The sequence below is a fragment of the Wolbachia endosymbiont of Rhagoletis cerasi genome (assembly GCF_018454475.1).
Lineage (GTDB): Bacteria > Pseudomonadota > Alphaproteobacteria > Rickettsiales > Anaplasmataceae > Wolbachia > Wolbachia pipientis.
Map to the genome: position 1 here is coordinate 230,686 of NZ_JADCNC010000009.1, position 57,671 is coordinate 288,356.

A 57,671-nucleotide genomic window follows, 5' to 3' on the forward strand; every position below is an offset into this window, starting at 1 on the left:
AAAATATCCTATTAGCAAAGAATACTTGTGAGACACACACTAAAGAATGAATTTTGGTAGGCATAAAAGCAGCTATTTTATGTTAAAATACAACATTTTGATGAAATTATAAGAAAGGCTGGATCCGAGTAGTCAGCTACCCGTCAGTGCATGTTGAAAAATCATTTTATGATCTAAATCAGTTTTTTTACAGGTAACTTCTAAGCTTATCAATTTTTCCAAGATCTTCTTAAGTTCTGAAAGTTGCAAACTTTTCAAATGAGATTTAAAACTCTGCAATTGTTTAAAAAACAATGGAGGGCTTAGCTGATCAATCGCAGCCTGCTCACTCATTCCACCTTGCACTGACAGCAAAACGTTTTCAAGGCGTAGGAAATAATTTGATATAATGCGAATTAGTGCTATCGGTGAAAAATTTTCTTGCGATATCAATGCATCAGAAATTCTAATGAAACGCGACATATCTTTACTTGCTATGGCAGAGCATAGATCATCAAGTGTAGCATAGTCGTTGCCGGAAGTTGAAAAGCATAATTCTATATCAGTAAGTTTTAGGTCTTTTCTCTCCCCTAAGTATAAAACTAACTTCTCAAGTTCTGAACATATAGGCAGCTTGCTATGATTAAAGTAAGATTGCAAATGGTAGATTATCTCATTTGTGCATTTTATATCATTTTGTTTTAAGTAACTTGATATAATGTCATAAAGATTGCTGTTGCTGTCCTTATAGCAAGCAATCACACCAAAAATTTTTGAACTCTCCATATAACTTTTAGTCGCAGAATTATATGGAAGATCATTTGCTACCATCATTACATAATGACCACTTGCGTTATAATCCAATACATTTTTTAACTCCTTGGATATACCTCCACTCACATTTATCAGCTTAATTAATTTTTTGCTGGTAAACATCGAAACGTTTGCCAATTCAGAAAACAGTAAACTGGGTGACTTATTCACTATTGCAAAATCCATCACCTGAACTGAATACTCACCCAAATTAGCAATTATTTCTTGTACATAAAAATCAACCCTACTGTTATCACTTCCATGAATTAACACACCACGTAAAGCATCAGGTTTCTCTAGGAATTTTTTAACTTTGGATGGTGTGACCCTCATGCTATCTATATGATATCATTCTCATTTGACTGTACATGAGTATCCAAAGACTCTGAGTCTCCTTGTGCAATATTATGCACATCACCTGCTACATCATCTGACTCTTCTGTTTTTCCTGTAATATAATTATAAAATTTTTTCACAGGTTGAGATATATATTTGGAAAAAAATCCTTCTTCGCTCATATTGCTTACTCCATAAAATTAACAACTTATCATTAGCATATAAATAATAGTATAGCAAAAACTATTTTGTGCTAAGATAGTGATGTTTTATAATGAGTATATTACAAAATTATTAACATTCGAGATCAAAATTAAGCCAACCTGCTTAATACTAGCCTTATAAAATAAGCGATAATTAAATATACCGCTGCAACAAGTATAATTGCAGGTCCAGTTAACAAATCAAAACTTGCAGATAACATGAGACCTGATATCCCAGAGATCACAGAAAAAACTGTTGCAACAATAATCATCTGCATCGGAGTTTTCGAAATGAGCCTTGCAGATGCTGCTGGTATTAGCAAAAATGCAGCAATAAGTAATATTCCTATTAATTGGGCAGCAATTGCTATAAATATAGCAAGAGTGATTAAAAATTCTAGTCTAACAAAATTAACATTAATCTTCTCAACTACTGCTAAATCTTGATTAATTGAAATCATTAACCAATAACGCCATCTAAATATTAATATCAAAGTAACTACTGCAGAGGTTAAAAAAATCAATACTATATCACTTTGATCGAGCGTTAATATATCACCAAACAGTGAGCTAATAATACTATTATTGCCAGATGGAAGAAAAGACATAAGTATTAAACTCGATGATAAAACTACATTGGTAACAATGTTCAATATCGTATCAGCAGAATATAATCTGTTAAAATTAAGAGAAAGTAGTATAGCAAATGTAATTGCAATGAGCATTATGCTAAGCGATGGGCTAATCTTAAAGATTAAAGCAAGTGCAACACCAAGCAACGAAGAATGGGACAAACTATCACCAAGATAAGATAACCTTTGCCATATCATAAACGATCCTAAAGCGCCTGTTACTAGGCTAATTACAACTACTGCAACTAGACTGTTGATGAAAAAATCCTGGGTAAACATTTCAAACATGCTATATGGCTATTAGATAACTGACAACAAATCTATCTTCGGATATCAGAATATTATGGGTTCTGCATGCAGAACCTGTTGTCATAAATTCAAAATTTAAACCTTTTTGTTCCATAAGATAGGACTTCACTGAAGAACTTAGTATATTGCGTGTTTTACCAGTACCTATTAACAAAATTTCTATTTCCTCTGTTAAAAAAGATTCAAAATACTCCTTGCTGTTTATATCACTTTCTTTCAATTTTATCACCTTTTCAGGAAAAATTATAATTGAGCCATAATATTCTTGATTGTTTACCAAAAATTTTCCTTCCCTGTAACCATTTATAAGATTTTTATTCTCGGAAATTAAGGGAGTTATATCCATAAGTCAAACTATTAATTGAGTGTCACATACCCACCATTCTGGTTGCTTTTTTCCGATATTAACTGCAGCAGCTTTTGCATTTTCCTCACTATCGAATATTCCAAAGCATGATACACCACTGCCTGACATGCGAGAAAGTATAGAGCCTTCTTGTGACTCAAGTGTTGATATCACATCCTTAATTTCAGGTACAAAGCTTATTGCTATTTCTTGAAGATCGTTTCTCGTCTCTTTAAGAAGCTTCAACAAATCCTTTTCAGCGTCATCGCTCCATTTAATTGGCTCAGAAAATTTTCCTTCATGTTTGGAAAATACCTCTGGTGTACTCAAAAACCTTTTTTTCGGTTTCACAAGCACCACATTTGTAGGTAAAGAGAATTTTTTAATGTGGCATAATTCTTCGCCAATACCTCTAACAAAAACTGGCTTGCTATCTACGCTTGCGGGAACATCAGCACCAACGTTTAAGGCTATTTCATTTAAAATCGTCCTATCAATCTCCCACAGCTTCCCTAGCGTACGTACCACAGCTCCAGCATCTGAGGATCCGCTACCAAGTCCTGCAGCAATTGGTATGTTTTTTACAACCTTTACAGTGACTTTAGTGCGTACAGGAGCATGCCTAAGCAGCAGATTAACCGCTTTCATTACAGTGTTATATTGGTTATTTATTTTAGACTCGGAGTTTATAAATTCAACTGTAGAGTTATCGTATCTAAAATCCTTCTCACCTACTTTTATTTCCAAAAAATTAGAGAGATTAGCAAAGACAAATAAACCTTCAATCAAGTGATACCCTGTTTCTTTTTTGTCTACAACATGCAAAAAAAGATTGATTTTTGCAGGCGCCTTTACACAAAAACTTTTCATTATATATCTTCACTAACACTATTTTTACATTATATGTATAATGCTATTCTAGTCAACTTTTATAAGGTTCTCGCACTTCTGATGAGATCAAATGCCATAAATCCTAATTTCTCTGTGTGGGTAAATGCGTCCGCTGGTACAGGCAAAACAAAAATCTTAATAGACAGAGTATTGAGACTTTTATTAGAAAACAAAAGAAATATTCTTTGCTTAACATTCACCAATGCTGCAGCAAACGAAATGGAGAATCGCATTCACAGCATACTCAGTAAGTGGGCAATATGCTCAGAGAGTGAATTAATAATGGATCTGGAACAACTAGACCTCTTGCATTTAAGTGAGGAATCGGTGTCATTCCAGCGCGTGACGCTGGAATCCAGAAAAAAGGAAGAATGGATCCCAGTGTCAAGCACTGGGATGACAAAGGAGAGTGCTGGGATAACGGAGGGATCCAGAAAAAATGAAGCACTTGATCGTCACTTAACAAGAGCAAGAAGGCTTTTCTCTGAACTGGAAAATCTTGGTCTAACTATACAAACCATACACGCTTTCTGTTACAAATTAATCTCCAGCTTTCCTATAGAAGCTGGCATTGCTCCAAATTGCACGCTGAGTGAATGTAAAGAATTACATTCCATCATATTCAATAAAGTGCTTCATAACGAAACTGTGCAGGATGATATCAACCTTATTGCAACTGAAATTGATGAAAATAAACTACGCGATTTGCTTTATACTTTATGTATAAAAAGATCGATATCAGCAAATGATTCGAAATATATCAAAGATAAATTGAGCGCCCCAGATGAAATTCATGACTTACAGAGTGAAACAATCGAGCACGTGGAAAGACTAGCCGAGATATTAAGTGAAGGCAGTAAAAGAGATCAGAGTTATAGTGAAATACTTTATTCTACTGTCATCCCAGCTGGGATCCAGAAAAAAAGAACCAGTGTCAGCTACTCAGATGATACCGGAATAAAGTGGAATGACACCAAAATAGAAAACCTAGCCAAGGTATTTCTAAAATCAGAATCGCACGAAAAAAAGAGCATATCATCCATTGCAACAAAAAGTATTTTGGAGAAATTCAAAGATGCAGAGCAAATAATAGAGAGCGTTCAGAATGTAGTATTTACCCATATAAGAGACATGAACTCTTATCAAATATTCAAGAGAACCAGTAGCTTACTTGGTATATTTAAAGTATATGTTGATCTATACAGTAGCGAAAAATCAAAAAATGCACTGCTTGATTACAATGATATAATTGACTTAGCAACAAATCTTCTCAGCAATCCAAACTATAAAGATTGGATATTGTTTAACTTGGATCAAAAAATAGATCACATCCTTGTTGACGAGGCACAAGACAATAGCATCAGCCAGTGGAAAATTATAACAAATCTCTGCGATGAATTTTTTGCCGGTAATGATGAAAAGCGAACCTTATTTGTAGTTGGTGACGTAAAACAATCCATATACAGATTTCAAGGAGCAAATCCCCATCTATTCAACTATATGCAACAATACTTCCATACGAAAACTGGTGGTAGAGATTGGATATCATGCCAACTTGAAAAGTCATTTCGTTCAACTCCAGAAGTTTTGATGCTTGTAGACAGATTATTTAACAACTTCCGCGCAGAAATATCTTTTGTTGATAATGAAATAAAACATGTTCCACATAGAGAAAATGACCAAGGATATATTGAAATTTGGCCAGCGTTACCAAGGCGCAAAGAGAAAGAACAGCAAGCTTTACAAATTCCTCTGACATGCAGGGAAAATTATATAATAGCAGATCGATTACTTGCTCAGGCAATAGCCCACAAAATTCACAACTGGTTAAATGAAGGGCGGATTTTAGTCGCTAAAGATCGCCATATAGAGCCAAGGGACATTGTGATTCTGGTACGACAACGAAACGTGTTGGTTGATTACATAATAAGCGAACTTAAAAAAGCAAACGTGCCAGTTGTAGGCCGAGATTATTTTAGAATTATGGACTATATAGCCGTGCAGGACTTAATAGCTTTGGCCGAATTTTTACTCCTCCAGGCAAATGATCTAGCTCTTGCAAATGCTTTAAAATCACCGTTATTCAATTTTACCGAGGATGATTTATTTAACATTGCATATGATCGTAAAGAGCATTCACTATGGGAAAGAATTCAGGATTATTCTGTGGTTATCTATAGTGAATTAAACTATCTCATTAACTTATCTCGCATAGAGTCTCCTCTTGCACTATTTACACATATATTACGTACAGGTAAGAAGAAATTTGCTGCAAGGCTAGGTCTTGAGTGCTTCGAGGTTCTAGACGAATTTATGAACCTTGTGTTGCAATTTGAAAATCCATCTCTTCAAGCGTTTGTTCAGTGGATCAAGGAGAATAACCCGGAGATTAAGAATGATATGCAATCAGAACGCAATGCTGTGCGAATAATGACAATTCACAAATCAAAAGGTCTGCAAGCTCCCATAGTATTTTTGGTTGATACAAATACAGTGCCAAGAAACAGTGAAAGCATTATCTTTGATGGAACAGAAGTGCCATTTTGGTGTGGAAAAAACAACAACGCTTATTGCGATCAAGTAAAAAGAGAGAAAAAACTAGAGGATTATAATGAATATTTGCGTTTATTATACGTAGCACTCACGCGTGCTGAAGATGAGTTATACATCTTAAGTAAAGAGCCAGTGCAAAAGGGCTCTTGGTATGATCTAATCACTAAGTATGGAGAACCATATGAAAAGAAACAAAGGGGTTTACGGCCAATATTTAAAGAAAAAGTTGAAGTATTATGCGTGAATGCAAACTACCCTTACATTTATAAAAAACGTGATTACTTTGACGTTCCGGTCATTTCCCTTCCACCAGCTTTAGCCCACTCTTCGGTGTCATCCCAGCGCGTGACGCTGGAATCCAGTGAAAAAGAAGGAGCAGAATGGATCCCAGTGTCAGCTACTTGGATGACAGATGGTTATGCAAGAGGCCTGATTATTCACAGCATATTGCAGTATATGCCCAAGATAGAAAAAGAAAGGAGAAAAAATTGGGTCAGAAAATACCTTGATAACATCAGCGAAGATAAGGATGAAATTTACAGTAAAATATTAGCCTTTAATGAAAAATATGGCTATTTGTTTGACTTGGAAGGCAAATCAGAGATTACACTGAGTGGAACAATTGATGGCAAGTCAGTATTAGTACGACTAGATAGGCTATGCATAACGCAAGATAAAGCAATCATAATTGACTACAAATCACACCGTAACGTTTCTGTTTCCTTATTAAATGAAATAAAAAAACAGATGTTAATCTATAAAACCTTAGTACAAGAAATATATCCAAACAAGCAAGTAGAGTGCGTGGTTATTTGGGTGGAAGATTTAACCATTCAATCTGACTTTTAACGAAACTTGATTGCAAGAAATAGCTACTACGTCATACCACCGCGAACCGTCATCCCGCGATTCATTCCACAACTGTACGAACATTGCGATTTGGGCCTACCAGAAGGGTGTCATGAAAGTAGCTGACACTGGTTCCTTTATGACGGTGTCATCCCAGTGCCCAGACACTGGGATCCAGGAAACTTAATTGCAAGTAATGCATTGGGTTTGGTGAGTATGGGTTTTGCGTTATAGAATGAAGCACTTTTGGTGAATTTGTAAAGAAAACTGGATTCCAGTGGGCTTTGTTGCATCGCTACTTATGAAAGGCTAACTATAGTTAGGATTATAAGCAACCTATTGAAAATCTTGTTTTTTTGCAATCAATCTGATCAAATTTAAGAATAGTAATTTGTTATTTATATTAATAAATTTAATTCTATTGAAAATAGCTAAAGCATTGAAATTCTTGAATTTTAGCCGGATTAGTGAGTGGTAGTGAAATTTCTTTTACTCAAAATTAGGTATTCACTGACCGTTCTTGTTATAAATACCAGAATAATAAGCTACTGATATTCTCCACCTTTTTTATCTTTAATCCATCATAGCTAGCGATGCAACAAAGCCATTCCAGTGTCAAGCACTGGAATGACAAGTTCTCGGCAACCCCTACGTCATCCCGTCACGGTATCTCTTAGCCGCTAACACGTAGCGGAATGACGATTGTCGGTAAATCTAAGTTACTGTAGCTATAAAGGCTTTCACAACAACCTATTTTCCTTGAAACTAAAATAGCTACTGAATGTAATAATAATGTGGTCTATTAATTCTATTCCTATACTTTGGCAAGCTTCTGCTAGTTGTCTAGTGAGAGATATATCGCTATTTGAAGGTTGTGTATCTCCGCTTGGATGATTGTGAGATATTACAATGGATGTTGAACCAATCAAAAGTGCGCGCTTGATGATCTCTCTGACATAAAGAGGAGTTTGATCTACTGTACCAATATTTTGCAGGTCTTCCGCTATTAGACGATACTTTTTATTCATATAGATGACACGAAAATTTTCCTTATTGAGGCTTCCTATACTTATTCTTAAATAATCAAGCAATTTTTCCCAGTTATCGATTACAGGCAGGTTTTTTATTTCTTCTCTTGCAGAACGAACAAAGGCTTGTTTTACACAAAAGATGGCAGATATCGCTGCATTGCTGACATCATCAACGTTTTGCAGCGCTTCCAGGTCAGCATTAAAAACTTTATTTAAGCTGCCAAAACTTTCTATCAAACTCTTTGCCACCGGTTTTACATCAATTCTACTATATGCTGAATATAAAATGTGCTCTAAAACTTCATAATCAAGTAATGATTGTCCATTATCTAAAATAATTTTCTCTCTTAGGCGCTTTCTATGCCCCTTTTTGTAATTTTTCATCATCAATGAATTGCTTATCTCTTGTATAATAAGAAATTAGATTTTTAAGTAAAATATTTAATAAAGCGCATGACGCACAATTGTAAGAACATTCATTTTTAAAGACAGCAAATGGTGTCATGAAAGTAGCTGAGACACTGTCCTCCTTTGTCATACGAGTAGCTGACACTGGTTCCTTTACAACGGCAGTGCCCAGAGGTGTCATCCCAGTGCATGCACATAGTGCAAAAAATTAAAAATAAGACGCCAATACGTAATACTGTTGTCGTTTAATCTGCACAGATTGAAGATAAATGAATACCTTCAGTATCATGATAAAGGGGCTGGCGAAGGGTGTCAAGTAGTTTTTAGCTCTGCCTTCTAAGGCTTTTACTCGTGACAACCACTGTGCCTGCGATCTTATCGTGCCAAGTTTGACAGCGTTTGTTGAAATTTGACCATAAAAAGCCCAAGAACAATGGTGCAACTGACAATATAAAGGAAAAAAATCTCTTTGTTGCTTGTTTTAGGGTCATCTTTTCGAAAGTTTGTGCATCCACAACTCTAAGCCCAAATAATAGTTTTCCAGGTGTAGTAGCAAACTTTACCCACATATATATTACATAGCAAAAGAGCATAATAAACTGGACTATTTGATTTAGGATTAGTAATTTTATAAGTCTACTCTGCGTTGTCTTTTCTTCCGCAGACAGTGGTGCTTGCATTGGGGATTTTGCAGCAATTTGACTTAATATTTTGCTATCCTCTGAGTTCATAAAGAGCTGATTTAAGGCTTGGCTGCAAAACTGCAAGAACAAAACGATAATAATCAAATCAAGCAATACTGATATATAGCGCCTGAGGCCCGTTACATAACATATCCCATTTTCATCTTTCTTTACCTTTTGAATAACATTTATAGAAGAAAAAATAGAAAATAAACGATTAAAAAATTTATGTAACATATATACGCTTTCCAATATTTAACGTGCCCCTGGCCGGACTTGAACCAGCATGCTTTTGCAAGCAACAGATTTTGAGTCTGCCGTGTCTACCATTCCACCACAGGGGCATTAAGTTTTAATGCTATAGGCAACACGGAATTAGTCAAATTTTTTTGCCTTTACATCTTTCAAATGAGGACTAAATATTCTACAATAATCAACAGTTACTCTCAAAACTTAAAATGAATGAATTAGCTAGTCTCTTGGGTTCAAGAAGTGTAGACAAGGAAATATGTAAATTACCGCATAATCTAGAAGCTGAACAGATGCTTATTGGTGCAATGATTCGTGATAATAGAATCTGTGATGCGGTTGAAGATACAATTACGGCAGAGAATTTCTATGATCCATTACATCAGAGTATCTTTACGCAAATATCCAAAACCAGGAAACACGGTATAGTTGCCAATGAACTGAGCCTCAAAATGTTTTTTGAGAACGACCAAGCGTTTACCGAGTGTGGCGGGGTAGAGTACTTAGCAAAGCTTGCAGCGAAGGCAAGTATTGCACTTGATATTTATAGTTTGACTAGAATAATCCGTGATACTTACTTAAGGAGATGTTTAATCAAGCTCGGGCAAGAAATAGTTGGTGATAGCTACAACTACGATATTGAAAATCCTGCACAGGCGCAAATTGAACAAGCAATGACAAAATTGTTCAATTTGGCAGTAAAAAAACAAGGTGAGAAAACATATATAAAACTTGCAAGTTCAATTAAAGATGTAGTTGAGAAGATCAGCACACTGAAAAATAATCCAGAAGCGCTAGGCGTTACAACCGGACTTCAAGATCTAAATCAGCTTCTTGGTGGTCTACAAAAATCTGATTTATTAATTTTAGCTGCAAGGCCTTCTATGGGTAAAACAGCATTGGCGCTAAACATCGCACTTAATGCTTGTAAGATGTTGCAAAAAAGAGCAGATAAACAACACCATGTAGCGTTTTTCTCACTTGAAATGTCAGCAGAGCAATTAACTGCAAGATTGATTACTATAGATTCAGGAATTAGTTATTATAAGGCATTAACCGGGAGAATTAGTGATTTTGAATTGCATGAGTTTATCAATACTAGTACAGAATTATCTGAACTGCCTTTCCTCATAGATGACACCCCTGCGCTATCAATTAGTGCCCTTCGCACCAGAATACGCTTGCTGTATCAATTATATAATGTAGAAGTGGTATTCATTGATTATTTGCAGCTAATCAGAGGAACAACAAAAAGGAGTAATGAAAATAGAGTGCAAGAAATCTCGGAAGTGACGCAGGGTTTGAAAGCAATTGCAAAGGAGCTAAATATTCCCATTGTTGCACTATCTCAGCTCTCTCGTTCTGTTGAGCAGAGGGATGATAAAAAACCACAACTTTCTGATTTACGTGATTCAGGGAGCATAGAGCAGGATGCGGACATAGTAATGTTTCTCTATAGAGAAGAGTATTATGAACTAAGAAAACAGCCAAATGAAGGAAACAATAAACATCGGGAATGGCAAGAGAAAATGGAAAAAATTAGAAACATTGCAGAGCTCATTATTGCAAAGCAGAGAAATGGACCAATTGGCAGTGTGAAGCTATATTTTGACTCTAACAGAGGTGCATTTAAAGATTACACGGAAAGGCATAGTTCATAGCTTGGCAGCAATCTTCTTGTTCCCAAGTTCATCAATTATTTTTTTTATGTAAAGATAGCTTGACAACTTCTTAAAAATCCTTTTATAATGGTATTATATTTTATAATACGTGAGGAATAATCATGATAAGTAAAGACAATGTACCCTATTATATAGCTGGAACTTTGGCTACTTTCACTTTATTAGCATCTGAAGTGTTTGCTGCAGCTCCTTATATTGGTTTCTTAGCTCCAGTTGCAGCATTAAGTGTTGGCTTGCCATTTATTATTGGTTATGCTGTGTTTTCTGTTGTAACTATTGCACTTTCGTATAAAGCAATTAGTAAGAACAAAACAAATTCTGAGTTAAAAAATGAAATGAAAGCTCAAGAGCAAACAATTTCTGGGCAAAAAACTCAACTAGCTAAAAAAGAAGCGGAAGTAAAAGCTAAAGAGGAAGAAAATTCTAAGTTAAAAAATAAAGTAGAAGCTCAAGAGGAAGAAAATTCTAAGTTAAAAGATCAAGTACGCACTCAAAAGCAGAAAAGTTCTGAGCAAAAAACTCAACTAGCTGAAAAAAATAAAAAGATAGAAGAAGACAAATTAAAAGTGGCAATTGCTGATGGCACTGTTCAGCTTGCAAAAGGAACAGTTAATAGCGCTGTTTGGTTTGCAAAAGAAGCAGTTAATGGTGTCTTGTATTCTGGCAAATATGCTTACGATAATTATGTGCCATCAACTGAGTCTACAAAAGGAACACTTAGTGGTATTGGAGGTGGCTTGAAAAATACTTATGATGCGTCAATTGCATCTGTAAGAGGAGCACTTAATAGCGTTGGAAGCAGCTTGTACAGTAGGATTTATGGTACTAAGGTTTCTAGTCCGGAAGAGCAGTTTAAGCGTGAAGATGGATCTAAACCTAGCATGCAAGAACTAACTCGTTTGGATTATTTAAATCTTGAGGTTCTTTCCAGTGAGCAAAAGCAACGAGCTAATAGTTTGGATTATTTAAATATTGATAACGTTCCTAAGCAACCTGATCATTTAAATGTTGATGCTGCTAAAAGTTATTTAATGAGTCTTTCTGAGGATCAGGATGTATTTTATGATGCAGAATCTGGTGATGAAAAAGGTACTGAGATTTCTAGCCCAGAAAGTCAGCCAACTAAAGAAGAAAATGGTCAAGGCTGGTTTGCATGGAGCCTAGGAAAGGTTAAGTCGGCAATTACTGAAGTAGTAGTGATAGGTGCTGATGTTACTAAACCATATTGTGCTAAAGTAACTAAGGCACTTGCCACCTAACTTGAATATGTAGACAGCGGTGTGCACCGTTGTTAACTAAAGATAATCCCATCCAGGAGAAATAGTTTTTACACTATTTCTCCTCTTTAGCATCAACCCTCAAAAAAACCGGCGTAGGTTTAGGCAATGTTATGCCTGAACTTACGCACGCGTCGCACAAAGATTTTAAATCTCGTTGTTCTTTCGGAATTTGCAGTTGATTTAGTATCATCTCTGCTGACTTGGGAACGATTGGCTGCAATAAAATGCCTATTATCCTGATATATTCCAGTAACTTGTAAATTACTAAATTCATGCGCTCTCTGTCAGTTTTGCTCAATGTCCAGGGTGCACTTTTGTCTATATAAGCGTTGGCTTCAGAAGAGATGTTGATAATTAGAAGTATGATATGGTTAAATTCATACTTTGATAGGTGATTCATCACTTGATCGAGTATAGCTTTGCAACCTGGAAGACTTTCTTCACCTTTAAGTAGGCTTTGATCGATTGTTGGTACAATTCCAGAACATTGCTTGTGTAAAAATGAAATTGTTCTTTGTACTAAATTGCCTATGTTGTTTGCCAGTTCTGAATTTATCCGGCTGATCATATTTTTCTTACTAAAGTTGCCATCTTGGCCGAAGCTTGCTTCCCTGAGGAGAAAATAGCGTAGCTGATCAACACCAAACTCTTGAGCGAGGCCAATTGGATCTATGACATTACCAAGGGACTTGGATATTTTCTCTCCCTCGTTCAACCACCAACCATGAACTGCAATTTGTTTTGGCAGTGGCAGGTCTGCTGCAAGGAGAATCGCTGGCCAATATACAGCATGAAAGCGCAATATGTCTTTACCGATTACATGAACGTTGAAAGAGTTGTCAGCTAGGTTTGCAGCGCTTGACACTGGAATCTGCGTTTTCCCTTGGTTTGGTGTCATTCCAGTGCTTGACACTGGAATCTGTGTTTCTGGTTCTGCCCAAAACCTCTTATATTCCTCACCTTCAGTACTAGGGAAACCTATTGATGTAAGATAATTGGTTAATGCATCTATCCAGACATAGATTACGTGTTTGTCATTACCTGGTACTTTTATTCCCCAGTTAAAACTAGTGCGAGAGATTGAGAGGTCAATGAGCCCTGATCTTACAAACGATATCACTTCATTTCTTCTGCTCTCAGGAAAGATAAAACTTGGCTGATTTTTATAGAGTTCCAGTAATTTTTCTTGCCAGTTTGATAAGCGAAAAAAGTAACTCTCTTCTTTTATCCACTGGACCTCAGCACCTGTTGGTGCTTTGCCATCTATCAGCTCTGACTCCTGATAAAATGCTTCATCACGAACTGAATACCAACCCGAATAGGAATCCAAATATATTTGCCCTCTCTCTTCAAGTCTATTCCATAAAGCTATAACTGCTTTTTTGTGACGTTCCTCCGTAGTGCGAATAAAATCGTCATACTCAAAATTCATGAACTTAGCCAATTCTTTAAATGAAACGCTCACTTCATCTGTAAATTCTTTTGGCTGCATTTCCTTTGCTTTAGCTGCTTTTTCTATTTTTTGTCCATGTTCATCTGTACCGGTGGTAAATTTGACATTTTTCCCAGCTAGTTTCATGAACCTTGCCACCACGTCACACAAGAGAGAAGTGTATGCATGACCAATATGCGGCTTATCGTTTACGTAATATACTGGCGTGGTGATGTAAAAGTTCTCGAATTGTTCCATGGTTTAGCATTTTGATAAAAATCAACTGAGTTAATTATAGTATTAAAAAGGCAGTAATAAATAAATATTGATTGGGTTAAGCATAATTTTTGAAAAAAGCTATTTACTGAAATTTTATTAAAATAAGAAACAATCAGGCATGATTATTGAAAGAACAATGAGAAATTTTCTTGTAATTCTATTTATAGTTTTCTATGCATTTGATGCACACGCTGATGGAGCAACAGATGTAATGTGTAATGTAATAGGTTACGTTCATGGAATAGGTGGACCAATGATTACAGTGGTAATAATTGGTTCAAGCTTACTTGCAATATTTGGCAGAATGCCTTGGCCTGCACTTTTCGCACTGGGTATGTTTGTTGCTGTGTTTTTTGGTGCTCCTCAAATTGTAACAAAGGTAACAGAAAAAGAAGTTTGTTGTCTTTTTAAAGGTCAAACCTTGGAGAATGGAAAGTGTGTTGCTGCTCCTGGATATGAACGTGTAGGTACAGGTTATGCTTGTCGTTCCGGTTGGGCGCTAACTAATAAAGGCTACTGTATAAAAGCTGGCCAAGATCCTTCAAAGTATTGGAAGTGAAAATGGTGCTTTTATAGAGTTAAATCTAACAAACCGCAGAGTATATAATTAACATCCACGCCTTTAGTTAGATTCCACTCACGCTTTATTACGTTGTACTCCATGCCAGCCATGTTTTGCAGCGTTACATTATTTTCTCTTAAGTGATTTGCAATTTCTGACGGCTTGAGAAATTTATTCCAGTTATGTGTACCTTTTGGCAGCCAATTTAATATGTACTCTGCACCAATTATTGCAAGACAAAAGGATTTAATAGTTCTATTTATTGTGGATATAAAGATTAACCCCTCCGGTTTTAGCAGTTCTATCGCTTTTTTCATGAAAAGCTCTAAATTATCCACATGTTCAACTACTTCCATCAGCAGAACCACGTCGTACTTCTTGTCATTGCTTAGCTCTTCAATGCTGGTGTGTATATATTCTATATTTAACCCTACTTTTTTTGCATGTGAATGCGCTACTTTTATGTTTTCTTCACATACATCTATTCCCACAACGTTAATGCCAACGCGTGCCATTGACTCTGACAAAATGCCACCACCGCATCCAACATCAAGCAATGATAATTCTTTCAAATTGCATTTTTTTAACTCTTTTATTTTCTCAATAATGTAAGATACTCTAACAGGATTCATCATGTGCAATGGTTTGAATTTGCCGTTCTCATCCCACCACTGGCCTGCCATTTTAGCGAATTTTGATATTTCATCTTCGTTATAAGTTTTTGTTTTTTTTTTCTTAGAGGTTATATTGCTGAGTTTATCAAGGCGTTTTTTATGTCTGCTTTCTTTTGAAAATTCTGTTTCGAGGAATTGTTTGACTATGTCTTTTGCTAATCCACTCGCAGTAAACCCTGCACCAAGACACAGTACATTTGCGTTGCCATGCTCGCGAGCTAATTTTGCGATCTCAACACTGTTACATAAAGCAGCGTAGATTCCTTCAAAACGATTTGCCACAGTACTCATGCCCAAACCTGTACCACAAATTAATATCCCATAATTTGCTTTTTTGCTTGTTATATCTTCTACAACTTTAACAGCATAGTTTGGGTAATCTACACACTTTTGCTTAGCAGTGCAGCCTTGATCTACTACTCTGTAACCTAGGGCTTCCAGGTAAGGTTTTATTTCTGATTTTAATTCATAACCAGCATGATCTGAGGCAATTGATACTATACCTAACATATAAGAAATAAGGACATTTTATATGGGTTTGAACTTTCTGTCAAGTCATTCAATGCTTCTGACCTTTTGGGAGTTCTAAAGCTATAGCTAAGGTTTTCCTACGTCATACCGCAATTCATTCCACAACTGTACGAACATTGTGATTTGAGAATAATCTCCGCCAGGAAGGGTGTCATCCCAGTGCTTTGGCACTGAGATCCAGAAAACTTAATTTTAAATAAGTACACCAGATAGCTGTATAATAAGAACTGGATTCCAGTGTCAAGCACTGGAATGACACCTTCTGTATAAATATTAAGAAATTTACCAAACGAAAAAAAAGGCAAAAGAAGCCCCGTGGTTGGCTAATTACTTACATTATACTTTCAAGTATGGCGTTTTTTTATTCTAAACACTTAATAACCGCGATTTAGCTGCTTTTAAGCTGCAACTAATCTAAATTATAAACGTTAAGAAATTTACTAAACAGAAAAAAAGGCAAAAGAAACCCTAGGGTAGCTAGTTATTCACTATCCATTTTTTAAGTTGGCGTTTTTTAATGTTTTAAATGCTTTATAAGCGTATTTCAGCTTGTGTAGGTCAAAACCCGGAAATTTGATAAAGACATAAGGTGCACATAGTGCAAAAAATTAAACATGAGACGCCAGATACGTTGAGTTTTTTTGTCATTTAATCTGTACAGAGAAGATAAATAAATAGCTTCAGTTTCATGATAAGGGCGCTGGCGAGGTTTGTCAAGGAAGTTTTTTGTTTCTGTGGGCTACCTGGATGACAGGATTGCTCTTGAATTTGTATAGCTACATTGTCGGCAAATCTGAATTGCTTTAGTTATAGAAATAAATTTCGAGTCAGATGTGTATAAATTCTATATAATTTTTATCCTACTACTAATTCAATAAGATGGATCACATAGATATTATAAAATCAAAATTATTATTATCCGACATAGTAGGTAAAAAAGTCAGGCTAATAAAAAGAGGAGATAGTTTTGTTGGGCTCTGTCCATTTCATAACGAAAAAACCCCATCTTTTTCGGTGAGCAATACTAAGGGGTTATATTACTGTTTTGGTTGTTCAGCCAGTGGTGACGCATTTGAATTTATTTCACAAACTGAAGGATTAAGCTTTAAAGAAGCATTGGAAAGATTAGCATCGGTTACAGGTGTTGAACTGCCCAAAAGTCTTAGTATTACAAAAGAGGACAATAAACTATTTTTAGCGCTTGATTTAGCTGCAAATTGGTTTGCACAAAAAAATCAAGGTGTTGTAGATTATTTAAAGCAGCGTAAGATTTCACCTAAAATCATAGATAAATTTAAGATAGGTTATGCACCAAGCTCTGGTTTGAAAGAGTATTTAAACTCTTCAGGTATTGAAGACAAAATTTTAATTGATATTGGATTAGTAAACAAAAATTTTCGTGATTATTTTTATGACCGGCTGATATTTCCTATACAGAGCATTGCAGGGAGAGTGATTGGTTTTGGCGGACGTGCGCTAAGTTCTGAGCAACAGCCGAAATATTTAAATAGCCCAGAGAGTCAGCTCTTCAAGAAGAGAGAGAATTTATACGGATTAAACTTTGCTTTAAGCGAAATACGTAAAAAACAGCACATATTTGTTGTTGAAGGATATATGGACGTGATAGCACTACATCAAGCGGAAATTAGCAATACAGTTGCTCCGCTTGGTACTGCAATTTCTGCAGAACAGATAAAAAATCTATGGAAATTTGCTAAAGAAATCTCCATCTGTATGGATGGCGATAGTGCTGGACGTCATGCTGCTACTCGAGTTGCAGAACTTGCTCTGCTAATATTAGAGCCTGGATACACGTTAAAGTTTGTGACTTTGCCGAGTAATAAAGATCCATACGATATATGTAACGAACTGGAATACAAGAAAGAAGACGTATTGACTGCTCTTGACCATTCAACAAAACTGCATTCTGAATATTTATGGCATCACATAATCGATAGCAATTTGCAAAATTATGAAAAACTTGCTCCGGAAAAATATTCAATTCTTGAGCACAAGTTCATGGAATATGTAAATACTATTAGCAACAGCAGTATTAGAAGGTATTACAGAGATTATTTTTACAATAAGGCTAGTGAACTAAGAAGTAGCTTCAAAAAACAGATTTTTAATAGTAAAACTAGAGCAACAAAAGGTGAGTATCTTCATAACAAGTCTCCAGAGCTAATTGAAGCAGAGCAAAATCAGGCCGTAATTTTGCGTATAGCCGTAGAATTTCCTGAAATCTTGAACCGTCCTATATTTTTTGAGCAATTTTCTCATTTTGAATTTACTAATGAGATGAAAAGATTACAACAGCGTATAATTGATGTAATAAGTAACAAAAGCAAACTCGATAAAGAGGCTTTGTTACAAGAATTGAAACAGTTTAACGTTATAAAGTATGTATTTGAAAAAACTAGTGTACTAAATAGCCAACTGAACGAGAGAAAATCTGCAGAAATTGTGTGGAATAATATAGTGTTACTAAAAGAGTTAAATGCATTACGAAAAGAAAGAACCGAAGCGAGGCTGAGCGGTAATCTTGACTTAGAGGAAAGGTTGATAGAACAAATAAAGCAAATAGAAAGCAGTATACAAGAAATGCAAATGGAGTTTATTGAAAAGTAGATATCGTCTCGTTAGTCAACAAGAAAATTACAAAATAAGACAATATTTTACATAAGATTGAAATTTTTAACTAATTAAGCCTTCCTCTAACAGCTTTGCCCTGTAGTTTTTGATATGGTTAGGATCACTTGAAAATGTATAATTTTTGTAGTTAGCTCTGCTGTGCATATAAAGTTTACTATTGACTTTTATCACATTATCTCACATTATCTCACATAATATGCATGTGAGAAGAATATGAACTGGAAGAATTTTCGTCTTAGTACGCGTCTCAACCTAGAAGGGCCTGTAATTGAGCAAGTGTACGAGTTAATTACTGCAGTTGATAGTGTTAAAAATAGCTGGCAGATAACGAAAAAACTACTACCACAAACAATTGAAAGATTAACTCATTCAGTTATTGTTACATCTTCTGGCGCTTCTAACCGTATTGAAGGAAATCGTCTAACCGATAAAGAAGTTGAGGATCTATATAAAAACCTACGTGTCAAAAAATTTAAAAATAGAGATGAGCAAGAAATTGCTGGCTACTTAGAAATGCTTAAACTAATATTTCATGATTATACGGATATTCCAATTAGTGAGTCATCAATATTGCACATTAACAACCAGATGCTACTTTATAGTGAAAAAGATTTGTATCATAGAGGAAAATACAAAGCAAGTTCTAATAGAGTTGAGGCAAAAGATCAGAATGGAAAAGTTGTTGGTATAATTTTTGATCCCACACCACCTTACCTTGTTAGAAAGGAAGTACAAGAGCTTATTGATTGGTATCACTGGTCCTTAAATAATAAATTTAAGCATCCTCTTATTATTGTTGCTAACTTTGTTTTTGAGTATTTGGCAATACACCCTTTTCAAGATGGAAATGGCAGAACTAGTAGATTGATAACTAATTTAATGCTGTTGCAGCAGGGTTATGATTTTGTATCTATTGTATCACATGAAAAGATAATTGAAACTAACAAACTTGATTACTACTTAGCGCTTAATAAAACACAAAGTAGCTGGAAAAGTGGCAAAGAAGATATTTCCCCGTGGTTAATATTTTTTCTTAATGTACTCAAAACGCAAGCAAATGAGGCGCATTATATTCTTGAGAGGGAGAATACTGAATATTTATTATCAAGAAAACAATTGTTCTTCTGGGAATGGGCACTTAGCCTTGCAGATAAAGAATTTAGTAGAAAAGATGCTATAGAAGCTCTAGGATTTCCTCCAAGAACAGTAGAGGCAATTACAAAGAAACTGCTAGGGATGAAATACTTACAGCGTCTTGGAGAAGGCAAAGCCACTAGATATAAAGTTATTATTTAAAAGTTTTAGTATGTTTTTCAAGATTTTTTTAAATCCAGTCTTATGCACAACTTTGTTTGCAATTTTATTCGATTAAAAATTGCATTTTAGCAATAAAAAACTTACTTATTGTAGGAAAATCTTGTGTTTGTTCTCATATAAAACTATTTATGGAGTGACAATGGTACATGTATTATACTTACATTTCTGATTCGAAAATTTATGCAGTTGTTTCTAACAAGATTGGTCAACAAATTCTATTGTTTAAAGGTGAGAAACAAAGTAATCATCATTTCCAGTATTGCTTTTATTCTACTGTTTTTTATCAGCAGTGCATTTTTAAAAAAAGATCAGGCGGTTCATAGCGATAATGCAACTAGTAGCTTTTCAGTAAAAACTCAAGAATGTGCGCCGCAAAACCGCACTATATATTTAAATTTTTCTGGTACAGTAAATCCCTTACATAGAGCTAGCCTTGTCTCAAAAATAAGTGGTAAGATTATTGCTATTTATTTACCTGATGGTGAAAAGGTAAAAAGAGATGATGTAGTGTTAAAGATAGAAGATTATGACAGGATTGAGCAAGCTCAGAAAGCCAAAGCTTTATTAAAGCAGCGTGAAATTGAGTATGATTCCTCTCACAAACTGAATAAAAAAGGCTATGGGGCACAAATACAAGTAGAAGCAGCTTTTACTGCGTTACAAAGTGCAAAAGCTGACCTAAAAAGGCTAGAATTGGATTTAGAAAATACTGCAGTCACATCTCCTATAGATGGTTATATTGATAAAATCAATGCAAACGAAGGGGATTTTGTTAATGCTGGGCAAAAAATAGCTGACGTGGTTAATTTCGATCAAATTCTTGTAGTGTTATACGTTTCGGAAAATGAAGTAAATAAAATAGAGCTAGGCAGCACAGCTCAAATTAATTTGCTGGACGGAAAAGAATTGGCAGGTGAAGTAAGTTTTATTAGTAAAATTGCTGAGCCTAAAACTGGGTCTTATAGGGTAGAAGTAAAGGTAACTAATAATAAAATGATATCCTTGCAGGGACTAACTGCCAACGTAAGGCTACCTTCAGGCGAAAGATTTGCATATAAAGTTCCTTCTTCAGCCTTGAGCTTAAGTGACGAGGGTGCTCTTGGAATAAAGATTGTTGATGACAATAATTATGTAGTATTTGCACCAATAGAAATTGTTGATCATGAGAGCGATGGGGTTTGGATAGTAGCAAATAACGAAGATAAACCCATAAAGTTAATAGTATTGGGCCACCTATTTGTTAAGCCTGGTGATAAGGTTTAAGACATAAGATCCTTTGACCTTACCCAGAAAAAGTGGAGAGAAAGTGTGGAATGTTTTTTACAAAAAGAATGATGCATCAAATTGTTCTGGAATGCAATAGTTAATAGTGACGTTGTTTGTTATAAAAAATTTCTATGTATTCAAATATTGCAGTTCTAGTTTGTTGAGCAGAGTGTTGTGAAGTATCAATAAGTATTTCTCTTTTCAATGAGCTAAAGAAGCTTTCTGCAACAGAATTGTCGTAACAACAGCCTTTATTACTCATCTATATTCTTTACAGCTAAGAGATATTGATACCCTTGCGCAGTATATTGTGAACCTTGGTCACTGTGCAGCAGTAGATTTTTAACAGGTTTACGCCTATTAATGGCCATTAATAAAGAGTTCATAACCAATTGTTTATTTATTGCACTACTCATTAACTACCATACGTGAGAATTATTGCTGCCAAATATAGCCATCCCTCCTTGGTTTTGATGTAAGTAATCCCATACTTTATTTGGTTGATCAACAATAAAGTTTTGATCTAGTATATTGGGAGCTACAGCTCTATTATCTGTTTGTTGTTTTTTAATTTTAAACTTTCTTTTCAGTATAGCCCTGATGTCATTTTTCTGCATAATACTTTGCACCGTTTTCAAATTGCAACTTTTACCCAAAGCCTTCAATTCAGCATGAATTTTAGGAGCTCCATATCTACATTTAGAAACTTGATATATTTTTTGAATAGCTTCGAGTAGCTCTTTATTTGCTGATTCTCTACTGCTTATTTTTCTTGTGGTCCACTTATAGTAGCCACTAGCAGAAAATCCTACATAATTCCTGTACTTTATAGCAGTTACTATATAAAAAAATATTTTACTCTTTTTGACTGGCCAGGGCTTTTTTTTAAATGTCTCTTTCCCTTGTTACTCTTGCTTTGTAAATCAAACCTCTCTTTGTCGTAAGGAGCCATGTTACCTCTACCTGGAAATGCATTTGCCGCTGACTTTTTTTCGTTGTGTTTCTTTATCCATTTTCCTAATAAACCACCCTTTATTCCTAAATCCTTTGCTATTTTTGTAATTGTTTGACCTGCCTTTCTTTGTTCATTTGCCAGTTTAACAGCTTCCAATTTGAATTCTGCTGTATATTCTCTTACCATTTCTAATCCTCCAAAATTTTATTTTACCCAAAAAAACTCTTTTCTTTCTCTCCACTTTTTCTGGGTAAGGTCAGTTTACTGGCCTCTCCATGAGTGAGATTGAAAAATTAAGTGGAAATCTGTGAACGGTTACCTTGGATGACAGAAAAGAGTGTTGGAAGGAGGCAATATTAAAAACTTAATTTCAGTCCAGCCAAGAACACATAACCAGAGTTGTTATTTTCTATTTTAGGCTCTTTTGTACTAAATTTTACAATATCGAAATAGTATGAAGTACCTAAAAAAAGAGAATTTTCAAGGCTTAAAGCATATGATGTTAACTCGTTTGTACCTTCGCCTGCAATATCCCTACCACTACTAAAATATGTTAAGCTCGATTTGTAAGAATCAGAACGGTAAGCGATACCTGCATTCATATAATACGTATTATTTATTTCAGGATTACGCCTCTCACCAGATTCACCACCATTACCATACGAAAAAATGCAATCAAGATCGAACAATTTTAGCTTCAAACCAAAATTCCAGTGCAGTAATTGATTGCGACATTCATAATTTTTAGAAGTTCCATCTGAGCAACCAGTTAAATTTTCTCTTGCAAATTCACCAGTCAAAGCAGTAGTAAAACCTATATCATCTGACAAGCTGTTTTTATAGGAAAGGCCAGCAGCAATTAAATTGCTGTACTGTAAGTTATTTTTTCCTGGAACATAACTGAATCCGAGTTGAAAGTTATAGATTTCAGGGGAGATGTAGTTAATTGATGATTGTTTTAACCCTAGTTCGAGTTCATTATAATCGCTATAAATATTGGGCTTGACCCAGAACACCTTGTCTTGATTATATCCAGGGTCACCATCTTTTTTATGATCACCGCGCAAATTTGCATAGTTTGTCCAATGACCATTTACTCCTCCAGCAGCTGCATAAATTTTTGAAGTGTTAATTAACATGCTCTGATCAACTAAACTTCTTTTACCATATTCAATTGATCCAAGTTCCTGGTTTTTTATGATAAAATACCATTCCTCCATGTCTAACTTTTCTATGTCTAACGCTTTTAGGTTTGCAATACCAGAAACCCCTGCCTTAACATTAACCCCCATTTGAGTATTTGGATAAACTTGCTGTAAATAAAGAAAGCGCAAGTATGAATAACTTGAAGTTTTATCCTTAGGCTTAGCATTGAAAGAATCTCTGTTGAAGGCGTAGCTGAATCTCAAATCTATTTTTCCGTCTAGTTCTGCATAAAATATTTCCTTATCCAAAATTGTTTTAGAGCTAGCACTATTCTGCAAAAACAATGATGAAAGCAGTGCTACCAGGTAGTACTTTAACTTCATAAATAAACTTAAATCTTTATAAAAATTTAAGTTTAAACTCAATATAAATAAAAAACAACTTTTCAGAAGGCACCGCTGGTAGATTTTGCTGCCTGTTTTTGAGCTATATTCCCATAAATTATTGATACACTTGGTAATTTTCGCTTTAATAACTGCTTATTAATGGCAGAATGTATACGATTAATTATTTTAGATGTACTTTTTACATCGCAGTTAATCAAAACAAAAAGCACTTTATTCTCATCAATATACCCTAGAAAATCATCACTACGGCAATTTTTATAAAAATGTTCTATGATAACTTTCAGTGCATTATTTGTCTCACTACAGCTACTATTTAAGCCAATCACTCCTATAGCTGCATTAATTTGATGTTGAAAGGCAAAATTTAATATAACGTATAACTCTAGAATAGTGGACTCATTGCCCGGTATATCGAATAAGTCATGGTTTTTATATTTTTTACCCATTAGATATTTATCTCTAAAGATTCCTAGTTTATGGGACAAACTGATATCACGTATTAATAGCTCATAATTTATTTTATTACTGGCAAATTGTGCAGTGCGGAAAACTTTTACTTTTGTCCTGATATCTTCTCCTTTAGCATCAGTTAAGGAAAAATCTATCACTTTAGGTAATATATCAAGTAAATCGTGCCCATTTTCGGTATACTCTAAATAATTCTTCATGTCGTCAGCTGCTCTTGCACTTAAAATATTGATTAACGGCTTATTAAGTAAATTCCCTTCCTCGTATTTTAACAAATTCCTTGCGGCTTGATTGAGCCCTAAAATTAACACGTTTTTTTTCTTATTATCCTGACAAACAGATACCACAGCATCATCTTTTCTTCTTGCAGTTATGAAATCATCCATACTTTCATTCTATACAGCGTATTTATAAGTATAATAAGATTATATTAAGATTTACTTACTTATTGATATGCTTAATTAGGTATAGACAAAATGTCATACGGGATGGCTTTGTTGTAGAAGAATCAAGATTACTGTTTATAGACTTCAAGTTACTGCAAAAAATATTTTAAAACATAGTGATATCTTGACTTTGCTTAGTTAATACTCCAAATTATAAAAAAACAGATAGTTCTATGACGACAAGTCTATTACAAGGCAAAAAGGGGTTAATAACTGGAATAATAAATAAGAGATCAATAGCATACGGTATAGCAAAAACTCTCTCAGAGCACGGGACAGAACTTGCAATCACCTACCAGAATGAAATAATAAAAGAAAAACTATCACCAATAGCAGATGAATTAAATGTGGAGCTAATATTACACTGTGACGTTTCAAATGAAAAAATCATAGATAACGCTTTTGAAATAATAGAGAAAAAATGGGGTACTCTTGACTTTTTGGTGCATGCAATAGCATTCTCCGATAAAAATGAGTTAAATGGCAAATATGTCAATACTTCACTGAATAACTTCCTCAATGCAATGCATATATCGTGCTATTCTTTTACTGCTTTAGCGCAAAGGGCTGAAAAAATGATGTCAGGTGGTGGTAGTTTACTTACTTTATCTTATTATGGCGCTGAAAAAGTTATGCCAAATTATAACGTTATGGGTTTATGTAAAGCAGCACTTGAAGCAAGTGTAAAATATATAGCATGTGATCTCGGGCCACAAAATATCAGAGTAAATGCAATCTCCGCTGGTCCAATCAGAACTTTAGCATCTTCTGGAATAAGCGATTTTCACTTCATATCAGAATGGAATAGAAATAATTCTCCGCTCAGACGCAATGTTACAATAGAGGATGTTGGCAAGGCAGCGCTATACTTATTAAGCGACTTAAGCAGTGGCACTACTGGAGAAATTTTGCACGTCGATTCAGGATATAACGTTGTGGGAATGAAGGTGGTTGACTGAGGTCTAAATCCTTAATTCAAAGCGCTAGTTCCTTCGGGTTCATACACAACTCTATCAGGAGTTTTGTGACTGTGATTGCAGAAAACATCGAACATAAAATTCCTATTGATAAAGTGACAGAAAAGCCTCTAATTGCTCCGCTGCCAATAATGAACATTATTCCTGCAGCAATTAATGTAGTGATATTTGAATCCAGTATTGTCTTTATAGCGTTTTTAAACCCTTCTTCAATAGCACGTTCCACTCTCTTGCCAGATTTTATTTCCTCACGAATTCGCTCAAATATTAAAACATTTGCATCCACCGCCATACCAACAGTAAGTGCAATACCGGCAATTCCAGGTAAAGTTAGAGTTGCTTCAAGCAGAGTGAGAATTGATAATATAAGAACTACATTAGAAAAAAGTGCAACAGAGGCCAATACACCTAATTTGCCGTAAGTGATGATTATAAATAAAGCCACGGCTATAATAGAGATTGTTGCTGCCATTTCCCCTGCCTTTATTGATTCTTCTCCAAGACTTGGGCCAATGTTTTTTTCTTCAATTATTTTAAGTGGTGCTGGCAGTGCTCCAGATTTTAAAAGTATTGCAAGTTCGCTTGCTTGTTTTTCAGTGAAATTACCGCTAATTTCTCCCTCTCCATTTAAAATTGGCTCACGTATTGTAGGTACTGTTAAGACTGTGTTATCCAGAACAATTGCAAAAGGTTTTCCCACATTTTCTTTAGTGATTTTTGCGAATCTTTTACTCGCTATGCTGTCAAATTTAAAATGCACTGTTGGTTTACCTAAGTGACCAAATCTAACTGATGCGTTAACCAGCGAATCACCACCTATTTCAGTTTTGCGGAATATTGGATAAGAATTACCTAAAGAATCCTTGAGCATGACAGTGGTTTCATGGTCTATATCCTGCACCTTGGCTATGTTAGTGTTTGCCAAATGAAAAGCTAGCTTAGCAGTTTTGCCAAGCAGAGATTTTATCTGCTTGGTATCTTCTACTCCAGGCACCTGCACTAATATTTTATTCTGCCCTTGTTTTTGAACGCTGACTTCCTTTGTGCCAAGTTTGTCCAAACGGCGCTGGACATTGTTTATTGATTCTGCAGCTACTTCACTGATCAAAGAATTTTTATAATGGGGTTTATACGAAATGAGAATTGAAGAATCTTTTCTATTTAGCTCTAAATTTGGATTTATCGCATTAATCAACACAGATGCTTTTTTATAATCATCAATATTATTTAAAGTTATAACGCTATTTTGTACGTTAGATTCAATATTTTTTGTTAGCAATGTCTCTTTTATTTCGTTAGCTAGCATGCTTAGCTTTTCCTTAAAATAGAAGTCTAAGTCTATGTTTAAAAGCAAAGATGCCCCTCCTTTCAGGTCAAGGCCTAAGTTTATTCTTTTTTTCGAAATAAAAAGCTTATTATCAAAGAAATTTGGCAGTGTTATGTATAAAGCAAGTAAACAGATGCATAATACTGAAAAAGATTTGATTATAAGTCTGTTGTACATAAGTTGTAGGTTTAAAATTGCAGTGTAAGTTAAAAATAGATTTTTGTAAAATTCTCTATTTGACCTTACCCAGAAAAAGTAGAGAGAAAGTTAAGACGTTTTTATCATGAGAATAAATTGTGCAGGAATGCAATAGTTAATAGTAGAATGTCTACGTTATTTGTTACAAAAGATTTCTATGTATTCAAATATGGCAGTTCTGGTTTGTTGAGCGAGAAGTATCAATAAGCAGCTCCCTTTTAAGTGAACTTTTCTGCAACAGAGTTATCGTAACAACAGCCCTTATGGCTCATGCTGGAAATGATGTTTTTTGTATTCAATAGAAATTGGTAATTTTGAGAGGTATACTGTGACCCTTGATCGCTATGTAACAGCAGATTTTTATCGGGTTTGCGTTTATCAACGGCCATCAATAAAGAATCTATAACTAATTATCATGTTACTCATTAACCACCATGCGTGAATATAGGTCAATTATTGCCGCCAACAACCTTCTTTAGTTTTTATGTAGGTAATCCCAAACTTTATTTGGCTGATTAGTAGTAAAATTTTGATCCAATGTGTTCGGAGCCACAACTCGGTTGCTTATTTGCTGTTTTTTATTTTTGAACCTTCGTCTAAGCTTGGTTTTAATGCCATTTTCTTGCATAACACTTTGTACTGTTTTAATTTTTGCCTAAAGCTTTTAATTCAGCGTGAATTTTAGGGGCTCCATATCTGCATTTAGAATGCTTGATGTATTTTTTGAATATCTGCTAGAAGCCCTTCTTTTGCTAATTCTTTACTGCTTTTTTCCTTAGCAACCCATACCACCAGTACAAAACCCTACATAGTTCCTGTGTTTTATAGCAATTTCTATATAAAAGAATACTTTACTCTTTTTCTTTGCCCAGGGCTTTTTTTAAGATGTCTCTTTCTCTTATTAGCTCTTTTTTTAGATCAAATCTTTCTTTGTCATAAGGAGCCTTTGCCTGGAAATGCGTATGCTCCAGACATTTTTCCATCATATTTTCTTACTTAACATACTACCATCTATACCTAGATCTTTTGCTATTTTTGTACTTGCTTGACCTGTTTCTTTAACCAGCTTAACAGCTTCTAATTTGAATTCTGCTGTATATTCTCTTCTATTTGTCATATTTTGAAAAAACGTTTTATTTTACTCCAAAAACGTTTTAACTTTCTCTCTACTTTTTCTGGACTACTCCGAATCGGTTGACAAATTGGACGTTTGATAAGCATAATTTGGAGCTTCTTGTGTAATGACTATATCATGAGCGTGACTCTCTCTTAATCCTGATGCAGTAATAGTAACAAATTTACAATTTTTTTTCATCTCTTCTATATTCCTATTACCAGTATACCCCATTGCAGCTTGCAATCCGCCAATCAATTGATGGATTACTCCTGAAGCTGGACCTTTGAATGGAACTCTTCCTTCCACTCCTTGTGGAACTAATTTGAGTTTTGAATCTTTATCTTGAAAATAACGGCTAGCTGAACCTCGTTTCATTGCACTAATAGATCCCATTCCTCGATAGCCTTTATATGCTCTGCCCTTATACATAATAATCTCACCTGGGCTTTCGTCAGTGCCAGCAAAAATCGAACCAATCATCACAGAGTCAGCACCAGCTGCAATAGCTTTTGCAACATCTCCTGAGTATTTTACCCCACCATCAGCAATTAGTCTGACGTTTCTTGCTCTACACGCCTCTGCAACATTCTTGATTGCAGAGAATTGTGGCACACCAACACCTGTAACTATTCTGGTTGTACAGATTGATCCTGGTCCTATTCCAACCTTCACTGCATCAACACCCGCATCAATCAACGCTTCAGCAGCCTCCTTTGTTGCAATGTTTCCGCCAATTAATTGCGTATTAGGATACATCTTTTTTATTTCCCTAATGGTATTGATAACGTTTTCGGAATGACCGTGAGCAGTATCCACAACAACTACATCAACTTCTTCTCCGATCAAAGCTTCACATCTGTCTATACCATCTTTTTTACCAGTGCCAATTGCAGCGGCAACTCTGAGACGCCCTTTACTGTCTTTACATGAATTTGGGTATCTATTGTATTTTTCAATGTCTTTAACCGTAATTAAACCTATACAACAAGAATTTTCATCTACGACCAAAAGCTTTTCTATTCTATTTTCATGCAACAATTTCATTGCTGAGGCACTATTCACTCCCTGCTCCCGCACTGTCACTAACTTATCTTTTGTCATCACTTCGGAAACTTTTACATTCATGTTCTGGTCTTCAATAAACCTCACATCTCGGTTAGTTAAAATTCCAACTAACTTGCGTTGATTGACTACAGGAATGCCAGAATAATTGTGCTCTCTCATTAATGAAATTGCTTCCGCAACTGTTTTATTCGGTGAAATCGTGATTGGATTATACACGATCCAACTTTCATATTTTTTCACCCTTCTTACTTCTAAAACTTGTTCATCTATTGATAAATTCTTATGTATGCAACCTATCCCTCCATGTTGGGCAATAGCTATTGCAAAGCCCGATTCAGTAACAGTATCCATTGCAGAGGATATGAGAGGGATATTTAGTTCTATATTATTTGTTAAATAAGTTTTTGTATCTGCATCGCAAGGCAATATATTAGAATAGGCTGGCAAAAGAAGTATATCGTCAAACGAATAACAAGCTTCCATTTTTTTCATAGGCTTTATTTAAAGCTTATACGCCAATTAATTAAATTGCAATAGGGCTTTTGCAAAATAAGCATTCTACATTATTTGCCAGCAAACAAAACTGCTCAATAGTTAAGTTTTCTGGACGTTCGTTTCCACTCAATTTAGCGTTTTCAAGGACAGTTTCAGTGTGGTTCGTTATATTTTGCAAGCTATTTCTCAGCATCTTTCTTCTTTGAGCAAAAACGGCACGTATTAATCTTGTTAAGGTTTCCAAATTTACTGCAAACTTTGGGGTAGGCAAAGGATTTACTGTAATTACTGAAGAATGTACTTTTGGCCTTGGAAAAAACTCTTTAGGTTCAATATCAAATTCCTTTTTTATATCACATAGTAACTGGCTTAGCACTGATAAGGAACCATAATCTTTAGAATTGGGTCTTGCCGTAATGCGATCTGCTACCTCTTTTTGAAACATTAATGTCAAGTTCGTAAAAAATTTTATATTATTTAACCACTTTAAAAATAACACTACCGAGATATTGTAAGGCAAGTTAGCAATAACTTTAACTGGGCGCTCTATCAGCTCTTCTTCTGTAACATGCAGTGCATCCGCTTCTATAATTCTATACTTTCCTTGATGCTCATTTAGCAGTTGGTCATGGTGTTTTACTAAATCTCTATCTTTTTCTATAGAAAGTAGAGACTTTGGATTATGCACCAATATTTCTCTTGTTAATGCACCATATCCAGGACCAATTTCAATGACATTAAAATTTTCCAGACTACCAGCTAAAGCGACGATTTTTTTTGTTATCTCACTCGATAAAATAAAATTTTGCCCTAGACTCTTTTTTGGCTTCAGTAAAAATTTTTTCATATTATTTTCATTATACAGTATTTTAAAAATTAGTTGACTAAAATTCATTGATAATTGTATATTATTAATGTGTTTAACGCCGGCTTAGCTCAATTGGTAGAGCAACTGACTTGTAATCAGTAGGTTGTCAGTTCAAGTCCGACAGCCGGCACTCTCGCCCATATAAGTAAAGTTGATGTCCTTTTTAATAGTAGCAAATTGGAAAATGAATGGAATGCGTTCTTCATTTGTTGACTTTATAGGCAAACTTAACAACAAGAGCAACGAAATTACCTCTAAGCTAGTGATTTGCCCTCCTTTTACGTCATTTCCAAGCAGTATAGAGTTGAACAATAATATTAATATAGGAGCACAGAATTGCCATCATAAAAAGTTCGGTTCTTACACAGGTGAAATTAGTGCAGAAATGTTAAAAGAACTAGGGTGTACTTACGTAATACTTGGGCATTCTGAAAGGGCTAATGAAAAAGATAGTGAAATAAAACTTAAGTCGGAAATAGCAATAGAATCAGGCTTACACCCAATTATCTGTGTGGGTGAAAATTCAGAAGATTATAAGAATGAAAAAACAAAAGAAGTAATAGAATATCAATGCAAAAACCGTTTGCCAACACACGGTGAATATACCGTAGCATATGAGCCAATATGGGCAATAGGCACAGGTCATGTGCCAAATAATGATGCAATTGCTAAGGTGATAGAGGTAATAAAATTGTGTACTAGTAAAAAACACATTATATATGGTGGTTCAGTCAGTTCAGAAAATATAGAAAATTTGCTCAGTATCTCAAATTTATCAGGAGTTTTAATTGGCAGTGCAAGCTTAGATTTCGATCACTTTTATAAAATTATACAACAAGTTGAAAAAAAGTTTTCTCTTATCAATTCTAAAATCAGCAACTAAGAATCCTATAACAAATGGCATCATTCCAGTGTCAAGCATATGTCTGTACGAGCATCTAGTATAGCTAAAGTAATCTAGAAAATTAACGATATTTTATTCCCCGGTGAACGCTCTATTTTGTTTTCCAACTCTAGTTCTAAAAGAGCCATTAGAGCTATGTTGGTAGAAAGTCCGCTTGCTAATATAAGTTCATCTATATCAACAGGTACAGAGTTAATATGATCAACTATAACAGATTTTGCCTGTTGTAATTTTTCTTGTTTTTGGTTAACAAAATGGTGCTCAACATCAAATAGGTTTTTTTGCTGCGGAGGTAAACTAAACCTAATACTCTCTATTATGTCATCAGCGGATTCGATAAGCTTAGCACCGTTTTTAATTAAATAATTACTACCACTACAGCGTGAATCTAAAGGGAAACCAGAAACTGCAAACACCTCTCTCCCTTGATTTAAAGCAAAATCTGCTGTTATTAGAGAGCCAGAACGTTTCGATGCTTCAATCACTGCAACACCCAGCGATAGACCAGATATAATTCGATTCCTCTGAGGAAAATACTGAGGCTTTGGTTTAGTAGCAAATGGAAGCTCAGTAACTATTAATCCGCCATTCTCGGTGATTTTTTTGTATAGATCAAAATTTTCTTTTGGGTACACCACATCAATTCCGCTTGCTGTAACAGCAATAGTAGGATGATTTTTGTATATTACACTGTTTGCTGCAGTATCGATTCCTTTTGCAAGTCCAGAAACAATAACAAAACCAGCTTCACTTAAATCAAGTGCCAACTTATTGGCAAAATTTCTTCCATTTATTGAAGAGTTACGCCCACCGATTATTGCAATTATCTCACGGCTTAATAATGATATATCACCAAGCGCAGTTATTACAGGAGGACAACTAGAGATATTTCTTAAAAGATCAGGGTAATCTGGGTCACATGCGGGTATAATTTTAGCTCCAATTCTTTCTGCATTATTGATTTCTTCTCGTGCATCTTGAATGCCATACACCTTATTATTAGCCACCCTATTGAGATATTTTAGCACCTCATCTAGCGATCCATATGTTCTTAGTATACTAAAAAACTTTATTGGTCCTATAGTTCTAGCCAAGCTTAACCATACTTCTAATTCTTTGTTGTTCAATTTATTTATCTTCATAAAAGACTTGAATTTCTTATCAATTTAGTGTACCCAAGATAATGCAAATATACAGTGTTTTATGACGCATTTTGTTACAGATAAATGCATAAAATGTAAATATACGGACTGTGTGGAAGTATGTCCCGTTGACTGCTTCTATGAAGGTAAAAACATGCTCGTGATTAACCCAGATGAATGTATTGATTGCGGAGTGTGCATACCTGAGTGTCCAGTAGATGCAATTGTAACTGATGATTCCATAAAAGATATTTTAGAACTAGATGAAGAGTTACTGAACAGTGAACAAAAAATCTTCAAATCATTTTACAACATAAACGTAGAATACTCACAAAAATGGCCAAATATCACAGCTAAGAAGCAACCTCTCTATACAGCAGAAGAGTATAAGGAAAAAAAGGATAAAACAACTTATTTTGACGAAAATTTAGAGTAATATTAACAAAGAAAAAGATCAGACTCCTTGCATAACCATATGAAAAACTAGCAACTCACTCTTTTTTGTCATTCCAACGCGTGACGCACAATCGTACGAACATTGTGCTACCAGGAGGGTGTCATCCCAGTGCTTGACACTGGGATCCAGAAAAGTTTGCTTGTGAGCAAGCAAACTAGCATAGAAAGTGGTTACAACGTTTTCGATAAGATTGCAGAAAGGCTGGATTCCAGTGTCTGGGCACTGGGATGACAGCTAGCCTGACAACCGTCATCCCGCTACGTGTTAGCGGGATCTATGCTAAGCTTACTATTACCCACAAATAAAAACATAGTATTGTATTTACTCAAATAATTTAATTTTATTAACCTGAAAGCTTATTGGATTAAAATTATTAAACTAAGAGTTATAATTTTAGCAACTAAAAGCTGTAAATTGCACCATATAAACAATTATTTCAAGCAAAAGTTATGCCATTAAGAGCTATGCAACAAACATTTATATTTGTGGGTAATAGTAAGATGCTAAGAGATACCGCGAATGAATCGCGGTATGACGTAGGAAAACCTTTCTTGGGTTAGCTATAGATCACCTTAACAAAACAAACGTTCGTACAGTTGTGCATAGGATAGAGCTATAGAAAGCATTTTTTCTATTGAAGATAAGAGCATCTTTTATATATGCTATATAGTAAAACATAGAATGCCCATGATTCCAACTATAGCAATTTTAAGTGGTGGGTTTTCTTGTGAGAGAGAAGTATCGCTTATGAGTGGAAAAGCAGTAAAAAAGGCGCTTGATAGCCTTTCATATAATGCAATAGAAATAGATGTTGACAGCAACGTTGCTGAAAAGCTTAGAAAAATTAATCCTGAGCTTGCTTTTATTGCTCTGCATGGACCTTATGGTGAAGATGGCTGCATTCAAGGTTTACTGGAGATTTTAGGTATAAAATATACACACTCAGGAGTTATGGCTTCTGCTGTTGCTATGAATAAAGTGATGTCAAAGCATATATTTCGGTCCCTTAGTATCGACACTCCAAAAGGTTATGTAATTAGCCGAGAAGATCTACTAAAAAATAATATTAAAATCGATTATCCGTACGTCTTAAAACCAATTAATGAAGGTTCAAGTATTGGAGTGTACATAATTTTCTCGCACGAGGATTACTTAGAACTGAAAGATAATAGTTCTACTATAATGGAAAAGATGATCGTAGAAGAATACATACCGGGCATAGAGTTACATACTGCTGTATTGCTGGATGAAGCAATTGGCACTATAGAAGTACGACCAAAAAATAAATTCTATGATTATGAAGCAAAGTATACAGATGGATTTGCAGAACATATATTTCCTGCTGAAATTCCTAACAATATATATAAAATGACCTTGGAACACGCACTGAAAGTTCATCAATTTTTAGGATGCAAAACTATTTCCCGCTCAGATTTCCGTTATAATCCCAAAAATAACACTTTAAAAATGCTTGAGATTAATACACATCCTGGCTTTACTGAGTTATCGTTAGTGCCAGAAATTGCAAAATTGGCAAAAGGAATCAATTTTAATGAATTAGTTAAAATTATTATTGAAGATAGTTTGCAGCACAAAAATATTAGGGATTTAAGTCATGTTGAGCAGTATTACTAGAAGCCAAAGGAGTTTTTTGCGTAAGTGTGCCTTGGTTATTATCACAGCACTTTTTCTTACGCTAATACTTTACAGCTCACTTGATAAAATAATAAATCGATTTAATTACTACTTTACTTGGTATAATGACTGCCTATCTAGTTTATTACTCAGTAGTGGATTTTCAATCGACGAAGTAGTCGTGAGCGGCAATAAATTTACAAACAAAAAGGATATTCTAAGTTTGACAGATAGAACGCAACCTATCCTGTATATGTCACTTTCAAAACTTGCCGGTAACATACAATCCGTAAGCAGATGGATAAAACACGTAAGAGTTCACAGAATTTTGCCCAATACTCTACACATTAATATAGATGAGCATAAACCGTTTGCTCTCTGGAAAGATAATAACAAAACTTCGGTAATTGATTTCGAAGGTAAAGTGATCGTAGATGACTATTTAATAGATGATCTTGTTGTAATTACAGGACAAAACTCGTTATCAAACCTAGAATTTGTTAGAGATGTGTTGGAGAGTAAAACTCAATTAAGAGACCACATTTCTTCTTTTGCTTATATAGGGAATAGAAGATGGAATATCATACTTGATAACGATTCCACAGTAAAACTGCCTGAAGATAACCCTTATAGTGCATGGGACTATTTAAACCACTTGCAAAATACAACTGATTTTACTTTCAGCAATTGGAGTATAATTGATATGCGTATTACTGATAAAATCTTTGTGAAGAGGTGATCTGCTGTCATCCAAGCAGCGGGATACTTAACCGTCATACCGCGATTCATTCGCGGTATTCAGCCGTTAACAAGCAGCGGAATGACAGCAATCCTACGTCATACCGCGATTCATTCGCGGTATCTCAGCCGCTAACAAGAGATCCCGCTAACACGTAGCGGGATGACGGTTGTCGTTTAGCTATAAATATTTAAGAAATTTACCAAACGAAAAAAAAGGCAAAAGAAGCCCCGTGGTTGGCTAATTACTTACATTATACTTTCAAGTATGGCGTTTTTTTATTCTAAACGCTTAATAACCGCGATTTAGCTGCTTTTTAATGCAACTAACCTTTAGTCATAAATGTTTAAGAAATTTACTAAACAGAAAAAAAGGCAAAAGAAACCCTAGGGTAGCTAGTTATTCACTATCCATTTTTTAAGTTGGCGTTTTTTTATGTTTTAAATGCTTTATAAGCGCATTTTAGCTTATATTAGGTAAAAACCTAGAAATTTTATAAAGACATAAGGTGCACATAGTGCAAAAAATTAAACATGAGACGCCAGATACGTGAGTTTTTTTGTCATTTAATCTGTACAGAGAAGATAAATAAATAGCTTCAGTTTCATGATAAGGGGGCTGGCGAGGTTTGTCAAGGAATTTTTATGCAAGAGATCTATTGAAATGCCCCTGTAAAATTATACTATTAATTAGTGCACTATAAATTTAAAATTATAGATATGTTAAGCAGATTGGTAATTTTGCTATTAGTTTTTATACTTCCTTTTTCTTCATACTCATACCAGTTTAGAACCAAAGCAAAGCAAGCAGTAGTCTTAGATTTAGCTTCAGACTCATTCATTTTTGACCATAATTCCGATGAAAAAATGGCCCCATCTTCAATGAGCAAGCTAATGACTTTATATATAGCCTTCGATTATCTAAAAGCTGGAATAATACACATGGAGGATAAATTTCGAGTAAGTAGAAAAGCGTGGGAAAGGAGAGGCTCTTCTATGTTTTTGAAAGAAGGTCAATCCGTTACGGTGAGGGAATTACTTGAAGGAATTACAATAGTCTCAGGCAATGATGCCTGCATAACACTAGCCGAGGGCATTGCAGGATCAGAAGAGAATTTTGTGGCTGAAATGAATGAAGTTGCACAAAATTTGAATCTGAATGACAGTCATTTTGTCAACTCAAGCGGGTGGCCAGATAAAGATCATTTTATGAACGCAAAAGACTTGGTAATGCTGGCAAAAAGGATTTTCACCGATTTTCCTGAATATTATGATTTATTTTCTGAACAATATTTGACATATAATGAAATTGTACAAAAGAATAAAAATCTTCTACTTTTTCACGACATTGGGGTTGACGGTTTAAAAACCGGTTATACAAATGCTGGTGGTTACGGCATTGTAGCATCTGCAAAACGAAATGATAGGAGAATTTTTGCTGTCGTAAATGGCTTAAACACTGAGAAAGAGCGAATAGAAGAAGCAAAAAGACTGATACAATACTCCTTAAATCATTTTAACACCAAGAAAATATTCGCTAAGGATAGCGTAGTTGAGGAAGTAAATGTTCTCTATGGAAAAGATAAAAAAGTGCCTATTACAGTTGCAAACGATGTTACCATAACTTACAACCGCAAATTGCATGACCAAATTAAGGTGCGTATTGAATATAAAGATATGATACCTGCACCCATTAAAAAAGGTCAAGAAGTGGGCAAAGTTTTTGTAGAAATACCAGGTATTGAGCAACAAACTACACCACTTTATGCAGCAAATGACGTGCAGGAATTGAATTTCGTAGAAAAGTTTTTTAGGATGTTGTTTTAAGTTTGATATTAAAGCAATTCCGAAAGAGAGATCTATTGCACTTTAGTGTAGTTTTAACTAACAATTTCTGTTACAATACAAGATTGAAATGTTACGAAAATGTGCTGGTTGTATTTGTTGCTGTCTAGTATCCTAGAGATACTGTGGGCTGTAACGCTAAAGTTTAGTAACAGTTTTACTAAAGTTGTGCCTTCGATTGCAACATTGGTAATTATGATCATTAGCATTTATTTTTTATCTCTTGCAGCATGCTTTCTACCTATTAGAGTATGCTATGCAGTTTCCTCTGGAATATGCACAATTGGAATAACTATAATTGGTGCAACCACTTTCACAGAGAATATTAATTTATCTCAAGTTTTATGTATCGTTTTAATTGTAATAGGAAGCATAGGGCTAAAGCTCTCTATTTAAACCTAAAAATTTATGCATGAATTGGATATATTTACTCTTATCGTCACTAATTGAAGTGTTCTGGGTCATAACACTTAAGCATAGTTATGGATTTACTCATCTCGTACCATCAATAATTAGCATACTCTCCATGGCTCTTAGTACATATTTACTTTCGCTCGCTACACGTTCTATACCTATCGGAGTATGCTATGCAATTTGGACTGGAGTGGGCGCTATAGGAGCTTCGATACTTGGAGTTTACCTATTTGATGAACCAGTTAATTTATTCGAAGTAATATGCTTTATTTTAGTTACATTCGGGATTATAGGATTAAAATTGTTTGATACTGCAAAACAAACTGTTGATAAAATGGAATAAAAGATCCCACTGGGATGAAAGAAGCAGATACTCCATATTGTCATGCAAATTGGAATCCAGACTTTTTTCTATATAGCATGGTGAAGACGGGAAACCGTAACCGTTCACACAATGGCGTCAACTTAAGGAAAAATGTCAGAGATTGTGTATAAAATTTCTCTCCAAATTTTTTATCATTAAATTATCCAAAGAGTGCAAGGGACAGCACTTTTGTTTCTGTTTTATTTCAACAAAGAAGTCTAAAATGTGTCCTTTTTAGGTGAAATATGCAAAAAGGAAAAAACCTTATTCTACAAATTAAAAATATAATATACTCGAAAACTTTTCAGAAAATCCATTGTGTTGAGTTTTACACGAACAAGAAAACTTCCTTTTTCGACAGTATTTTCTATGATTTTAAAGTTAGTTAAAAAAAGTTTGGGAATAGAATGTGAACTTATGGAGCCATTGACATGTACCCTCAAAGCAAGCTTTTTCTAAAGCAAGGTATAAGATTTGCCATACAGGCTTTCAAGAATTTAAGCATCCAAACAGCCTATCAGGATGAACCTGAGTTGGAGAGGCTATAGACTTATTGCAGCAGATGGTTCTGGTATGAGATTACCCAGCTCTGGGAAAATTGTATCCGAGTTTGAACCAAATGGAACAACAGGCACCATTGGCAATTTGTTTGTTGATTTGTGTACTTTGCTGATTTGTAGTGCTCGTCTTGCAGCTTGGAATATAGGTGAACAAACGTTGGCGGCAGAGCAATTACCCGAAGTTATCACTCAAATGCGTTTATTAAATCAAGAGAAATTATTATTTATCTATGATCGTCTTCAGTAAAATTCATTCAGCAGCATTATGATTTGGAAGTAGACTTTATTTTTCGCTTGCAAAAAAGAAATTATAATAAGCTATGGGAACGCTGGCGAATTAGATTTTGATTTTATATTAGAAAATGAAAAGCTAAAAAATAAAATGAAAGGACAGAAAGTAAGAGTTATAGTGCTGACATTAGCCAACTGAGAAACAGAGTTTTTGACCGAGACTTTGGAGCAAAGCTTATGTGTTAAGGTGGCACATAGAGGAGTGCTATAAACGACTCAAAGTAGGAGCAGAGTTAGAGAATTTTTCTGGAGAGGCTGTATTACAAGAATTTTGGGCAAACTTGGTCATGTGCAATATATTATCGCTTCATATATGTGATGCACAAGGGCCTTGGAACCCAGATCAAATTACTGAGTATCGTTTAAATTTTTCAGTTTTATTTGGTGTAATGAGGCAGAAACTCTATCAGGTACTTATTGCGCCAAAAAACTTTCAAGCCCTTTTTAAGTATACGCGCTAAAGTTAAAATCCGACCGGGACAGCCGCAATAAAGTAGATAAGCCTAAACGCCATCATGTCTTTAGGAGAGTTTGCTAATGAAAGTTCTTAAGTTGACGCCATTGGCTGAACGGATACGATTTATTTCAGTGCATGAGCTGGTCCTTTTCGGATTTTAGCGCTGTGTACATAACTGCACGAACGTCTAGTTTAGGGGTAAGAAAAATTAGGGCCTGCAAATTAATCCAAACACATAAGTGTAGTGTTACCACCAAATGCTGTAGTGTTAACACTTACAACTTTTTCTGTAGAAAAACGCTGTAAATAATGAGGACCACCAGCTTTTGGCCCAGTGCCAGATAGTCCTCTACCACCAAATGGTTGTATCCCAACTGCTGCACCTATCTGGTTACGGTTGATGTAGACATTTCCAACTGATATTTTTTTACTTATAGTGTCAATTTGACTTTGTATACGACTCTGCAAAGAAAACGTAAGCCCATATCCAGTACTATTTATATCACTTATAACTTCATTTAATTGTGACTTGTTAAAACGTATGATATGTAAAATAGGACCAAATACTTCTTGCTTTAATTGCGAAATTTTTTGTATCTCATAAATATATGGAGGAAAGAAATAACCATTATGAGAATTTGTATCCATGGGTACTTTAAATAACAGATTTGAATCTTCATCCTCTGACATTTTTTGCGTATGTTGAGTTAGCATATCGATAGATGCTTTGTCAATTATTGGACCAATATCAGTACTAAGTTGTATTGGGTCACCAATCTTGAGTTCTTGCGCTGCACCGCATATCATTTTTATCTGCTTCTCTGCTATGTCCTCTTGAATAAACAGCACTCTAAGCGCAGAACAGCGTTGACCACTGCTACGAAACGCAGAAAGCAAAGCATCCATAGCCACTTGCTCTAAAAGAGCAGAGCTATCAACTATCATAGCATTGAGCCCTCCTGTTTCAGCAATAAGTGGCACGATAGGACCATCCCTATTTGCAAGCATTTTATTGATTATTTGAGCAGTTTGTGTTGAGCCAGTAAAAGCTACTCCGGCAATTCTATTGTCTGGAACTAATATTTTGCCTAAATATCCACCATCCCCAGGAATGAGGTGTAACACATTCTTTGGTATCCCAGCTTCATGTAGTATCTTAACAGCTTCGTAGGCAATAATCGGCGTTTGCTCTGCCGGTTTTGCCAGCACTGCATTACCTGCTGCAAGTGCAGCTGAAACCTGCCCAAGAAAAATAGCAAGTGGAAAATTCCATGGTGATATGCATAAGAAAACTCCCCTGCCTTCAAAAAAGATGAAGTTATCTTCACCTGTTGGACCTGGCAATTTTTTCCAGTCGCTCAGTTCATTCTTTGCTATCATTGCATAATAACGCAGAAAGTCGATTGCCTCTCTTACTTCTGCTATTGCATCGGATAAAATTTTTCCTGCTTCCACAATCAGAATGTAAATTAACTCTTTCATCCTTTCCTCAAGCAAATCTGCAGCTTTTTCAAGGCATTTAGCGCGCTCTTCTGCTGAAACATTCTGCCACTTAGCAAAAGCACTATGTGCTATTTCAAGAGCGTTTAAAGCTTGATCGCTTGTTGCACTTGACACTTCTCCAATTACATTTTCCAAATGTGCAGGATTCACTACTTCGATAAATTCAGCATTATCAAATAGTGCTTTTCCATCAATTATTGGTCCAACTTGCCACTTTTTTTCACTAAAACCCTTTATATCATCTGCAAATTGTGAGACTATCACAGAATCACTAATATCCATCCCCAAGGAATTTTTTCTTTCTGGTCCCAAAATATCTTGTGGTAATGGAATGCCTGGATGAGGTTCATAATTAAAATTTATAGCTTTTTCCAGTGGATCTGAAATTAACTCATCAATTTTAACGTTAGAATCATTTGTTTGATTAACAAATGAACTATTAGCTCCATTCTCAAGAAGGCATCTTATAAGATAAGGCAACAAGTCACTATGTTCCCCAACGGGTGCGTAGACACGACAGCTAACATTTGTTGCAAGCTCTGACATTGCATAATCATATAAGTCTTTTGCCATTCCATGTAAGCGTTGAAATTCAAATCCAGGGTGGTTTTTATCAGCAAGTTCCATGATAGAAGCAAAAGTATAGACGTTATGAGTTCCAAAGCATGGGTAAAAGCTGTTTGGTTTACTCAAAAGTTTCTGTGCGCACATGAGGTAAGATACGTCAGTATAGCTTTTTCTTGTAAATACTGAGTAATCATTTAATCCCAATTCTTGCGTACGCTTGATTTCTGAATCCCAATATGCACCTTTTACAAGCCTCACCATAATTTTGTGCTTTGATCGGATAGCAACATCTTCAACAAAGTCAAGAACAGATAAAGCGCGCTTTTGATATGCTTGTACAGCCAAGCCGAGCCCTTCCCACTCAGAAAGTGATTCATCAAGCCGTAATTGTTCAAACAAGATTAAGGAAATTTCAAGCCTTTCTGTTTCTTCTGCGTCTATGCATAGTGAAATGTTGTATTTTTTTGCCTCGCGGCAGAGCTCTAAAACCTTAGTGAATATCTCACCAGCAATTCGGCCAAATTGACCAAATTCATAACGTGGATGCAAAGCAGAAAGTTTGATTGAAATTCCATGGGATTTAAAACAATCATTTATTTCAGTGGATTCACCTATAGCTTTTATTGAATGCATATATGAATTAAAATACTCTTCTGCATCCTCAGCTGTGTGAGCAGCTTCACCGAGCATATCAAAAGAGTATAAAAACTTACTATTGTCATCTAGTTTTGCGTACCTTAAAGCTTCTTCTATGGTTTCTCCAACAACAAAATGATTACCAAGCATAGACATTGCTTGTTTTACTGCTTTGCGAATGATCGGTTCTCCTAAATTCTTAAGTAACTTAGAAATTGCGTAATAGAACTTCGAATCGCCTTCATTATCTCTCAATATACTGCTACCTATCATCAAGCTCCATGTGGAAGCATTAACAAACAACGAAGAAGAGTGCCCTAAATATTTATTCCATTCCTGATTGGCAATTTTATCTTTGATTATTTCGTCTATTGTATAATCATCTGGTATTCTAAGTAGCGATTCAGCAAGGCACATCAATGCTATTCCTTCATCATTGGAAAGCGAGTATTGCTGCATAAAGGAATCTACAATACTTAATTTATTGTGTTTGATTTTTTCAATAACTTGTTTTGCTATATTATAAATTCTATTTTTTGAATCAGCCGAAAGCTCTGTTTTTTCTACAAGATAACGTATATAACTCTTTTCATCAGTACGATAAAATCCTTGTAAACGTTTTCTGAGTTCATTAGGTTCTTGTATAGAGCTTATCATATATAATTATCTCCAAAAAATACTCTGACACCATATGTATAGTGAAATTATATCATAACTTTGCGCAGAGCAAATTGCTATTTACAAAGGGACCAGGGCTGGCTAAAAGAAGTCCATGCAATAACTTTAAAAGGATTGTGCAAGTATGTAGCTCAACACTCCGCCACACATCAAGTATTTAATCTCAGTTGCGGTTTGTACACAGCATTTGAGTTGAATTGATTGCTTTGAATTATCCTTTCTTTTGATGATGCATTCTAGATTTCTACCTGGCACTATTTCACCTTTTATGCTTATTACCTCGCTACCATCAAATATCTTTCTGGTTATTCCATTTTGAAATACAAGTGGAAGAACACCCATACCAACTAAGTTGGACCTATGTATACGCTCAAAGCTTTCTGCAATTACAACTTTAATCCCCAACAATAAAGTACCCTTTGCTGCCCAATCCCTACTTGAACCTGTGCCATATTCCTTTCCTGCCACAATGATGAGAGCTTCCTTGTAGCGCATTGCTGCATCGAAAATTGACATAATTTCTTGAGAAGGAATATATTTTGTATATCCACCTTCGGTGCTTACCATTTCATTTTTTATTCTAATGTTAGCAAAAGTCCCACGCATCATTACATTGTGGTTACCACGACGAGACCCATACGAATTAAAGTCCTGTGGCTCAATTCCAAGATTTTTTAAATATATACCTGCAGGACTACTTGAGGCAATATTTCCAGCAGGGGAAATGTGATCAGTGGTTATGCTATCGCCAAACATTGCCAATATTTGTGCACCTTTTATATCGATTTTATTATTTTTAGGTGATAAATTATCAAAATAAGGCGGATTTTGTATGTAAGTGCTGTTTGCATCCCAATTATAGATTTCACTTTTTTCACACTTTATCTTTCGCCAATGTTTATCACCAGAAAAAACATCCTTATACTTTTGTATGAACATCTCACGTGTTACCACATTTTTAACACAATCTTCGATTTCATTATTTGTTGGCCATATATCCTTGAGGTATACGTCACTTCCATTCTTATCTTTGCATATAGGATCTTTTGTCAAATCAATTTGCACAGTGCCTGCAAGTGCATATGCAACAATAAGTGGCGGAGATGCCAAGTAATTAGCTTTGACTAACGGATGAATTCTTCCTTCAAAGTTACGATTGCCAGATAAAACTGCAGCAACGGTTAAGTTTTTGTTTTTAATGCCATCTTCTATATCTTTATTGAGTGGACCAGAATTCCCAATGCAAGTTGTGCAACCATATCCAACTAAATTAAAACCCAAAGCATTCAGATCTACCTGCAACCCTGACTTTTCTAAATATTCTGTTACAACTTGTGACCCTGGAGCAAGAGAAGTTTTAACCCAAGGCTTTGATTTTAATCCAAGTTTAATTGCATTACGAGCTACAAGACCTGCAGCAATCATTACACTTGGATTAGAAGTATTAGTGCAGCTTGTTATTGCTGCAATAACTACACTTCCATCTTGGAGTTTATCGTTTTCCTTTGACTCATTAACTGAAAATGATTTAGAAAAAGACTCTGCCACTTGTGAAAGAAAAACTTTATCTTGTGGTCTTTTGGGGCCAGCCATTACTGGTTCCACGCTCGATAAATCAAGTTCTAGTGCGTCAAAAAATGCTAACTCATTATTGCCACGCCACAATCCTTGCTCTTTCGCATAAGCCTCAACTAACTTAATCAGCTTTTCTGGCCTTCCGGTTAAGCTTAAATAATCTAGCGTTTTCTGATCAATTGGAAAAAATCCACAAGTTGCGCCATACTCCGGGGCCATGTTTGCTATAGTGGCTCTATCTGCCAAAGATAAATAATCTAAACCATCACCATAAAATTCTACAAACTTGTTAACAACGCCTTTTGTTCTTAGGATATTGGTAACCGTCAGCACTAAATCAGTCGCAGTTACTCCTTCTGGCAGTCTGCCAGTTAATTTAAATCCAACTACTTCTGGAATTACCATACTAATTGGTTGACCAAGCATCACAGACTCGGCTTCTATGCCTCCAACACCCCAACCAAGGACTGATAATCCGTTAACCATTGTAGTATGGCTGTCAGTACCAACTAAAGTGTCAGGATATATGACTCCATCATTATTACACACAACTTGCGCTAAATATTCAAGGTTTACTTGGTGGCAAATCCCTGTGCCAGGCGGCACTACTCTAAAATTTGTGAAGGACGATTCCCCCCACTTTAAAAATTGATATCTCTCCAAATTTCTTTTTACTTCTAGCTCAACATTCTTACTGAATGCGGAAACACTTCCATAACTATCTACTTGAACAGAATGGTCGATCACAAGATCAACGGGCACAGATGGATTTATGCTGCTTGGATCACCTCCATTTTTCTTGACATAACTCCGCATTGAAGCTAAATCAACAACAGCAGGAACCCCTGTAAAATCTTGCATCAACACCCTTGCTGGTTTATAGCTAATTTCGTGATTAGTGTGTTTATTAACGCAGTCTGCTAGTACTCTTATGTCATCCAGCTTTACGTTTACTCCATCTTCATTACGCAATAAATTTTCAAGCAGCACCTTAAGTGAGCAGGGCAATTTAGTTACATCTGTCCCTAAAAATTCACTAGCACTACTTAGGCTAAAATAGTTGTATGACTTCCCGTCAATGTTTAAAGTCGTTTTTGCGTTTAAAGAATTGTTCATCCTATCACACTATATTAGTTAAAATTGGAATTACTACCGTTACTTTTTTGTTGTTGACCTTGCTGCTCATACATAGTTTCAAAATCTATCGGATCTAGCATCAGTGGGGGAAATCCACCACTACTTGTAACTCTTGCAATTATTTCTCTTGCAAAAGGAAAAAGAAAAGTAGGTCCGCCAATAAACAAAGCTTGTCTTACCTCTTCCTCACTCAACTCTTTTAAATTTTCTATTGAAAAAATGCCACAATATTTCGTCTCACAAATGAAAGCTACACCATCTTTTATGCCTTCATCTTTTACCGTTGCTTTGACTTCTATATGCAAAGTAATTTCATGAAAAGATTTTTCTTCATTCACTTCTTCTTTGTTTTTCGTCCCTTCTAATTTTGCTGAATTGATATTAACCATTACGTTAATATCTGGAGCTTTACTAGAAGAAAGGAATGGCGAATTCGGATTCTCAAATGATAGATCTTTAACATATTGACCGTGAATTCTCATTTTTTGTTGTGGCATTTCTTACGTCTCCTTTAATTAAGTTGAGATATTTAATACTTTCTTATATAATATATTCATTTACAAACGAATAGCAAACCTGATTATAAGTTGATATGAAAAACATATTTTCATTAATAATTAATAATGTTCGGATACTTTATATGCCAAGGAGTTGAGTTACTATGATAGAGCTTGTAATATATGCTTTATTAGCGGCGTTCATTTTTTCACGTTTGTATAATTCTTTAGGAAGATCAGCCAACCTCAACCTAAAAAAGCTAACTAATGTATTGGATGTAAGCCGAAGTAGAGAAGATGTAGTAGAAAACATTGAGGGTTACATTGATAGCAATGATGAAAATTCAATAAAAGTTACTTATAAGCAAATATTAAAAAAAAACAAAGATTTTTCTATTTCCCACTTTATAGAAGGTTCAAGCATAGCTTTTGAATTAATAATAAAATGTTTCAATCAAGGAAATTTGTCTCAGTTAAAACCACTTCTCGATAAAGACTTATATGATAATTTTGCAGAGAAGATTAAACATCGTAAAGAGGTGCACGAGTCTATAATTGTTTCTATCGTTTCACAAAAGATTTTAGAAATAAAGCTAGTAAAAAACGCAGTGTTTATTGCAGTATATTTCCTTTCAGAGCAAATTAACTTCGTTAAGAACAATGAAGGAGATATAATATCAGGTAGTACATCCACTATTAATAAAGTTGAGGATGTATGGCAATTCAAAAAAAATGTTAATTCATCAGACCCAAGCTGGTTGCTTGTTTCTATTCACTATAAAAAGACAAGTAACGATAAGACAAATGATAAGTAAGATGAGTTTTATTTGAAATGGAAAGCAAGCTACGCGAAATAGTACTTGACACTGAAACGACAGGTCTTGACACTGAATCTGGTCATCGAATTATTGAAATAGGGTGTGTGGAATTAATTAACCGCATTCCAACAGGTAAAGTATTCCATCGGTACCTTAACCCAGAAAGAGATATACCTTATCACTCGTTTAAGATTCACGGTATTAGTGAAGAATTTTTAGAAGATAAACCATTATTTTCAGATGTTGCACTTGAATTTCTTGACTTTATATCTAATGATATTTTGGTAATTCACAACGCTGAATTCGATGTTAAGTTCCTTAACATGGAGTTAAGCAAGCTGAATGCTAGGTTAATTTCCTCAGACAGAGTGCTAGATACATTACCTCTTGCGAGGAAAAAATTCGCAGGATCACCTGCTTCTTTGAATGCATTATGTAAGCGTTTTGATATATCGCTAGAGAATAGAGAATTGCACGGAGCACTAGTTGATGCTCAATTGCTTGCAAAGGTATATGTTGAACTTACAGGAGGGTTACAAACCTTTCTGTTTGATAATGAATGCAATCAGGACAGTAACTCCACATTCGTTCAGCATAAAGTACGTAATCTAACTCCCAGAGAACATTTACCAAATAGTGAAGAAATTGATGAACATAAGAAACTGTTAGACAAAATTAACAATACACTTTGGAATAAATATATTGAATAGGTTAACCAATAAAGATACAATTCAATTTTACTGAGAGCATTCTAATGGTAAGGTTTATAAGATTATTATCTAATGTGCTAGCAGCATTAGCAGTTGTTTTTTTAGGTTATTGTTATTTCACTAAAAAAGGCATATTTGCCCCAGCAGCGATTCACAACGCAGAAGTTAAGATAGGCGGAGATTTTTCTTTAATTAATCAGGACGGACAGATCTTGCGCAGTAGTGATTTTAAAGATAAATACATGATGATTTTCTTTGGGTTTTCCTCATGCAAAAGAATTTGCCCTATGAACCTTGGAATAATTTCAGAAACACTTGCAAAGTTAGATGAGAAAACTAACAACAAGCTACAAACATTCTTCATCACAGTCGATCCTGAGCGCGATAGCACGGAAAGACTTAAAGAATTTCAGCAGCAATTTGACCACAGAATACAAATGTTAACTGGTGAAAGAGAAAAAATAGACGAAGTAATTGCAAAGTATAAAGTATATGCTAGCAAAGTTGGTGGAGAAGAAGAAATCAACCATTCTTCAATAATGTACCTTATTGGCCCTGGAGGAAAATATGTTACACACTTTGCAGCTGATTTAAATTCAGACGAAAGTCAATCTGATAAGATTTTGGCTGAGATAAGAAAATACGTAAACTGAATTATAGATTTTTCTGTTAATTAGTCGAGCATGCAACTGCATGAGCATTATGATTTGAGAGCAATCTCCATGGGAAGACACACACAACTGTACGAACGTTGTAGTTTGGGAGCAATTCCCACCAGTGGGGTGTCATCCCAGTGCCCAGACACTGGGATCCAGCTTCTATGCAACTTAATTAAAAACGTTTGTTTTAGCGTAAGACAACTACCTTTAGCTCATCAGCTCAGTTATAAGCAAAATTTCTGGATTCCAGTGGGCTTTGTTGCATCGCTACTTATGAAAGGCTAACTATAGTTAGGATTATAAGTAACCTATTGAAAATCTTGTTTTTTTGCAATCAATCTGATCAAATTTAAGAATAGTAATTTATTATTTACATTAATAAATTTAATTCTATTGAAAATAGCTAAAGCATTGAAATTCTTGAATTTTAGCCGGATTAGTGAGTGGTAGTGAAATTTCTTTTACTCAAATTTAGGTATTCACTGACCGTTCTTGTTATAAATACCAGAATAATAAGCTACTGATATTCTCCATCTTTTTTATCTTTAATCCATCATAGCTAGCGATGCAACAAAGCCATTCCAGTGTCAAGCACTGGAATGACATCATCTGTTGTGCAATTTACCTTCAAAAATGAATGTTCGTACAGTTATGGAAGACACATTGGAATGACACTATTTGCTGTCTTCAAAAATAAACATTCGTAAAGTTGTGCTTTTAATATGGGTTATCAGTTTAAAAATGTTGCTAATCAGCATATATGAATGTAATATTAATTAACATTCATAAACGAAGCAATACCATGGAAAATAGTTATAATGCCGATGCAATAAAAATCTTAAGGGGTCTTGATGCTGTAAGGAAACGTCCAGGTATGTACATTGGTGACACTGACGATGGATCTGGCTTGCACCACATGGTATATGAGGTTGTTGATAACGCAATAGATGAATCTTTAGCTGGATATTGTGATCAAATTGAAGTTAGCATAAATAAAGATGGTTCAGTATCTGTAACTGATAATGGTCGTGGCATTCCAACTGACATTCATGAAGAAGAAGGAATATCAGCAGCAGAGGTAATAATGACTCAACTCCATGCTGGTGGTAAATTTGACAGCAATACCTATAAAGTTTCTGGGGGATTACATGGTGTTGGAATCTCAGTTGTGAATGCATTATCAAGCTGGTTGGAATTAATTATTTGGCGCAATAAGAAAGAACACTTTATGCGTTTTGAAGATGGTGAGTCTATTGAACCTTTAAAGGTAGTCAACGAAAATACAAACAAAAGAGGAACTAAAGTCACGTTCATGCCATCAACAGAGACTTTTAATGGCATTAATTTCAGTTACTCAACGCTTGAAAGTCGTATAAGAGAATTAGCATTTTTAAATTCAAATATCGACATTACTTTACGTGATCTGCGCAATGAACCATATACAGAATCTCATTTCAATCAGAGCAATCAATCTAAAGACAATTTTGGTACAGCAAATTTTGTGCAGTATTTAGATAAGAATAAGACACATGTAACTAAAATTGCCAGTATGAAAGGAGATGCAGAAGATCTTGGCATCAGCTTGGAAATATCGATGGAATGGAATGATTCCTACTATGAGAATATGTTGTGTTTCACTAATAATATACGGCAACGAGATGGTGGTACGCATTTGGCAGGATTTAGATCTGCACTAACTAGATGTATCAATACCTATGCAACTAATGAAGGGTTTTTAAAGAAAGCAAAAGTAAATTTAACTGGAGAGGACGTTAGAGAAGGTTTAACTTGTGTTTTATCTCTTAAGATGCCTGATCCTAAGTTTTCTTCACAAACAAAAGATAAACTAGTTAGTTCTGAAGCACGTGCAGTTGTAGAAAGTATAGTTTCTGATAAATTGAGCACAATCCTTGAAACTGATCCCAAATTGGCAGCAAGCATAGTAGAAAGAGCAATCAGGTCAGCAAAAGGAAGAGAAGCTGCAAGAAAAGCGCGCGAGCTAGTTAAAAGCAAAAACAATATTGATATTGCAACTCTGCCAGGAAAGCTTGCTGATTGTCAGGAAAAAGCTCCTGAGTTATCGGAATTATTTATAGTAGAGGGTAATTCAGCAGGTGGTACTGCAAAGCAGGGGCGTAATCGTAAAACACAAGCAGTGCTTGCCTTAAGAGGAAAAATTCTAAACGTAGAACGTGTAAGTTTAGATCGTATTTTTTCATCTGCAGAAATAGGCTCTTTAATTACTGCAATTGGTGCTGGAATAGGGAGTGAACACTTCGATATTGAAAAAGCTAGATATCATAAAATTATCATCATGACAGATGCAGATGTTGATGGTTCACATATAAGAACTTTGATTCTAACTTTCTTTTTTAGACATATGCGTGAAGTTATTGAAAAAGGTTACTTATACATAGCACAGCCACCCCTCTATAAAGTTACAAAGAATGCCAAAGACACTTATATTAAAGATGACGAAACTTTTGAAGAGTATATAATAAACTCAGCAGTTAAAAGATTAACACTAAGTGGTACAGCTACAGAATTTAACAACTTGCGCCTTATTTTGAATAAATGCGTTAGCACTTCTAATATTAGCAAAAATTATGATAGAGAAATACCACAAAATCTCTTAGAGTCATTGCTAATTTTAAGTAAAAAGAATGCTCTATCATCGGCTGATGAGATATTAAAGTATTTGAAGTTAATGTACAGCGAATACACTTGGGAAGTGGAAATAAAAGATGAAGAAAAAGAAATTCATATCTCTAAATTGTTTCAAGGATTGGCAGACAAATATATATTTGCACTTAGTATGCTTGAAGGCAAAGATATGCAAAACATATTAAGTTTGCTTGATGGTATAAGTAATTTATTTAATGGTGATTCATTTTTAAAGTCACAAGAAACTGAAATAAGAATCACTTCTCCAAGTACGCTTGCAAAAATAATAATGGACTATGGTAAAAAGGGTTTAACTCTGCAGAGATTTAAAGGTCTTGGTGAAATGAATGCCAATCAGCTATGGGATACTACGTTAAATCCTGAGGCTAGAACTTTATTAAAGGTTGAAATAAAAGATTGTGAAGAAGCTGATTCCATATTTTCAATATTAATGGGTGATATAGTTGAACCACGCCGTGATTTTATTAATAGCAATGCACTTAATGTGCATGATGTTGATATTTGAACTTTTAGCAAAATGTACGAACGTTACGGGTTTAAGCAAAGACTGTGTCATTCAAGTAGCTGACACTGGTTCCTTTATAACGGTGTCATTCCAGTGCTTGACACTGGAATCCAGGTTGCTCACAAGCAAACTAGCATAGAAAGTGGTTACAACGTTTTCGATGAGATTGCAGAAAGGCTGGATTCCAGTGTCAAGCACTGGAATGAAAGCAGTCCTACGTCATGCCGCGATTCATTCGCGGTATCTCTAGATCCCGCTAACAAGCAGCGGGATGACGGTTGTCATGGTGTCATCCCACTACCTTCTCCTGTCATCCCAGTGCCTCCCTCCCCTGTCATCCAAGTAGCTTGACACTTGTATCTTTATGATGTGAGGCATTAGAGCTAAAATACCTCACAGGGAGGGTGAAGCTGATGCAACGCTAATGCCATTAAGGCCGAATCCCAGATTTTGCTTCCCTCCCATAGAGTTATAGCTCTTCTCATAATAATCCCAATAAGGTAAGAATGGATTTATGGTAGAGGGGTTTGTATGCCAGCAGCGTATAGTTACGACTTAAGGAAAAAAGCAATGGAAGCAATGGAAGCATTGGATGAAGGAGAAAGTAGAGCAACTGTTGCCAAGTGACCTTACCCAGAAAAAGTGGAGAGAAAGAAAGGAGTTTTTTCGGGTAAAATAAAATTTTGGAGGATTAGAAATGGCAAGAGAATATACGGCAGAATTCAAATTGGAAGCTGTTAAACTGGCAAATGAACAAAGAAAGGCAGGTCAAACAATTACAAAAATAGCAAAGGATTTAGGAATAAAGGGTGGTTTATTAGGAAAATGGATAAAGAAACACAACGAAAAAAAGTCGGCAGCAGATGCATTTCCAGGTAGAGGTAACATGGCTCCTTACGACAAAGAGAGGTTTGATTTACAAAGAGAGTTAGCAAGAGTAACAAGGGAAAGAGACATTTTAAAAAAAGCCCTGGCCAGTCAAAAAGAGTAAAATATTTTTTTATATAGTAACTGCTATAAAGTACAGGAATTATGTAGGATTTTCTGCTAGTGGCTACTATAAGTGGACCACAAGAAAAATAAGCAGTAGAGAATCAGCAAATAAAGAGCTACTCGCAGCTATTCAAAAAATATATCAAGTTTCTAAATGTAGATATGGAGCTCCTAAAATTCATGCTGAATTGAAGGCTTTGGGTAAAAGTTGCAACTTAAAAACAGTGCAAAGTATTATGCAGAAAAATGGTATTCAGGCTATATTGAGAAGAAAATTTAAAATTAAGAAACAACAAACGGACAGTAGCTCCCAATATATTAGACCAAAACTTTATTGTCGATCAACCAAATAAAGTATGGGATTACTTATATAAAAACCAAAGAAGGATGGCTATATTTGGCAACAATAATCGATCTATATTCACGCATGGTAGTTGGCTGGTCAATGAGCAGTTCAATAAATAAACAATTGGTTATGGACTCTTTATTAATGGCCGTTAACAAGCGTAAACCTGCCAAAAATCTACTATTACATAGTGATCAAGGTTCACAATATACTTCGCAAGGTTATCAATATCTCTTATCCATAAAAAACATAGATGAGTTATAAAGGTTGTTGTTACGACAATTCTGTTGTGGAAAGCTTCTTCAGTTCTCTAAAAAGGGAGTTACCAATAGACACCTCTCGGCACTCTAAACAGCATATCAAAACTGCTATATTTGAATATATAGAAATTTTTTATAACAAACAACGTCACTATTAACTATTGCATTCCTGAGCATTTTGATTCATCATTCTCTTTGTGAAAAACATTCCAAACTTTCTCTCCACTTTTTCTGGGTAAGGTCAGTCAAACCTCCATTTTTTTTATATCAATTTATTACTTTTTTTTCGGTTTGACACACTTTTTTGAACATTCCCAACGAAAAAAGAAAAACAAGGTTTAATTTTCTTTTTTATTTGCGATTTATCTATTAATTAACCGTGAAAGGTTACGTGTAATGCTTCTTCACATAATTATCAATAATTGCCTTAAATTCTTCAGAGACATTATCACCTTGTAAAGTTTTGAAATATTTGCCGTTTTTGTAGACTGCTGAAACAGGTTTTTCTCCATATCCAGGTAAGCTGATTCCCAAATTTGCGTGTTTGCTTTCTCCAGGACCATTTACTATGCATCCCATAACAGCAATGTTCATATGCTCTACACCTGGATTTTTTTTCTTCCACATCGGCATATGAGTTTTTATATAGCCATTCACCTCTTCAGTTAATATACGAAAACGATCGCTACTCGTGCGCCCACAACCAGGACATGAATTAACCTGAGGGTTAAAGTGTCGCAAGCCTATAGACTGCAATATTTCCTGACACACCACCACTTCATTAGTACGCGATTCACCAGGACGTTGAGTCAAAGAAGCCCGTATTGTATCTCCAATGCCATTTTGCAATAAATAAGTAAGCCCTGCTGCGGTATTTACCACACCTTTATTGCCCATACCAGCCTCAGTTAAACCCAAATGCAGCGCATAATTGGAAGATTTTGCAAGTGCCATATAAACTAAAATTAAATCTTGTACTTTGCTAACTTTACATGAAATGATTATTTTGTTTGAATTTAGACCAATTTCTTCAGCTTTTTTTGCACTATCAAGAGCAGACATTACAAGTGCTTTGCGCAGTATAACATCAGAAGGCCTTGAATTACTAAGCGAAGAGTTTTCATCCATCAATTTTTGCAAAAGGTATTTATCAAGACTACCCCAATTTACCCCAATTCTAACCGGAAGATCGTGCATTATTGCATACTCTATCACCCTTTCAAACTTCTCATCACGTTTGTCGCCAAAGCCTATATTGCCTGGATTGATTCTAATTTTACCCAGCATTTTGATGTTGTCTGGATAATCTTGAACTAATTTATCTAGCTCATATTGACCGCAGCCTACCAATATTTTACCGTCAAAACCTTCTTTATTTATCTCTTCTACTATATAAGGTATTGCTCTTGCTACCTCCTCTGAGTTCAAGGCAATTCGCACCAATTCTGAACCTGTACGCGCTAGTTCTGTTATCTCTTTTGCATAATGTTTTGCGCTACTTTTTATATTATCAGCATCTATATGCACGCCAAGCGCCATAGATTGTACAACTACAGGATTATTTCCGCCTATCTTTACTTTTCCAACTTCTACAACATGAGTTTTGTGCCTGGAAATCTGCGATAATTCATATGTATTATCATTCAATATCAGGTCTTTATCTAGCATATTATTAATGGCCAATATTGTGATACTATTTTACTGTGTCAGCTACACTGCCAAATGAACTTGAACCATTCAAACTATAAGCATCTACGTTATCCAAATTAGCAATAGAATCATGTGAGCACGTTCTTCTTGATGGAGTTTCTTTTATAGTGACATTTATAGGAGAAACTTTCTTTTCTCGTGTTGAAGTAACTTTCTTCTCTTCTTGTTGTTCACTTTCATGCTGCTTATTTTCATACTGGAAAACTGACTCTTGATCTATAAATACAGCACCCCTTAAACGTGCGATATTAATACCATGCTGATTTATCATAGTGCTCTCTTCATCGTCGACTATGCAAGCTTCCATGTCATTTGGCTCATTATCAAGACTAGCAATTTTTTTCTCTTTTAATTTTTTGATTAGATCTTCTTTATTTATAGCTCGATCTTGTAATTTTTTTTTCTTGAGCAATTCCCTACGCTTCTCATACAGTTTATATGACTCAGCAAAATCCTCATCTGTATGAAAGTTTGCACCACCAGGGTTACCAGGAGGTATGTATCTCTTACTGAGCTTAGATTTAGCTTCAGCACTATGCACAGTAAAAAAGCTAGAAACCAAAAACATTAATATAAATAAAATTTTAGAAAAAACCCTAAGCATATGGTGCTATAGTAAATATCGTGTTTTAAAAGATAGCAATTAACAAACTTTAAGTAAACCAGAATCTTTACTAACTTTACAATACAAATATTTTTCTAAAAAGTGATATGTTTGCTATCAAAAAAACCTACGCAGACTAAGAGAAGAGTAAGGTGTTACAAGTTGCGTAACACCTTTTCAAGAAAAGTGTTATGCAGCTATATGTTTGCAACTTTTAAGTTATTCTGTAGTTTTTCAGTACCATCGGTAGTATCTACATTACTAAGTTTTGCGTCTGGCGTATCTTTAGATAAGTCGTTTTTCTTCTCTTTATCAAGCTTAACTCCCTGATAGATACAGAATGCAACAAAACTAGTTATTGCTATTGCGGCAACAGCACTGACTATGATACAAATTGCCATTATTTTTTGTTGATCTGCTACTGCCTCTGCAAGTGTTTCCACTTTTTCTTGCAGGCCGTTTAAGTGCTCTTGCATAGCTTGAAACTGCTTAGTACCAATCTTGTCTTCTAGTGCACTAAAAACTTTTTCAAACTGCTCAACATCTATCTTTTGAGCTTCTTGCCATTCTTTTAATGCACTAAATACCTCTTCAAACTGTTTAGCATCTATCTTTTGAGCTTCTTGCCATTCTTTTAATGCACCAAAAACTTTTTCAAACTGCTCAGCATCAATTTGTTGACTTTCCTGCAATGCTGTTATATCTGACTCATCAAAGCCAAGTACCCATTTAGTTATACCCATTTTTAACCCCCTAGTTAATTAATATATTATAATTTTACATTCCAAATGTTTAAATTATTATTAAATCAATTGTCATTATGTATTGATCTTTTAATAATTTCGTTTGACTTGCTTTTTGAAAGTGCGAAAACTTAAATTAAGGTACTTACGAAATACATGAAGAAAAATGCTTATTGTATTTTTGTAACCATTCACACTTAATTCTGCAATTCTTTGATCTCACTCATGGAGAGGCCAGTAAACTTAACAATAGTGTTGACATCAACATTATTAGCTAGCATTGCTTTTATGACTTCAATTTTTCCTTTCCGTACACCTTTCTCTTCAGCAAGATCAAGTCTGTATTCAAGGATGGCTTCTTCTTTCTGTAGATCCATCACTCTTTCTTCATAAGCTAGGAGATCTTTTTCACTCCAGTGAAACTTGTCTAATTCATCGTATGCTAGCTTTATTATTGGTGATTCCTCTGCAATTTTCTTTAGATCTTCATCTGTCGTTTCTTCTGCATGCTTAAAAAAGAAGCACCACCTTTCTATTGTGCTTTCTAGTTCCTCCACTCTGCTTTTTGAAAATTTAGGTAATTCTATAAAGACAAATTGAAAATCTTTTAAGTAATGGCCGTTGGTTTTTATATCACGTATATTGTGAGTAGAAATATACTCAACCTCTTCAGGGAATAGCATACCATTGGAAATAGCAATGAAGAAAACCTTCTTTAAATTAATGTAATTTTTATCAGCCTGCCTTGAGTAAGCCTTAGCAGCATAGAGTTGTGCGCGCTTTTCAAAGCCCTTGTCGCGAGCGAGCTGCATCTCAATTATATATCTTGACCCACTAGAATCCCTGCAAAGAACATCAACTATACTTTGTCTATCAGAGGCAATTTCAGGGTCCATAATGGTGCTTAAGAATTCTACTTCTTGTATAGTATTGACTTCAGTACATCCTAAAATATCATTTAAAAAATGGATAAGAATATTCTTATTTTTTTCAGTACCAAAGATTTTCTTAAATGTTAAATCTAACTTTGGATCGAGAAATTTTGAAAAAGCCATAATAAGTACAGTTAGGAAACGTTAATAATTATACACTATTATTAACAATTATTCAATCATATTTTTAAGGAAGACAACTTTTAACTTTGTAAAAGATAGCCAAGAAAGTTGCATTTGCAGCAAATTTTAAGATACCCATCTATGGCCTAACTTAACGCGCATGAACGTTCTCAGAAGCCCTGTTATTCCACCAATATCTCTCTCTTTCCTGAATAATTTGGAGCACTGACAATACCTTCTTTTTCCATTCTTTCAACGATGTTTGCAGCTCTGTTATAGCCTATTCTAAGTTGTCGCTGAATGTAACTGGTTGAAACTTTTTGATCTCTTTGAATGATGGCCACTGCTTGGTTGTAAAGGTCGTTTTCTTCATCCTCTGTTTCACCTTCTGATTCCACAGAAGAATTTTCATCTTCCTTGGTAATTTCCTCCATGTAATTTGGCTCACCTTGCATTTTCAGATGATCAACTATATCTTGCACCTCATCATCGCTCACAAATGGGCCGTGAATTCGAATAATCTTACCACCAGAGGCCATATAAAGCATATCACCCATGCCGAGCAATTGTTCAGCCCCTTGTTCGCCAAGTATTGTACGGCTATCTATCTTAGAAGTAACAGCAAAACTGATTCTCGTTGGAAAGTTTGCTTTTATCACACCTGTTATCACATCCACGGATGGACGTTGTGTTGCCATTATGATATGTATTCCTGCAGCTCTGGCCATTTGCGCCAAACGCTGAATAGAGCACTCTA

48 protein-coding genes, 2 tRNA genes and 5 pseudogenes (1 of these 55 running past the window's edge) are annotated in these 57,671 nt (G+C 35.1%); 28 read left to right on the plus strand and 27 right to left on the minus strand.

What is annotated here, in order from left to right; all coding sequences use genetic code 11:
• Positions 1-132 precede the first annotated feature (132 nt).
• The 5 genes from holA to INQ25_RS03510 form a co-directional block, all read right to left on the minus strand.
• Positions 133-1,125: a DNA polymerase III subunit delta gene (holA, locus tag INQ25_RS03490; protein ID WP_010962537.1), complete on the minus strand. Its 993-nt coding sequence runs from the start codon at positions 1,123-1,125 to the stop codon at positions 133-135.
• 5 nt (positions 1,126-1,130) lie between these two features.
• Positions 1,131-1,310, minus strand: a complete 180-nt coding sequence (locus tag INQ25_RS03495; protein WP_010082539.1) for a hypothetical protein — start codon at positions 1,308-1,310, stop codon at positions 1,131-1,133.
• A 131-nt stretch (positions 1,311-1,441) separates the two neighbouring features.
• Positions 1,442-2,251 carry a metal ABC transporter permease gene (locus INQ25_RS03500; RefSeq protein WP_213863069.1) on the minus strand — a complete coding sequence of 270 codons (810 nt, stop codon included), beginning with the start codon at positions 2,249-2,251 and terminating at the stop codon, positions 1,442-1,444.
• 1 nt (position 2,252) lies between these two features.
• On the minus strand, positions 2,253-2,618 hold the full coding sequence (locus tag INQ25_RS03505) for an Mth938-like domain-containing protein (RefSeq protein ID WP_213863070.1): 366 nt from the start codon (positions 2,616-2,618) through the stop codon (positions 2,253-2,255).
• Positions 2,619-2,621: 3 nt separating this feature from the next.
• A complete protein-coding gene (locus tag INQ25_RS03510; RefSeq protein WP_213863071.1) occupies positions 2,622-3,488 on the minus strand; it encodes a 4-(cytidine 5'-diphospho)-2-C-methyl-D-erythritol kinase in 867 nt (288 codons plus the stop codon).
• A gap of 81 nt (positions 3,489-3,569) precedes the next feature.
• Here INQ25_RS03510 and INQ25_RS03515 point away from each other — a divergent pair, with 81 nt between their 5' ends.
• Both INQ25_RS03515 and INQ25_RS03520 read left to right on the plus strand, forming a co-directional pair.
• Positions 3,570-6,911: a UvrD-helicase domain-containing protein gene (locus INQ25_RS03515; protein ID WP_213863072.1), complete on the plus strand. Its 3,342-nt coding sequence runs from the start codon at positions 3,570-3,572 to the stop codon at positions 6,909-6,911.
• Positions 6,912-6,921: 10 nt separating this feature from the next.
• Complete coding sequence (locus INQ25_RS03520) at positions 6,922-7,098, plus strand: hypothetical protein (RefSeq protein ID WP_213863073.1); 177 nt, start codon at positions 6,922-6,924, stop codon at positions 7,096-7,098.
• A gap of 553 nt (positions 7,099-7,651) precedes the next feature.
• Here INQ25_RS03520 and radC read toward each other — a convergent pair.
• The 4 genes from radC to INQ25_RS03545 all read right to left on the minus strand — a co-directional run bounded on the left by radC (position 7,652) and on the right by INQ25_RS03545 (position 9,377).
• The gene (gene radC, locus INQ25_RS03530) at positions 7,652-8,326 is read right to left on the minus strand and encodes a RadC family protein (RefSeq protein ID WP_010962534.1); all 675 of its coding nucleotides are present in this window, start codon (positions 8,324-8,326) and stop codon (positions 7,652-7,654) included.
• On the minus strand, positions 8,301-8,531 hold the full coding sequence (locus INQ25_RS03535) for a hypothetical protein (protein WP_041573522.1): 231 nt from the start codon (positions 8,529-8,531) through the stop codon (positions 8,301-8,303). Before INQ25_RS03535 ends, radC begins: the two co-directional genes overlap by 26 nt.
• A gap of 142 nt (positions 8,532-8,673) precedes the next feature.
• Entirely contained in the window at positions 8,674-9,270 is a 597-nt protein-coding gene (locus INQ25_RS03540; RefSeq protein WP_015589093.1) for an RDD family protein, read from the minus strand.
• A 24-nt stretch (positions 9,271-9,294) separates the two neighbouring features.
• Positions 9,295-9,377, minus strand: a tRNA-Leu gene (locus tag INQ25_RS03545).
• 114 nt (positions 9,378-9,491) lie between these two features.
• On the opposite strand from INQ25_RS03545, the gene INQ25_RS03550 reads away from it, so the two are divergent.
• Both INQ25_RS03550 and INQ25_RS03555 read left to right on the plus strand, forming a co-directional pair.
• Positions 9,492-10,943 (plus strand): replicative DNA helicase, encoded by a 1,452-nt coding sequence (locus tag INQ25_RS03550; protein ID WP_213863074.1) that lies wholly within the window; start codon positions 9,492-9,494, stop codon positions 10,941-10,943.
• A 122-nt stretch (positions 10,944-11,065) separates the two neighbouring features.
• Positions 11,066-12,223 carry a hypothetical protein gene (locus INQ25_RS03555; RefSeq protein WP_213863075.1) on the plus strand — a complete coding sequence of 386 codons (1,158 nt, stop codon included), beginning with the start codon at positions 11,066-11,068 and terminating at the stop codon, positions 12,221-12,223.
• A gap of 73 nt (positions 12,224-12,296) precedes the next feature.
• Here INQ25_RS03555 and metG read toward each other — a convergent pair whose 3' ends face one another.
• Positions 12,297-13,934, minus strand: coding sequence for a methionine--tRNA ligase (gene metG / locus INQ25_RS03560; protein ID WP_038228048.1), 1,638 nt, complete (start codon positions 13,932-13,934; stop codon positions 12,297-12,299).
• Between the two features lie 139 nt (positions 13,935-14,073).
• Between metG and INQ25_RS03565 the strand changes: the two genes are divergently transcribed.
• On the plus strand, positions 14,074-14,514 hold the full coding sequence (locus tag INQ25_RS03565; protein ID WP_010082521.1) for a TrbC/VirB2 family protein: 441 nt from the start codon (positions 14,074-14,076) through the stop codon (positions 14,512-14,514).
• 11 nt (positions 14,515-14,525) lie between these two features.
• Here INQ25_RS03565 and ubiG read toward each other — a convergent pair whose 3' ends face one another.
• Positions 14,526-15,701 (minus strand): bifunctional 2-polyprenyl-6-hydroxyphenol methylase/3-demethylubiquinol 3-O-methyltransferase UbiG, encoded by a 1,176-nt coding sequence (gene ubiG / locus INQ25_RS03570; protein ID WP_015589098.1) that lies wholly within the window; start codon positions 15,699-15,701, stop codon positions 14,526-14,528.
• A gap of 195 nt (positions 15,702-15,896) precedes the next feature.
• On the opposite strand from ubiG, the pseudogene INQ25_RS06815 reads away from it, so the two are divergent.
• The 4 genes and pseudogenes from INQ25_RS06815 to INQ25_RS03590 all read left to right on the plus strand — a co-directional run.
• Positions 15,897-15,986, plus strand: a pseudogene (locus tag INQ25_RS06815) (WPE palindromic element domain-containing protein); the annotation flags it as partial.
• 615 nt (positions 15,987-16,601) lie between these two features.
• Positions 16,602-18,350, plus strand: coding sequence for a DNA primase (gene dnaG / locus INQ25_RS03580; RefSeq protein ID WP_213863076.1), 1,749 nt, complete (start codon positions 16,602-16,604; stop codon positions 18,348-18,350).
• A gap of 237 nt (positions 18,351-18,587) precedes the next feature.
• Positions 18,588-19,670 (plus strand): Fic family protein, encoded by a 1,083-nt coding sequence (locus INQ25_RS03585; protein WP_213863077.1) that lies wholly within the window; start codon positions 18,588-18,590, stop codon positions 19,668-19,670.
• Positions 19,671-19,871: 201 nt separating this feature from the next.
• Positions 19,872-20,954, plus strand: coding sequence for an efflux RND transporter periplasmic adaptor subunit (locus tag INQ25_RS03590; protein WP_213863078.1), 1,083 nt, complete (start codon positions 19,872-19,874; stop codon positions 20,952-20,954).
• Between the two features lie 57 nt (positions 20,955-21,011).
• Here INQ25_RS03590 and INQ25_RS06965 read toward each other — a convergent pair.
• From INQ25_RS06965 to INQ25_RS03620, 3 genes and pseudogenes are all read right to left on the minus strand, one after another.
• Positions 21,012-22,098: pseudogene (locus INQ25_RS06965) on the minus strand (IS3 family transposase).
• A gap of 170 nt (positions 22,099-22,268) precedes the next feature.
• Positions 22,269-23,441: a porin gene (locus tag INQ25_RS03615; protein WP_213863079.1), complete on the minus strand. Its 1,173-nt coding sequence runs from the start codon at positions 23,439-23,441 to the stop codon at positions 22,269-22,271.
• 62 nt (positions 23,442-23,503) lie between these two features.
• Positions 23,504-24,319, minus strand: coding sequence for a hypothetical protein (locus INQ25_RS03620; RefSeq protein ID WP_213863080.1), 816 nt, complete (start codon positions 24,317-24,319; stop codon positions 23,504-23,506).
• Between the two features lie 233 nt (positions 24,320-24,552).
• Here INQ25_RS03620 and INQ25_RS03625 point away from each other — a divergent pair, with 233 nt between their 5' ends.
• Complete coding sequence (locus tag INQ25_RS03625) at positions 24,553-25,338, plus strand: enoyl-ACP reductase FabI (protein ID WP_213863081.1); 786 nt, start codon at positions 24,553-24,555, stop codon at positions 25,336-25,338.
• A gap of 16 nt (positions 25,339-25,354) precedes the next feature.
• Here INQ25_RS03625 and secD read toward each other — a convergent pair whose 3' ends face one another.
• From secD to rsmA, 4 genes and pseudogenes are all read right to left on the minus strand, one after another.
• Positions 25,355-26,860: a protein translocase subunit SecD gene (gene secD, locus INQ25_RS03630; protein ID WP_213863082.1), complete on the minus strand. Its 1,506-nt coding sequence runs from the start codon at positions 26,858-26,860 to the stop codon at positions 25,355-25,357.
• Between the two features lie 156 nt (positions 26,861-27,016).
• Positions 27,017-27,998: pseudogene (locus INQ25_RS06970) on the minus strand (IS3 family transposase).
• 63 nt (positions 27,999-28,061) lie between these two features.
• Positions 28,062-29,555 carry an IMP dehydrogenase gene (gene guaB, locus INQ25_RS03645; RefSeq protein ID WP_213863083.1) on the minus strand — a complete coding sequence of 498 codons (1,494 nt, stop codon included), beginning with the start codon at positions 29,553-29,555 and terminating at the stop codon, positions 28,062-28,064.
• 31 nt (positions 29,556-29,586) lie between these two features.
• Complete coding sequence (gene rsmA, locus INQ25_RS03650; RefSeq protein ID WP_213863084.1) at positions 29,587-30,405, minus strand: 16S rRNA (adenine(1518)-N(6)/adenine(1519)-N(6))-dimethyltransferase RsmA; 819 nt, start codon at positions 30,403-30,405, stop codon at positions 29,587-29,589.
• Between the two features lie 78 nt (positions 30,406-30,483).
• Here rsmA and INQ25_RS03655 point away from each other — a divergent pair.
• Positions 30,484-30,556 (plus strand) — tRNA-Thr (locus INQ25_RS03655).
• A 24-nt stretch (positions 30,557-30,580) separates the two neighbouring features.
• Positions 30,581-31,309 (plus strand): triosephosphate isomerase, encoded by a 729-nt coding sequence (locus INQ25_RS03660; protein WP_015588848.1) that lies wholly within the window; start codon positions 30,581-30,583, stop codon positions 31,307-31,309.
• A gap of 74 nt (positions 31,310-31,383) precedes the next feature.
• Here INQ25_RS03660 and dprA read toward each other — a convergent pair whose 3' ends face one another.
• Entirely contained in the window at positions 31,384-32,472 is a 1,089-nt protein-coding gene (dprA, locus tag INQ25_RS03665; protein ID WP_213863085.1) for a DNA-processing protein DprA, read from the minus strand.
• Positions 32,473-32,533: 61 nt separating this feature from the next.
• On the opposite strand from dprA, the gene INQ25_RS03670 reads away from it, so the two are divergent.
• The 8 genes and pseudogenes from INQ25_RS03670 (at position 32,534) to INQ25_RS03705 (ending at position 39,314) form a co-directional block, all read left to right on the plus strand.
• The gene (locus INQ25_RS03670; protein WP_213863086.1) at positions 32,534-32,908 is read left to right on the plus strand and encodes a ferredoxin family protein; all 375 of its coding nucleotides are present in this window, start codon (positions 32,534-32,536) and stop codon (positions 32,906-32,908) included.
• 102 nt (positions 32,909-33,010) lie between these two features.
• On the plus strand, positions 33,011-33,160 hold the full coding sequence (locus tag INQ25_RS03675; protein WP_213863087.1) for a hypothetical protein: 150 nt from the start codon (positions 33,011-33,013) through the stop codon (positions 33,158-33,160).
• 450 nt (positions 33,161-33,610) lie between these two features.
• Positions 33,611-34,564 (plus strand): D-alanine--D-alanine ligase, encoded by a 954-nt coding sequence (locus INQ25_RS03680; RefSeq protein WP_213863088.1) that lies wholly within the window; start codon positions 33,611-33,613, stop codon positions 34,562-34,564.
• Positions 34,545-35,303, plus strand: a complete 759-nt coding sequence (locus tag INQ25_RS03685; RefSeq protein ID WP_213863089.1) for a cell division protein FtsQ/DivIB — start codon at positions 34,545-34,547, stop codon at positions 35,301-35,303. Before INQ25_RS03680 ends, INQ25_RS03685 begins: the two co-directional genes overlap by 20 nt.
• Positions 35,304-36,022: 719 nt before the next feature.
• Positions 36,023-37,129 carry a D-alanyl-D-alanine carboxypeptidase family protein gene (locus INQ25_RS03690; RefSeq protein WP_213863090.1) on the plus strand — a complete coding sequence of 369 codons (1,107 nt, stop codon included), beginning with the start codon at positions 36,023-36,025 and terminating at the stop codon, positions 37,127-37,129.
• Positions 37,130-37,228: 99 nt separating this feature from the next.
• Positions 37,229-37,543, plus strand: a complete 315-nt coding sequence (locus INQ25_RS03695; protein ID WP_010082606.1) for a DMT family transporter — start codon at positions 37,229-37,231, stop codon at positions 37,541-37,543.
• 16 nt (positions 37,544-37,559) lie between these two features.
• Positions 37,560-37,904 (plus strand): DMT family transporter, encoded by a 345-nt coding sequence (locus INQ25_RS03700; RefSeq protein WP_006279756.1) that lies wholly within the window; start codon positions 37,560-37,562, stop codon positions 37,902-37,904.
• 266 nt (positions 37,905-38,170) lie between these two features.
• A pseudogene (locus INQ25_RS03705) lies at positions 38,171-39,314 on the plus strand (transposase).
• A 141-nt stretch (positions 39,315-39,455) separates the two neighbouring features.
• Here the strand turns inward: INQ25_RS03705 and putA are convergent.
• The 3 genes from putA to secB all read right to left on the minus strand — a co-directional run bounded on the left by putA (position 39,456) and on the right by secB (position 45,826).
• On the minus strand, positions 39,456-42,596 hold the full coding sequence (gene putA / locus INQ25_RS03710) for a bifunctional proline dehydrogenase/L-glutamate gamma-semialdehyde dehydrogenase PutA (protein ID WP_213863091.1): 3,141 nt from the start codon (positions 42,594-42,596) through the stop codon (positions 39,456-39,458).
• Between the two features lie 126 nt (positions 42,597-42,722).
• Positions 42,723-45,308 carry an aconitate hydratase AcnA gene (acnA, locus tag INQ25_RS03715; RefSeq protein ID WP_213863092.1) on the minus strand — a complete coding sequence of 862 codons (2,586 nt, stop codon included), beginning with the start codon at positions 45,306-45,308 and terminating at the stop codon, positions 42,723-42,725.
• 14 nt (positions 45,309-45,322) lie between these two features.
• Positions 45,323-45,826, minus strand: coding sequence for a protein-export chaperone SecB (gene secB, locus INQ25_RS03720; protein WP_006279761.1), 504 nt, complete (start codon positions 45,824-45,826; stop codon positions 45,323-45,325).
• Between the two features lie 164 nt (positions 45,827-45,990).
• Here secB and INQ25_RS03725 point away from each other — a divergent pair, with 164 nt between their 5' ends.
• The 8 genes and pseudogenes from INQ25_RS03725 (at position 45,991) to INQ25_RS06975 (ending at position 53,003) form a co-directional block, all read left to right on the plus strand.
• Positions 45,991-46,641: a Tim44/TimA family putative adaptor protein gene (locus tag INQ25_RS03725; protein WP_010962367.1), complete on the plus strand. Its 651-nt coding sequence runs from the start codon at positions 45,991-45,993 to the stop codon at positions 46,639-46,641.
• Positions 46,642-46,658: 17 nt separating this feature from the next.
• Positions 46,659-47,354, plus strand: a complete 696-nt coding sequence (gene dnaQ / locus INQ25_RS03730; RefSeq protein ID WP_010082574.1) for a DNA polymerase III subunit epsilon — start codon at positions 46,659-46,661, stop codon at positions 47,352-47,354.
• Between the two features lie 44 nt (positions 47,355-47,398).
• Positions 47,399-48,007, plus strand: a complete 609-nt coding sequence (locus INQ25_RS03735; protein ID WP_010962368.1) for an SCO family protein — start codon at positions 47,399-47,401, stop codon at positions 48,005-48,007.
• Between the two features lie 30 nt (positions 48,008-48,037).
• Positions 48,038-48,298 carry a hypothetical protein gene (locus INQ25_RS03740; RefSeq protein WP_010962369.1) on the plus strand — a complete coding sequence of 87 codons (261 nt, stop codon included), beginning with the start codon at positions 48,038-48,040 and terminating at the stop codon, positions 48,296-48,298.
• Positions 48,299-48,597: 299 nt separating this feature from the next.
• On the plus strand, positions 48,598-48,720 hold the full coding sequence (locus INQ25_RS06630) for a hypothetical protein (RefSeq protein ID WP_010962370.1): 123 nt from the start codon (positions 48,598-48,600) through the stop codon (positions 48,718-48,720).
• Between the two features lie 95 nt (positions 48,721-48,815).
• Positions 48,816-51,203, plus strand: a complete 2,388-nt coding sequence (gene gyrB, locus INQ25_RS03745; protein WP_213863143.1) for a DNA topoisomerase (ATP-hydrolyzing) subunit B — start codon at positions 48,816-48,818, stop codon at positions 51,201-51,203.
• Positions 51,204-51,296: 93 nt separating this feature from the next.
• On the plus strand, positions 51,297-51,554 hold the full coding sequence (locus tag INQ25_RS03755) for a hypothetical protein (protein WP_213863148.1): 258 nt from the start codon (positions 51,297-51,299) through the stop codon (positions 51,552-51,554).
• Positions 51,555-51,900: 346 nt separating this feature from the next.
• Positions 51,901-53,003 (plus strand): annotated as a pseudogene (locus INQ25_RS06975) (IS3 family transposase).
• A 186-nt stretch (positions 53,004-53,189) separates the two neighbouring features.
• On the opposite strand, the gene ispG reads toward INQ25_RS06975, so the two are convergent.
• From ispG to INQ25_RS03800, 5 genes are all read right to left on the minus strand, one after another.
• A complete protein-coding gene (ispG, locus tag INQ25_RS03780) occupies positions 53,190-54,470 on the minus strand; it encodes a flavodoxin-dependent (E)-4-hydroxy-3-methylbut-2-enyl-diphosphate synthase (protein ID WP_070356735.1) in 1,281 nt (426 codons plus the stop codon).
• 25 nt (positions 54,471-54,495) lie between these two features.
• Positions 54,496-55,116: a TRP75-related protein gene (locus INQ25_RS03785; RefSeq protein ID WP_070356736.1), complete on the minus strand. Its 621-nt coding sequence runs from the start codon at positions 55,114-55,116 to the stop codon at positions 54,496-54,498.
• Positions 55,117-55,313: 197 nt separating this feature from the next.
• Entirely contained in the window at positions 55,314-55,859 is a 546-nt protein-coding gene (locus INQ25_RS03790; RefSeq protein WP_151807755.1) for a hypothetical protein, read from the minus strand.
• Positions 55,860-56,056: 197 nt separating this feature from the next.
• Complete coding sequence (locus tag INQ25_RS03795; protein ID WP_213863093.1) at positions 56,057-56,914, minus strand: Rpn family recombination-promoting nuclease/putative transposase; 858 nt, start codon at positions 56,912-56,914, stop codon at positions 56,057-56,059.
• A gap of 182 nt (positions 56,915-57,096) precedes the next feature.
• Positions 57,097-57,671 carry the 3' end of an FtsK/SpoIIIE family DNA translocase gene (locus tag INQ25_RS03800; protein ID WP_213863094.1) on the minus strand. It continues 1,540 nt past the right edge of the window, so the window shows 575 of its 2,115 coding nt (coding positions 1,541-2,115); its start codon lies beyond the right edge, outside the window; it ends in the stop codon at positions 57,097-57,099.

Coding starts and splice junctions, on each gene's coding strand:
- INQ25_RS03515 (WP_213863072.1), top strand. CDS start 3,570: ATGAGATCAAATGCCATAAATCCTAATTTCTCTGTGTGGGTAAATGCG.
- INQ25_RS03670 (WP_213863086.1), top strand. CDS start 32,534: ATGACGCATTTTGTTACAGATAAATGCATAAAATGTAAATATACGGAC.
- metG (WP_038228048.1), bottom strand. CDS start 13,934: ATGGAACAATTCGAGAACTTTTACATCACCACGCCAGTATATTACGTA.
- gyrB (WP_213863143.1), top strand. CDS start 48,816: ATGGAAAATAGTTATAATGCCGATGCAATAAAAATCTTAAGGGGTCTT.
- INQ25_RS03500 (WP_213863069.1), bottom strand. CDS start 2,251: ATGTTTGAAATGTTTACCCAGGATTTTTTCATCAACAGTCTAGTTGCA.
- INQ25_RS03565 (WP_010082521.1), top strand. CDS start 14,074: ATGATTATTGAAAGAACAATGAGAAATTTTCTTGTAATTCTATTTATA.
- ubiG (WP_015589098.1), bottom strand. CDS start 15,701: ATGTTAGGTATAGTATCAATTGCCTCAGATCATGCTGGTTATGAATTA.
- INQ25_RS03660 (WP_015588848.1), top strand. CDS start 30,581: ATGTCCTTTTTAATAGTAGCAAATTGGAAAATGAATGGAATGCGTTCT.
- INQ25_RS03540 (WP_015589093.1), bottom strand. CDS start 9,270: ATGTTACATAAATTTTTTAATCGTTTATTTTCTATTTTTTCTTCTATA.
- dnaQ (WP_010082574.1), top strand. CDS start 46,659: ATGGAAAGCAAGCTACGCGAAATAGTACTTGACACTGAAACGACAGGT.
- INQ25_RS03740 (WP_010962369.1), top strand. CDS start 48,038: ATGCAACTGCATGAGCATTATGATTTGAGAGCAATCTCCATGGGAAGA.
- dnaG (WP_213863076.1), top strand. CDS start 16,602: ATGGATCACATAGATATTATAAAATCAAAATTATTATTATCCGACATA.
- INQ25_RS03510 (WP_213863071.1), bottom strand. CDS start 3,488: ATGAAAAGTTTTTGTGTAAAGGCGCCTGCAAAAATCAATCTTTTTTTG.
- INQ25_RS03550 (WP_213863074.1), top strand. CDS start 9,492: ATGAATGAATTAGCTAGTCTCTTGGGTTCAAGAAGTGTAGACAAGGAA.
- INQ25_RS03505 (WP_213863070.1), bottom strand. CDS start 2,618: ATGGATATAACTCCCTTAATTTCCGAGAATAAAAATCTTATAAATGGT.
- INQ25_RS03725 (WP_010962367.1), top strand. CDS start 45,991: ATGATAGAGCTTGTAATATATGCTTTATTAGCGGCGTTCATTTTTTCA.
- INQ25_RS03585 (WP_213863077.1), top strand. CDS start 18,588: ATGAACTGGAAGAATTTTCGTCTTAGTACGCGTCTCAACCTAGAAGGG.
- holA (WP_010962537.1), bottom strand. CDS start 1,125: ATGAGGGTCACACCATCCAAAGTTAAAAAATTCCTAGAGAAACCTGAT.
- radC (WP_010962534.1), bottom strand. CDS start 8,326: ATGAAAAATTACAAAAAGGGGCATAGAAAGCGCCTAAGAGAGAAAATT.
- rsmA (WP_213863084.1), bottom strand. CDS start 30,405: ATGAAAAAATTTTTACTGAAGCCAAAAAAGAGTCTAGGGCAAAATTTT.
- secB (WP_006279761.1), bottom strand. CDS start 45,826: ATGCCACAACAAAAAATGAGAATTCACGGTCAATATGTTAAAGATCTA.
- acnA (WP_213863092.1), bottom strand. CDS start 45,308: ATGAACAATTCTTTAAACGCAAAAACGACTTTAAACATTGACGGGAAG.
- guaB (WP_213863083.1), bottom strand. CDS start 29,555: ATGAAAAAAATGGAAGCTTGTTATTCGTTTGACGATATACTTCTTTTG.
- INQ25_RS03735 (WP_010962368.1), top strand. CDS start 47,399: ATGGTAAGGTTTATAAGATTATTATCTAATGTGCTAGCAGCATTAGCA.
- INQ25_RS03795 (WP_213863093.1), bottom strand. CDS start 56,914: ATGGCTTTTTCAAAATTTCTCGATCCAAAGTTAGATTTAACATTTAAG.
- INQ25_RS03555 (WP_213863075.1), top strand. CDS start 11,066: ATGATAAGTAAAGACAATGTACCCTATTATATAGCTGGAACTTTGGCT.
- INQ25_RS03790 (WP_151807755.1), bottom strand. CDS start 55,859: ATGGGTATAACTAAATGGGTACTTGGCTTTGATGAGTCAGATATAACA.
- ispG (WP_070356735.1), bottom strand. CDS start 54,470: ATGCTAGATAAAGACCTGATATTGAATGATAATACATATGAATTATCG.
- INQ25_RS03685 (WP_213863089.1), top strand. CDS start 34,545: ATGTTGAGCAGTATTACTAGAAGCCAAAGGAGTTTTTTGCGTAAGTGT.
- INQ25_RS03615 (WP_213863079.1), bottom strand. CDS start 23,441: ATGAAGTTAAAGTACTACCTGGTAGCACTGCTTTCATCATTGTTTTTG.
- INQ25_RS03495 (WP_010082539.1), bottom strand. CDS start 1,310: ATGAGCGAAGAAGGATTTTTTTCCAAATATATATCTCAACCTGTGAAA.
- dprA (WP_213863085.1), bottom strand. CDS start 32,472: ATGAAGATAAATAAATTGAACAACAAAGAATTAGAAGTATGGTTAAGC.
- putA (WP_213863091.1), bottom strand. CDS start 42,596: ATGATAAGCTCTATACAAGAACCTAATGAACTCAGAAAACGTTTACAA.
- INQ25_RS03625 (WP_213863081.1), top strand. CDS start 24,553: ATGACGACAAGTCTATTACAAGGCAAAAAGGGGTTAATAACTGGAATA.
- INQ25_RS03620 (WP_213863080.1), bottom strand. CDS start 24,319: ATGGATGATTTCATAACTGCAAGAAGAAAAGATGATGCTGTGGTATCT.
- INQ25_RS03695 (WP_010082606.1), top strand. CDS start 37,229: ATGTGCTGGTTGTATTTGTTGCTGTCTAGTATCCTAGAGATACTGTGG.
- INQ25_RS03680 (WP_213863088.1), top strand. CDS start 33,611: ATGCCCATGATTCCAACTATAGCAATTTTAAGTGGTGGGTTTTCTTGT.
- secD (WP_213863082.1), bottom strand. CDS start 26,860: ATGTACAACAGACTTATAATCAAATCTTTTTCAGTATTATGCATCTGT.
- INQ25_RS03690 (WP_213863090.1), top strand. CDS start 36,023: ATGTTAAGCAGATTGGTAATTTTGCTATTAGTTTTTATACTTCCTTTT.
- INQ25_RS03590 (WP_213863078.1), top strand. CDS start 19,872: ATGCAGTTGTTTCTAACAAGATTGGTCAACAAATTCTATTGTTTAAAG.
- INQ25_RS03785 (WP_070356736.1), bottom strand. CDS start 55,116: ATGCTTAGGGTTTTTTCTAAAATTTTATTTATATTAATGTTTTTGGTT.
- INQ25_RS03535 (WP_041573522.1), bottom strand. CDS start 8,531: ATGACACCTCTGGGCACTGCCGTTGTAAAGGAACCAGTGTCAGCTACT.
- INQ25_RS03700 (WP_006279756.1), top strand. CDS start 37,560: ATGAATTGGATATATTTACTCTTATCGTCACTAATTGAAGTGTTCTGG.